This is a genomic window from Pectobacterium peruviense (assembly GCF_003312355.2).
In the GTDB taxonomy this organism is placed as follows: domain Bacteria; phylum Pseudomonadota; class Gammaproteobacteria; order Enterobacterales; family Enterobacteriaceae; genus Pectobacterium; species Pectobacterium peruviense.
Genome location: NZ_CP161826.1, coordinates 576,456 through 634,126, shown reverse-complemented (window position 1 = coordinate 634,126; position 57,671 = coordinate 576,456). Strand labels below are relative to the sequence as shown.

Below are 57,671 nucleotides of genomic sequence, written 5' to 3'. Positions count from 1 at the left end.
GGCCGCGTCCTGCTTGTCGAACGCATCCGTTGACGGCATCGACACCACGCGCACCTTACGGCCAGCAGCAGTCAGTTTATCGTACGCACCAACAGCCAGCTCGACTTCAGAACCGGTGGCAATCAGGATGAGTTCCGGCTGACCGTCGCTGTCTTTCAGCACGTACCCGCCTTTCACCACGTTCGCCAGTTGTTCGGCGGTACGCGTCTGCTGCGCCAGATTCTGACGCGACAAGATAAGTGACGTCGGGCCGTCCTGACGCTCGATGGCGTATTTCCACGCCACCGCCGTTTCCACCTGGTCTGCCGGACGCCAGTTGCTCATGTTCGGCGTTACGCGCAGGCTGGCCAGTTGTTCAACGGGCTGGTGCGTCGGGCCGTCTTCGCCCAGACCGATGGAGTCGTGGGTGTAGACGTAGATACTGCGGATTTTCATCAGCGCCGCCATACGCACGGCATTACGCGCGTATTCCACAAACATCAGGAAGGTCGCGGTATACGGCACAAAGCCACCGTGCAGCGCAATCCCGTTGGCAATGGCGGTCATACCGAACTCGCGCACGCCGTAGTGGATATAGTTACCCGCGTGGTCTTTATCCAGCGATACCGAGCCGGACCAGATGGTCAGGTTGCTCGGAGCCAGGTCGGCAGAGCCGCCCAGGAATTCCGGCAGCAGTTTGCCGTAAGCTTCCAGCGCATTCTGTGACGCTTTACGGCTGGCGATTTTCGCCGGATTGGCCTGCAAATCCTCGATGAATTTCTGTGCGTCGGCCTGCCAGCGGGTCGGCAGTTCACCGCCGGTACGGCGTGTGAATTCAGCAGCCAGCTCAGGGTACGCGCTGGCGTAGGCGGCAAACGCCTCATCCCAGGCCGCTTCCTTACGCTGACCAGCTGGTTTCGCATCCCAGGCGGCATAAATATCGGCCGGAATATCAAACGGCGCGTGCGTCCAGCCCAGCTGTTCGCGGGAAGCCGCAACTTCAGCCTCACCCAGCGGTGCACCGTGCGAGTCGTGCGTACCGGCCTTGTTCGGTGAACCGAAGCCAATTACGGTTTTGCACATCAGCAGCGACGGCTTGTCAGTGACAAGCTGTGCTTCGCCGATGGCGCGTTTAATCGCGTCTGCATCGTGGCCGTCCACACCGCGCACTACGTGCCAGCCGTAGGCTTCAAAGCGGGCGGCGGTATCGTCGGTAAACCAGCCTTCTACGTGGCCGTCGATGGAGATGCCGTTGTCATCATAAAACGCGGTCAGTTTGCCGAGCTTCATGGTGCCTGCCAGCGAACAGACTTCGTGGGAAATCCCTTCCATCATGCAGCCGTCACCGAGGAAGGTGTAGGTCTGATGGTTAACAATGTCGTGGCCCGGACGGTTAAACTGCGCCGCCAGCGTGCGCTCGGCAATCGCCATCCCCACCGCGTTGGCAACACCCTGACCCAGTGGGCCGGTGGTGGTTTCAACGCCGGCGGTGTAGCCGTATTCAGGGTGACCCGGAGTTTTGGAATGCAACTGGCGGAAATTTTTCAGTTCTTCAATCGGCAGGTCGTAGCCGGAAAGGTGCAGCAGGCTGTAAATCAGCATGGACGCATGACCGTTGGACAGCACGAAGCGGTCACGGTTGACCCAGTTGGGGTTGGCCGGATTATGGTTGAGATAATCGCGCCACAGCACTTCGGCGATATCGGCCATGCCCATCGGTGCGCCCGGGTGACCGGATTTGGCTTTCTGCACTCCATCCATGCTAAGCGCACGGATAGCATTGGCAAGTTCTTTACGAGAGGACATGCTTGACTCCAGATCGGATTGAACGAATGCCTTCCTGTATAATTCATATAAATTAATAACTTAAACAGGAATGACAAAATAAATATGATTACAAATGTACATGAAAAACGTAGCGAATGCACATGGAACCGTGAGCAAAAAACAGGGATTTATTGGCTAACGAATCAATGGCGGTTCTTTTATCAATTGTGCAGTTGATTGCAGCACCATACGCTATGTTTTCCAGTGGGTTCGCCTTTATCTATCGTGCCTTTTTGGAACGCACAGAAACAAGATTTATCAACTGTTGGTTATCGAAAAGAAGACAAATCAGATTTTCTGATCTATTTCTCAATGCTATTTTCGGGTAGTTTATGGTCGTTTTTCTTTCATATTAAAAAACAAACACTATCGTAGGGAGATGATTTTTATGGCAATTCGTTCTTCTGTACTGGCGCTGTGTGTCGCAACCTTGCTGACTGGCTGCCAGAATTTAAACACCAATACCTTAATGCAATCCGGTGCACAGGCTTTCCAGGCGGCAACACTCAGTGATGCTCAGGTTAAAGCGCTCAGCGATCAATCCTGTGAGCAAATGGATAAAGAGGCAAAAATTGCCCCTGCCGACAGCAAATACACGCAGCGCCTGAATAAAATTGCGGATGCGCTAGGCCACGATATCAACGGCACACCAGCAAACTACAAGGTGTATTTGACAAAAGATGTTAACGCCTGGGCAATGGCGAACGGCTGTATCCGGGTATACAGCGGTTTGATGGACATGATGAACGACAATGAAGTGGAAGGCGTACTCGGCCACGAAATGGGTCACGTAGCGCTGGGACACACGCGTAAAGCCATGCAGGTTGCTTATGCCGCGACGGCCGCGCGTACTGCAATCGGCTCTGCTGGCGGCATGGCGGCCTCCTTGTCACAATCTCAGTTAGCCGATCTGGGCGAAAAATTAGTGAATTCCCAATTCTCTCAAACCCAAGAAACGCAAGCTGATGACTATTCCTTTGATTTTCTGAAGAAACGCGGCATCAATCGCGACGGTCTGGCGAGCAGCTTTGAGAAACTCGCGAAACTGGATGCTGGCCATGAGAGCAGCATGTTTGATTCCCACCCTTCATCTGAAGGCCGCGCCAAACACATTCGTGAACGCATTGCTGCCGAGAAATAATCTCACACGCTGATTACTCGCAAAAAATGCACACTGGGGCAATTGAAAAAATCTCAATTGCCCGCTAGTCATCCGACCACTATCATCCCCGCCATATTCACTGTAAGCTGTTACATAACAGTGACCCTCAATCACTGCTATCGCTACTATGATAGGATTTAAGAATTAATAGATATAAATAGATAGCTATTTTCAATCATATTTACCTTCCGTTCTCTTTTTAAGAAACGATACTCGCCCGATTTCCAGATGCAAGAAAGCAACTGAGAGAATGAATGCGGCGGCATACGGAAAAACAGGCAACCACGATTAACGAAGACATACACGCCTTAATAACAGGGAGGATGGGATAACCCCATGTATTTAAAGATAGAAATAAACCAGTAAATCAAGCATACTATGTTAAACCAATAAGACTTTTTCCAGTTTAATCATATAGATATATGATAAAACCTGTTGTTTCTCCCGCAGGTTTCTCTAGAGGCTCCATCTTTTAGCGATTTAAAAGCATTTCAAGATCGCGATTTCTTAATAACTGGATGACATCAGCAACGATTATTGGTTTGTGGCCACTTTCAGACAATAAACTCATATGTGTTAAAAATCATGGATGTGAGAATTTTCAGTAAATGCAACTTTACCACGGTAGGATTACGGGAAATCCTATCTAGTATTCCTATGCTCTCGATAAAGCCCGTCAACAGGTTTACGCTGCAGCCAGGAAAGAAAAAATGTATTTTCATCATTGACGGCAGTAGCGAGGGCTTTGAGGAATACTATGAGTCGATAAGAACTCATTTTTATAATATGGCGTCATCGTTCGTTATCATCAATAATTCCCCCAATCATCCCCCTGTGTGCATTGACGAAAAAACGATTCTTATTTCAAAGTCAGCAGCCATAGATTCGTTTTATAAATTACTCGATTTCGTTCACCTACACGACCGACGTTTATTCAGTCCCGTCAGGTTATCAAAATCTGAATATGCCGTATTCCAGTATTGGTGTGCGGGCTACACAGCGGAAGCGATTGCCGATCTCATCGGGTTAAATAAAAAATCAGTACTGAACAGTAAATCAAGATTACTGAATAAATATGGCGTTCAGGATAAAAACTCTTTACTGCTTATTGCTAAAATTATCTTCAAAGACAGCGTCATTGAAGAATTTGATTCCCTTCCAAAACCAGCAGCCGATATCAATATGAGTCATTCGCTTATCTAATCGATAGACGAAAAAAAGGGATGCTAACTTGCATCCCTTTTTACTCAATCAGTCACACTTTATTCTTCATCTTCCAAATAAGTATAACCGTACAGCCCGCTTTCAAACTCTTCCATAAACTGAGCCTGAAGCTCAGCATCCAGATCGGTTTCTTTAACCTGATCGCGGAAGCGCGTCATCAAGACTTTAGGGTCAAGCTGCACATATTCCAGCATGTCGGCAACCGTATTGCCTTCATCAGACTCTTCAATCTCAACGGTGCCATCCTGGAAGACAAATACGTCAACCGTCGACGTATCGCCGAACAGGTTATGCATGTTCCCGAGGATTTCCTGATAGGCGCCGACCATAAAGAAGCCTAGCAGCGGCGGATTTTCTGGATCGTAAGGCGGCATTGGCATCGTCGTCGCGATTCCGTCACCATCGACATAATGGTCGATCGTGCCATCAGAATCACAGGTGATATCCAGCAGGACAGCACGACGCTCAGGCGGTTTATCCAGCCCTTCCAGCGGCATTACTGGGAACAGCTGATCGATACCCCATGCATCCGGCATGGATTGGAACAGCGAGAAGTTGACATACAGCTTGTCAGCCATCCGTTCCTGTAATTCATCGATCACCGGCCGGTGAGCACGATTACTCGGGTCCAGCTGCTCCTGAATCAACTGACAGATGCTCAGATAAAGCTGCTCCGCTTTCGCACGCTGTGTCAGATCCAACATACCGTGCGTGTACTGGGTATGCACATCGTGCAAGTCCATCTGGCTGTCATGCAGCCACTCGCGCAGCGAACGGCGTTTGCCCGGCTGCTTGATTTCCTTCCAGGTTGACCACAGGCTTTCCAACGCACGCGGAGCGCCGTCTTCCGGCTCAGTAGGTTCGCTGAATTCGTTACGTTCTACCCCGATAATATTGGAAACCAACACGGTATGGTGCGCAGTGACCGCACGGCCAGATTCGGTGATCACCGTTGGATGTGGCAAACCATTTTCGTTACAGGCATCACCGATGCCCCAAATCACGTTGTTCGCGTACTCGTTCAGGCCATAGTTCACCGAACAATCAGATTGAGAGCGCGTTCCTTCATAATCCACGCCCAAACCGCCACCGACGTCAAAGCACTGAATATTTACACCCAGTTTATGCAGCTCGACATAGAAGCGCGCGGATTCACGTACGCCCGTTGCGATATCACGGATATTCGCCAACTGCGATCCCAGATGGAAATGCAGCAGTTGCAGGCTATCCAGCCTCCCGGCTTCACGCAGCATCTCAACCAGTTGCAGCACCTGAACCGCCGCCAGACCAAACTTGGACTTTTCACCACCGCTGGATTGCCACTTGCCCGACCCCTGAGAGGCCAGACGCGCACGGACGCCAAGGCGCGGCACCACATTCAAGCGTTCAGCTTCTTCCAGCACCAGTCGGATTTCGGACATCTTCTCGATGACCAGATAAACTTTGTGGCCCAGCTTTTCGCCGATAAGTGCCAGACGGATGTATTCGCGGTCTTTGTAGCCGTTACACACAATCACAGTACGGGTCATGCCAGCATGGCCAAGTACCGCCATCAGCTCAGCTTTTGAACCGGCTTCCAGACCAAGCGGCTCACCGGAATTAGCCAGTGACTCAATGACGCGGCGATGCTGGTTAACCTTGATCGGATAAACCAGAAAGTAGCCGCCTTCATAGCCAAACGACTCGCGAGCCTGTTTAAACGCAGCGTTAATAGAACGCAGGCGATGCTGAAGAATCTGCGGAAAGCAGAACAGCGCAGGCAGACGCTGATGGTTCTCTTTCTGCATATCTTTGACCAGTCTGGCCAGATCGACGCGCGCTTCTGGGACGTCTGGATCCGGGCACACGCTAATGTGGCCGAGTTCATTGACGTCATAGTAATTATTGCCCCACCAGGCAATATTGTAGGTACGAAGCATTTCGCTGGCATTACGGTCATTCATGGCAACCTCCTGCATAGAGCGCAAATTTTCATGTTTACCCGTCGCTGACGAGCCGTGATGAATCATGTCGTCAGACATAACGAACCTCTTCTTTTTCTAGACTGCTAATCACATCAGTACCTGAATGAACAGCCCACATGAGCATACCTGCAACATGCGGCATCGACAGTGAAAAAACCGGCGTAGTGAAGTATGCCGTCACTTTATTACTCTTATTAGTGTAAAACACGTTGTCAGGCTCCGTGTTACGGGTCGATAAAACTCGTCGTGAAAATCACCGGGCGAACGTGACCAGAAAGGTGTTAAATGCTTCTGGCAGAAAGAATAACAGGCAGATTAACCAGCCCTGGAGTCCTGTGTCGAATTTAAAGACAGGCAACGTCGAGAAACGGAAAAGAAGGGTTGAGTCGCTGACGCGGTAGCGTCAAAAGGGACATATTGCGAGCGCAATATACTCAGTAAACAACGGATCATTAATCCTACCACCTCCACGTGCGCCGCAGGCTGTGCGGTCAGCTATCAATAAGACATTCACCATGTCGCGGCGTACACCATACCGCCACAGATCGCCGTTTATACCTACATGCTGCTGTAAAAGCAAAATGAAAATTACTGCCAGTCATCTCTTGTAAAAGAAAAAACGGCCGATGATAAAAGGACGATGGTCAGCTAATGCGAAAAACTACTGGCACTGAGGCCAGAAGGTGACCTAGAATAGCCATCCAGATGTTAATCCGTCTATATCGATTAACTGATACACTGCTTAACGGCTTTGATTTGAAGGTAAAGAAACTCATGGCTAAACACCTTTTTACGTCCGAGTCAGTCTCTGAAGGACACCCAGATAAAATTGCTGACCAGATTTCTGATGCGGTTCTCGACGCCATTCTGGAGCAAGACCCAAAAGCGCGTGTCGCTTGTGAGACTTATGTAAAGACCGGGATGGTGTTAGTCGGTGGTGAAATTACTACCAGCGCCTGGGTCGACATTGAAGAAATTACCCGTCGTACCGTACGTGATATTGGTTATGTCAATTCTGAAATGGGCTTTGATGCCAACTCTTGTGCCGTACTGAGCGCAATTGGCAAACAGTCTCCTGATATCAATCAAGGCGTTGACCGCCGCGATCCGCTGGAACAAGGCGCAGGCGACCAAGGCCTGATGTTCGGTTACGCGACCAACGAAACCGACGTACTGATGCCAGCGCCTGTGACTTATGCACACCGTCTGGTTCAGCGCCAGTCAGAAGTCCGCAAGAGCGGTTCTCTGCCGTGGCTGCGTCCAGATGCGAAAAGCCAGGTTACGTTCCTGTACGACGATGGCAAGATTGCCGGTATCGATGCCGTGGTACTGTCTACCCAGCATTCAGAAGACGTTAGCCAGAAAGATCTGCATGAAGCGGTGATGGAAGAGATCATCAAACCGGTTCTGCCTGCAGAGTGGCTGTCTGCCAGCACCAAATATTTCATCAACCCAACTGGACGCTTTGTTATCGGCGGCCCAATGGGTGACTGCGGCCTGACAGGTCGTAAAATCATCGTTGATACCTACGGCGGCGCGGCACGTCACGGTGGCGGTGCATTCTCTGGTAAGGATCCGTCTAAAGTAGACCGTTCTGCCGCTTATGCCGCACGCTATGTTGCCAAGAATATCGTTGCTGCTGGCCTGGCCGATCGCTGCGAAATTCAGGTGTCCTACGCTATCGGCGTTGCAGAGCCAACGTCCATCATGATCGAAACCTTTGGCACAGAGAAAGTGTCCACCGAGCAATTGACCCTGCTGGTGCGCGAATTCTTCGATCTGCGTCCTTACGGCTTAATCCAGATGCTGGATCTGCTGCATCCGATTTATCAGGAAACAGCAGCCTATGGTCACTTTGGCCGTGAGCATTTCCCATGGGAAAAAACGGACAAAGCCGCGCAGTTGCGTGAAGCTGCTGGCCTGTAATCCAGCGATGTAATAAGCACCAAACGGCGAATGAAAATTCGCCGTTTTTCATTCTGATTTCTCTCCGCTTCGCCTATTGCGTCTCCCTGCCACTCAATTTATGCTCACAGAAATGAACACTCCCCGAATTCCCATTGCCAGCCATCAGGCTGTAATGCGCTGCCTGCGTGATAAATTGCAGCAGGCCAACCTCACCTTGCAGACGGACTACACCGAACCGACGGTAAATTACCAACAGCGAGGTTCTACGGCAGGCACGGCCTGGCTACAACACTGGGAAATTCGGCTGAACCCCGTCTTGTTGCAGGAAAACCAGCAAACCTTTATCGATGAAGTCGTTCCTCATGAGTTGGCTCATCTGCTGGTCTACGCGCGTTTTGGTCGTGTCGCCCCCCATGGCAAAGAGTGGCGCTGGATGATGGAAAGCGTCCTGCATGTCCCGGCAAAGCGCACGCATCGGTTTGCAGTGCAATCCGTGCAGGGGAAAACCTTCACCTACCTCTGCGATTGCCAACGGCATGAGCTAACGATCCGCCGACACAATAGGATACTGCGTGGCGAAACAGAATATCGCTGCCGTCGTTGCGGGAAAACCTTACGACATGATGTAAAAAGCTCTATTTAAAAGGGAATTTTCAGTTTTAAAAACTGCTTTGCATTTGCCTGCCGACGAGACATCCGGTAGTCTGCCAACTTTACCGCCTGTGGATTATTTGGAATATGCTACGCAAAATTCTCGCTATCGCCGCCGTTGGCGCGGGTCTGTTTTCGACTGCCGCGCTGAGCCAAAACATCAATAATTTTTCGCAGGCAAAAGCCGCCGCAGTCGACATTAATCGGGACGCGCCAGGTTCGTTCTACTGTGGCTGCAAAATTACGTGGCAAGGCAAGAAAGGCACGCCCGACCTTGAATCCTGCGGTTATCAGGTCAGGAAAAATGAACAACGTGCCAGCCGTATCGAGTGGGAGCATGTTGTTCCCGCCTGGCAGTTCGGCCACCAGCGCCAATGCTGGCAGGATGGTGGCCGAAAGAACTGTAACAGCGACCCCGTCTACCGTGAAATAGAAACGGACTTGCACAACCTGCAACCCGCTATCGGCGAAGTTAATGGCGATCGCGGCAATGCCATGTATGGACAATGGAACGGTGGCGCATCCCAATATGGTCAATGCGAGATGAAGGTCGACTTCAAAAACAATCTGGCAGAACCGCCTGCTCGCGCCCGCGGCCAGATCGCTCGTACCTACTTCTACATGCGCGACCGCTATCAGTTACGCCTTTCTAGCCAGCAGACTCAGCTGTTTGAAGCCTGGGATAAGCAATATCCCGTCACGCAGTGGGAATGTACGCGCAATCAGCGCATCGCCGCAAAACAGGGAAACCCTAATCCCTACGTTCAACAGGCTTGCCAGCGCTAATTCGTCTACCTACTATAGCGAATCAGTTTCCAGCGTAACCACCGTCAAATGACGGTGGTTTTACCTATTTCTGGCGTTCCTGCGTCGATTAATTTCATTCAAAGGTCTTAATTCAGTATGCGAGTACCACGCATTTTTCATCCCGAGACGCTCCCCCTTAACGGTGGTGAAGCCGAACTAAGCGACGATGCCGCCAACCATGTTGGTCGTGTATTACGCATGAATACGGGCCAGTCATTGCAGCTGTTTGATGGCAGCAATCATGTCTTTGATGCAGAAATCATCGCGGCTGGAAAAAAGAGTGTGCGCGTTAGCTTCACAGCAGGTAAGTTGGAAGATAAAGAATCGCCCCTACATTTACATCTGGGACAGGTGATGTCGCGCGGCGAAAAGATGGAGTTTACCATTCAGAAATCCATCGAACTGGGCGTCAATGTTATTACGCCGCTGCTGTCTGAACGCTGTGGCGTAAAACTGGATGCAGAGCGTATGGAGAAGAAAATTAGCCAGTGGCAAAAAATTGCGGTTGCCGCCTGTGAACAGTCTGGTCGCAATTGTGTGCCGCTGGTTCGGCAAGCGATGACGCTGGAAGCCTGGTGTGCGGAGCAAGACAACGCGCTGAAATTAAATCTGCACCCGCGCGCCACACAGAGTATCAATACACTGCCGCTACCAGTAGATCGAGTCAGGCTACTGATCGGCCCGGAAGGCGGACTCACCGCCACCGAAATTACCATGACCTCAGAACACGGATTCACTGATATCCTGTTGGGGCCACGCGTCTTGCGCACAGAAACCACTGCACTCACCGCCATGACCGCCTTACAGGTACGTTTCGGCGATTTGGGGTAAAGGAGAAAAGAATGATCAAACTCGGTATCGTGATGGACCCGATTGACACCATCAATATCAAGAAAGACACCAGCTTTGCCATGCTGCTGGAAGCACAGCGCCGTGGTTGGGAACTGCACTATATGGAGATGAACGATCTCTATATGCATGCTGGCGTCGCACGTGCAACAACGCGCCGCCTGAGCGTCCAGTACGATTACGACGGCTGGTACGATTTCTCCGGCGAGCAGGATATTGCGCTGGAAGAGTTGGATGTCGTGTTAATGCGTAAAGATCCACCGTTCGATACGGAGTTCATCTACGCCACCTACATCCTGGAACGCGCAGAAGAGAAAGGCACGCTGATCGTCAACAAGCCGCAAAGCCTGCGCGATTGCAATGAGAAGATCTTCACCGCCTGGTTCCCACATCTAACACCCGATACGCTCGTTACGCGTCGCGCGGACAAACTGCGTCAGTTCCATGAAAAACACGGCGACGTTATTCTCAAACCGCTCGACGGCATGGGCGGCGCCTCTATTTTCCGTTTGAAGCAGGATGACGCCAACGTCTCGGTCATCATCGAAACGCTGACCGAACACGCCAGCCGCTACTGCATGGCACAAAACTACTTGCCTGCGATTAAAGATGGCGACAAGCGCGTGCTGGTCGTCGATGGCGAACCCGTTCCTTATTGCCTGGCGCGTATCCCGAAAAGCGGTGAGACACGTGGCAATCTGGCCGCCGGTGGTCGCGGCGAAGCGCGTCCGCTGACCGAAAGCGACTGGAAAATCGCCCGCGACGTGGCCCCGACGTTAAAAGCCAAAGGCCTGATTTTCGTTGGCTTGGACATCATCGGTGACCGTCTGACAGAAATTAACGTCACCAGCCCGACCTGCGTGCGTGAAATCGAAGCAGCCTATCCAGATGTTTCTATCACCGGCATGCTGATGGACGCGATTGAAAAACGTCTGGCTGCACGCACTCGCTAATCAGAGACACCTGACACGCCACTCGGCCCGCGCAACACGGGCCGTTTCTCCAACGCTGACGGATATCGATAAAAATACACAATGAATTTACAGCATCACTTCCTCATTGCTATGCCAGCACTACAGGACTCTGTATTTAAACGTTCGGTGGTCTATATCTGCGAACATAATGAAGACGGAGCCATGGGGCTGATCATCAACAAACCGATGGATCAGTTTTCCGTGGAAAATGTGCTGAAAAAGCTAAAAATAGATCCAACACCACGCGATCCTGCCATCCGATTAGATAAACCCGTTTTTATCGGTGGCCCACTGGCGGACGACCGTGGCTTTATCCTGCATACGCCCAGTTCCGGCTTTGGTTCTAGCATCAGTATTTCTGAGGACACCATGATCACCACCTCAAAAGACGTACTGGAAACGTTAGGCACGTCCAAGCAGCCGAAAAATACGCTGGTTGCCTTAGGCTATTCCGCCTGGGAGAACGGCCAGCTGGAAGAGGAACTGCTGGATAATGCCTGGCTGACGACGCCAGCCGATAAAGAGATTCTGTTCCACACGCCCATTGCCGAACGCTGGCGAGCGGCGGCCAGAAAGTTGGGTATCGATATTCATAATATCTCCACTGAAGCAGGACATGCCTGATGAGCAACAGAACCCTCCTTGCCTTTGATTTTGGGACAAAAAGTATCGGCGTGGCAATCGGTCAGGAAATTACCGGTACGGCACGCGCACTGACATCGTTCAAGGCACAGGAAGGAATACCCGACTGGCAAAAAGTGGAGAAGCTGTTATCAGAATGGCAGCCAGATTTGGTCGTCGTCGGCCTGCCGCTTAACATGGATGGCACCGAACAGCCGCTGACGGCACGGGCGCGGAAATTTGCTAACCGACTGCACGGTCGTTTTGGTGTCGCTATTGAACTACATGATGAACGATTGAGTACGGTGGAAGCTCGCGCCGATCTCTTTGAACGCGGTGGTTTTAAAGCATTGGATAAAGGTAGCGTAGACGCGGCTTCTGCGGTGATTATTCTGGAAAGCTGGTTCGAAGCACAACATTAAAAAACGCAGAGAGCGTTTTCAACGTATCTTGCGGTAGCCCACCAATAATGGCGTGCCGGACAGCACGCCATAAAAACAATCCCGCATTGGCAGAGAACCCGACAACACGGAATTGTGCTAATTAAGCATCGGGAAATTCACGGATGAAACGTTCAACGTCATCAACCATGGATTCTGTTCCCACAAAGAACGGTGAGCGCTGATGCAGTTTCTCTGGCGTGATATCCAGAATACGGTTTTTACCGTCGCTAGCCTTACCACCCGCCTGCTCCGCCAAGAACGCCATCGGGTTGCATTCGTACAGCAAACGCAGTTTGCCTTTCGGATAGCTCGCCGTGCTCGGGTACAGGTAAATCCCGCCTTTCAGCAGGTTACGATGGAAATCCGCTACCAGTGAACCGATATAACGCGACGTATAAGGACGCTGCGTCTCTTCATCCTGCTCCTGACAGTATTTGATGTATTTCTTCACGCCGGCAGGAAACTTGATGTAGTTCCCTTCGTTGATGGAATACATATTCCCTTTTTCCGGGAAGCAAACTTTTTCATGCGAGAGGCAGAATACACCGAGCGATGGATCGTAGGTAAAAGCGTGAACGCCGTGACCCGTGGTGTACACCAGCATGGTAGAAGAACCGTAAACGATGTAGCCCGCAGCAACCTGCTGGCTACCCGGCTGCAAGAAATCAGCTTCCGTGACTGAAGTTCCCAGCGGCGTAATACGGCGATAAATAGAAAAAATCGTACCGACAGAGACGTTCACATCAATATTTGACGAGCCGTCCAGTGGGTCCATCAGAACCACATATTTAGCGTTTTCCGCCTTATCGCCCTCAAAGATGACAATTTCGTCTTCTTCTTCAGAGGCGATACCTGCCACTTCACCACGCGCTTTTAATGCAGCTTTCAGTTTCTCATTGGCATACAGATCGAGCTTCATCTGCACTTCGCCCTGAACATTAGAAATACCGCTGGCACCCAAGATATCAACCAAACCTGCTTTATTGATATCACGGTGAATAATCTTGGCGCCCAGTTTAATAGCAGACAGCAGCGCGGTAAGCTCACCTGTGGCGTGAGAGAAATCGTGCTGTTTTTCGACGATAAATTCGCCTAACGTTTTCATAACACTATTCCAAAATCTACGGATGAAAAGCGGTTTCATTTCTGCACCGCCAACGTTTGCGCATGCAGTGTAGCCCAAAGAGAAAGTGAGTACCTAGTCAAATCCATTTCTTATGGCGGATTCATAGCGTTAGAATGTGACGCAGACTCACAGTGAAGATGGAAAATGTATGCGTATTCATATTTTAGGTATCTGCGGCACCTTTATGGGTGGCCTTGCCCTACTCGCCCGCTCGCTGGGGCATGACGTCACGGGCTCAGATGCGAATGTTTATCCTCCCATGAGTACCTTACTTGAAGAGCAGGGAATCACGCTGATCCAGGGATACGATCCGGCACAGCTTGCTCACGCCCCCGATCTGGTCATCATCGGTAATGCGATGTCACGCGGAAACCCGTGCGTCGAAGCTGTACTGGAACAAGGATTACCCTATGTTTCCGGTCCACAGTGGCTGCATGACTATGTACTGCGCGATCGCTGGGTGATTGCCGTTGCGGGAACACATGGTAAAACCACTACTGCGGGGATGGTCACCTGGATTCTGGAAGACTGCGGCTACCAACCGGGCTTTGTGATCGGTGGCGTTCCCGGCAACTTCACCGTTTCCGCACGGTTGGGTGACAGCCCGTTCATGGTGCTTGAAGCCGATGAATACGACTGCGCGTTCTTCGACAAACGCTCAAAATTCGTACATTACTGCCCAAGAACGCTGGTACTCAACAACCTTGAGTTCGATCACGCTGACATCTTTGACGATCTGAAAGCCATTCAGAAACAGTTCCACCACCTTGTTCGACTGGTGCCCGGCAGCGGGAAGATCATCCTGCCAACCAACGATCTTAATCTCAAACAGGTGATGGGGATGGGATGCTGGAGTGAACAGGAATTGGTCGGCGAAGAAGGCGTTTGGCGGGCACAGAAAGTGGCCATTGATGCCAGCCAATATCAGGTTTACCTGAACAATGAGCTTGTCGGTGAAGTCCACTGGAAACTGGTGGGTGAACACAACATGCACAACGGATTGATGGCGATTGCTGCCGCACATCACGTCGGCGTGCTGCCCGCAGATGCCTGCCGCGCGCTGGGCGGATTTATCAACGCGCGCCGCCGCCTTGAATTACGTGGTACGGAGCATGGCGTCACAGTTTATGACGATTTTGCACATCACCCTACTGCAATTCTAGCGACACTGTCGGCACTACGCAGCAAGGTGGGAGGTACAGCCCGTATTTTAGCCGTACTGGAGCCCCGTTCAAACACCATGAAATTGGGGATGTGCAAAAACGAACTGGCTCCGTCATTAGGCCGCGCCGATGAAGTATTCCTCTTCCAGCCGACGCATATTCCGTGGCAGGTTGTAGAAGTTGCAGAAGCCTGTGTACAGCCCGCTCACTGGAGCGCGGATATTGATATGCTGGTAGAAAACATCGTCAAGACTGCACAGCCAGGCGACCATATTCTGGTCATGAGTAACGGTGGGTTCAGTAACATCCATAATAAGCTGCTGGATAGCCTGAAGAAGAAAGCGCAGAAGGCGAAAGACGCACAAGAATCACTGTAGGAAGCCGTGCTGTTCTACAACAGCTAAACGCTAGATAGCAAAAAGGACGGGAATCCCGTCCTTTTTCATATTGCATCACTCGTTAAGCGTGGTGCAATCAAGCGTCGAACGGATCGCGCAACACCATTGTTTCGCTGCGATCTGGGCCGGTGGAAATAATATCAATCGGCACACCGGTAACTTCTTCGATACGTTTGATGTAGTTCAGCGCAGCCTGCGGCAGCTTGCTGTGATCTTTCACGCCAAATGTGCTTTCAGACCAACCCGGCACAGTTTCGTAAATCGGCTCAAGACCTTCCCAGCCTTCAGCAGCCAGCGGAGTAGTATCTACTTCGGTGCCATTCGGCAAACGATAGCCTACGCAGATCTTAATCTCTTTCAGACCATCCAGAACATCCAGCTTGGTCAGGCAGAAACCTGACAGCGAGTTGATCTGTACCGCACGACGCACGGCAACCGCATCCAGCCAGCCAGTACGACGACGACGACCCGTAGTCGCACCAAACTCGTTACCTTTCTGAGACAGATGCTCACCCACTTCTTCAAACAGCTCAGTCGGGAATGGACCTGCACCCACACGGGTAGAGTAGGCTTTAACGATACCCAGCACATAATCGACATAACGTGGACCCAAGCCAGAGCCGGTGGCAACGCCGCCCGCAGTGGTATTTGAGGAGGTCACGTACGGATAGGTACCGTGGTCGATATCCAGCAGCGTACCCTGCGCGCCTTCAAACATGACGAAATCGCCACGCAGGTGCGCCTTGTACAGCAAATCAGACACATCAACGACCATAGCAGTCAGGATGTCGGCGATCGCCAGCACATCGTCCAACACTTTCTGGTAGTCGACAGCATCAACTTTGTAGTAGTTAACCAGTTGGAAGTTATGGTATTCGACGATTTCTTTCAGTTTGACAGCAAAGGTTTCTTTATCAAACAGATCGCCAACACGCAGACCACGGCGAGCAACTTTATCTTCATACGCAGGACCGATACCGCGACCCGTAGTACCAATTGCTTTCGCGCCACGCGCTTTTTCACGCGCGTTATCCAATGCGACGTGATAAGGCAGGATTAACGGACAGGCTTCAGAAAGCAGCAGGCGTTCGCGTACCGGGACGCCACGCGCTTCAAGCTCCGTCATTTCTTTCATGAATGCGTCAGGCGCCAGCACAACACCGTTACCGATGATGCTGACAACATTTTCACGCAGAATGCCAGAAGGAATTAAATGAAGGACGGTTTTTTCACCGTTGATAACCAGCGTATGGCCAGCGTTGTGACCACCCTGATAGCGCACAACATATTTAGCCCGTTCAGTCAGCAGGTCAACGACCTTGCCTTTACCTTCGTCACCCCATTGGGTGCCCAGTACGACGACGTTCTTACCCATTTCAAGAATCACCAGGTTGCTTAAAAAAGGATTCTACCATCTCATTTGGATGCTTTCAGTACTTTTAGCACACGGTTGCGCACATTTTTCCGCTTAATTTTAGCCACCCATCCGGCTACGCAACATGTAGTAGATCACGCACCCTGCAACGACTATTCCGCCACCAAAACGCCGCAAAATATTATCCGGTAACTGTGCCATTCCCAAAATCATCCGCCGCCAAAGGCGAGGAAACAGCAACGGACCCAGCCCTTCAAGTACCAAAACCAGCCCGAGCGCCAGCCAAATCGTTGAATTCATAACAGCCCCTTTTTCCTGCTCCGAGTAAGAACAGGACCAAACCCTTTGAGTTATCTCTGCCAGAAAATGACAAAAAAAAGCCCGGTGCAATAACCCGGGCTTGATGAAAGACGTCAGTTAATGACTATCAGCGGCGTGGTGCCATGCTGCTTTCCGGTGACTTCATGTAGCGGAAGAAGTCGCTATCCGGGCTGAGAACCATTACGTCCTGATTATTACTGAAGCTACTTTCATACGCACGCAGGCTACGAATGAAAGAGTAGAAGTCAGGATCTTCGCTGAATGCGTTCGCAAACAGTTTCGCCGCTTCGGCATCCCCTTCACCGCGGGTGATACGCCCTTGGCGCTCGGCTTCAGCCAGCGTACGGGTAACTTCATAGTCTGCCGTCGCTTTCAACTTTTCAGCTTCTTCCTGACCTTGTGAACGGTGGCGACGCGCTACCGCTTCACGCTCTGCACGCATACGTTGGTAAATTGCGTCAGACACTTCGGTTGGCAGGTTGATTTGCTTAATACGCACATCGATAACCTCAATACCCAGCGCAGCCATGCTGTTAGGGTTGATGTGAGGTTCGTTGCTCGTCGTCTCTTTCTCAACACGCGCAGCAGCAGATGCAATCGCATTATCGGCTTCAGTGGTTTCACCGGTACCGGTATTCAGCGCTTCACGCACGTCAGACATCAGTTGGCCACGTGAGTCGGTAACAATGCCTTTCACATCCAGACGACCAATCTCAGAACGCAGACGGTCACTGAATTTACGTTTCAGCAGTACTTCAGCTTGAGAGATGTCACCACCGCCCGTTGCCAGATAGTAACGGCTGAAATCGCTGATACGCCATTTGAGGTAAGAATCGACAATCAGGTCTTTCTGCTCTTTAGTGATGAAGCGGTCAGCCTGGTTTTCCATGGTTTGGATACGAGCATCCAGCATTTTCACTGAGTCGATAAACGGAACCTTGAACTGCAATCCCGGTACATAAATCAGCGGCTTGTTTTCGTCATCACGCAATACTTTACCAAAACGCATCACAATGCCGCGCTGGCCTTCCTGCACCACAAACAGTGACGCATAGACCACCATCAGTACTAGGATCAGGATAAATAGTAAGGGCTTACGCATCGATTATTCTCTCCCTACTCGAGTGAAGTCATCACGCTGCGCATTTGCTTTGCGCTGATCCATGATATTTCCATTGTTACTGCTGCGCGTTTGGTTGCTATTCGCCGCACCGCTGCTGTTGCTAGGCAAACGCAGTGGATTAGCGCTGCTGTTGCTTTGCGTATTTTCACCACCTTGCCCACGCAGCATCTGATCCAACGGCAGCACCATCAGGTTACTCCCCTTGTCATTGACCAAAACCTTACGAGTATGGCTCAGCACGCGTTCCATCGTTTCGATATACAAACGCTCGCGGGTGATTTCTGGCGCCGCTTTATATTCCGGTAATACTCTGGCAAAACGGGCAACTTCACCCTGAGCTTCCAGAACGGTACGGGTTTTATAAGCGCGAGACTCTTCCAGAATACGTTGCGCCTGACCGTTAGCACGCGGCTGCACTTCGTTCGCGTACGCTTCCGCTTCACGAATATATTGCTGTTCGTTTTCACGTGCGGCAATCGCATCATCAAACGCGGCCTTCACTTCTTCCGGCGGACGTGCGGTCTGGAAGTTGACGTCAAGCAGCGTGATACCCATGTTGTACGGACGAACAGTCTCTTCCAGTACACGCTGGGTATCCGTACGCACAATGGTACGGCCTTCAGTCAAAATTTTGTCCATCGTGTACTTACCAATAACGCCACGCAGCGCACTGTCAGTTGCCTGACGCAGGCTGTCATCCGCATTGGTTACGCTGAACAGATATTGCTCAGGTTGTGTGACACGATACTGTACGTTCATTTCAACGCGCACGACGTTTTCATCAGATGTCAACATCACACCCGAGGTCGCCAGTTCGCGCACCGACTCAACGTTCACCGCGCGAACAGAGTCGATAAAGGTTGGTTTCCAGTTAAGACCAGGTCCAACCAAATGGCTGAACTTACCAAAGCGCGTTACGACACCGCGTTCCGCTTCTTTAATGGTATAGAAACCAGTAGCAGCCCAGATGACAACAGCAGCGACGGCAGCGATACCGACGATCCGGCCACCCAATGCTGGGCCGCCAGAATTTCCGCTGTTGCTTGAGCCAGAACCTTTTCCGCCACCCAGATCGCTGAGTTTTTTGCTCAGTTTACGGAAGATGTCGTCCAGATCCGGCGGCCCCTGATCTCGGCCACCTTTATTGTTATTTCCGCCAGAGTTGCCGCCATTATTGCTGCTGCTCCCCCACGGGTCGCGGTCTTGTCCGTTATTACCGGGCTGATTCCACGCCATGTTTTAGCTCCATTCTTTATGATAGGTGTTCTTCAGGTTCAATATCCCAGAGTCCGTCAGACTATTTCGCCGTGCAGACTGTTTTTTGCCTGTCAGACAATATAGTCCATCAGTTCCTGCTCTTTTTTGCAGAGGCGGCGCCAGTCAGCAATCGGCATACGGATAACCAGACCAATTTGCCCATCCTCTTCAATCCATTCTTTTTCTATTGCCTGAAGCTGGTAAAAACGACTACGCAAGCGTCCTGCCTGCGGGGGAAGGTGCAAAGTATATTGTGCGATTTCCCCGGAAAGCCGCTCAGTCAATGCCTGAAATAGCAACGCAATACCGTCACCAGTCTGTGCTGAAAGCCAGACCCGTATCGGTAGATTCTCTTCGTTGCGATCGATACGCGGAACGAAATCATCCAGCATATCAATCTTGTTCATTACCAACAGCGCAGGTATTTCATCTGCCTCGATTTCCGCCAGTACGTCATTAACCGCGTCGATATTCTCGTCAAGACGAGGATCGGCGGCATCAACAACGTGCAGCAACAGTGAGGCCTGACGTGTTTCCTGTAATGTAGCCTTAAACGCAGCCACCAAATCGTGGGGTAACTGCCGGATAAAACCTACGGTATCCGCCAGCACTGTATCACCGACATCATCCACTTGAATGCGGCGCAATGTTGGATCCAGTGTGGCAAATAACTGATCGGCGACATAGACGCCCGCCGATGTAATCTTGTTAAACAGCGTGGATTTACCCGCGTTGGTATAGCCCACCAGCGAAACGGTAGGAACATCGGCGCGAACTCGTGACCGGCGCCCCTGTTCACGCTGTTTTTCTACCCGTTCGAGACGCGACAGTATCTGACTGATACGGTTACGCAATAAACGACGGTCGGTTTCAAGCTGGGTTTCACCTGGGCCGCGTAAACCGATACCACCCTTCTGGCGTTCAAGGTGCGTCCAACCACGAACCAGTCGGGTCGCAAGGTGGCGCAACTGTGCCAGCTCTACCTGTAATTTCCCCTCGTGAGTACGCGCACGCTGGGCAAAAATATCTAAAATCAATCCGGTACGGTCGATCACCCGGCACTCGCACAAACGCTCTAGATTACGTTCTTGAGCAGGCGTCAGCGCGTGATCAAACAGCACGACAAACGCGCCAGTTTCTTTTACTGCCTGAGCAATTTCTTCGGCTTTACCTTCCCCGACAAAATACTTGGGGTGAGGCGCCTTGCGGCTACCGGTAACAACCTGCAAGGATTCAATACCTGCAGAAGAAACCAGAGATTCAAACTCCAGCAGATCTTCAGTATCTCTATCTTGCGAGAAAAAAACATGAACTAATATGGCCCGTTCACCTGATTCATAACGGTCAAACAAGCGAGTAACCTCTCAAACGAGCAAAAAACACCACAGCGAAGGAGCCGAGCGATGCGTCCAGCTCTCCCGCGCCGTGGTGAATTGACAATACGCCTTATTCGGCGTCATCAGCATCCTGCGACGACTGTTGAGCAGTCGTGTTACTACCGTGATAGTTGTTGCTGCCGCCTGGATTGTTGCTATGGTGAGAAACTGGGCGAGAAGGAACAACTGTAGAGATGGCGTGCTTATAAACCATCTGACTGACCGTGTTTTTCAACAAAATCACGAACTGATCGAAAGATTCGATCTGACCTTGCAACTTAATACCGTTCACCAAATAAATCGAAACCGGAACACGTTCACGACGCAAAGCGTTCAAGAACGGATCTTGCAAAGATTGCCCCTTAGCCATTCTATATTTTCCTTATTTGTATGTTGTTTGTAACAAAGAGCCCAACGGCTCTAAAATAACGGTGTAAAAAACTTGCACGCTGAGACTCACCGATTGTACACAATCACTCAACCTATGCACTAACAACCTGAATTACCTTGTCCAGTGCCTCAGTCGGTTTTTCGCTATCCAGCCAGCACACATCATCCCAACCGCGCAGCCAGGTCATTTGCCGCTTCGCTAACTGGCGCGTCGCACAAACTCCCCGATAAACCATCTCATCGTAATCAATTTCACCGGATAAATATGACCACATCTGGCGATAACCAACGCAACGAATAGAGGGCATATCCGTATGAAGGTCTTGCCGGGCAAACAATGTCCGGGCTTCTGTCTCAAAACCCGCCGCCAACATCTGGTGAAAACGCTGTTCAATCCGCTGATGCAACAATTCACGCGTCGCCGGGGCGATAGCAAACTGATGAACCTGATAGGGCAGCGCGTCGCCAGACGTTTTTGTCAGTTCAGTTAAAGTGTTACCTGAAACGAAAAAAACTTCCAGTGCTCGCGAGAGTCTCTGCGGATCATTTGGATGAATCCGAATTGCTGCAACCGGATCGATCTCACTAAGCTGCCGATGCATCGCTTCCCAGCCGATTTCTTTTGCCTGTTCTTCAATGCGTTGACGCACTGCGGCATCGGCTGATGGCAAAGGAGAAAGCCCCTCTAACAGCGCCTTGAAATACAGCATCGTCCCCCCCACTAGTAGAGGGATGCGACCGGCAGCGGTAATGTCCGCCATTTCACGTAGTGCATCGCGGCGAAAATCGGCCGCAGAATAAGACTCCGTCGGATCGAGAATGTCGATTAACCGATGCGGCGCCAGTGCCAGCTCTTCCGCACTCGGCTTCGCCGTCCCGATATCCATATTTTTATAGATGAGGGCGGAATCTACGCTAATCAACTCTACCGGCAAATATTCTCGTAACGTCATCGCCAATGCCGTTTTTCCTGACGCCGTCGGCCCCATGATAAAAATAGCGGGCGGCAACGACGCGTTTTCTACATCATTCATGCTTTAAAGCCTGGATGGCATCATGGATGTCCATCATATATAAAAGTTCAGACGGCGGCGTTTTAGCCAGTTGCGGACAAAGCCGCTCGACATCCGTCAGTAATTGTATGGCCTGAGAGTGGCTCCAGTTTTCCTGCTCGCTCTGCAATCGCGTTGCCATCCACGACGCCAATGCGCCAGCATCCACCTGCTGTGTCTCAACCGTCTGATAGTCGGCCAGATAGCCTATCAGTTCAGAGATCAAGTTTTGTAAATTTTGTTGGCGCAATGGTAAAGGTACGGCACGCAATGTGGCACGTTGTGACTCAACCAATACATCAATACCAAAACGTGTCAGCAAAGCGTGGTGGGTAGACAAGACGTTCAGTTCGGATTTACTCAGCGTCAGGCGCTGAGGAATCAGTAAAGGCTGTGCTCGCAGCCCCTCATCGGAGGGCGTCAACTGCACGACTTTCAGATAACGTTCGGCAACGGGAAGCGACAGCATCGCCAATCCCTTATGGTACTCCAACAGCGCGTAGCACGGTGGATAAACCGTGAGAACCCGTCCAAAGCCGCTCGATTGGCTTTCCAGCGGTGACTCAACTGGCGCGCGCTGTTTGTTATTACTGGTTGCGGTGTCCGATGCGGTTCGAGTCGCGGATACGTCATGCAATACCGTGGATGGCACAACCACGTCCGACGACATAACGCTATTCGACGGTACAACTCTACTCGCTGGTACAGAAGTGCGCTCGCCGGACAGCGGTGTATTTGCTCCGTTATCCGTTGGTTGCAGCAGCGCCTTATACAGATCGCCCTGCTGTTTCTGATACGGATTCTCTGGCTGATAGCCGGAATAAGCAGATTCTCGCGCCTGACCGGAATGGCCTGTGCGGGGTGTTTTCCCGCCATACGATGGAGAATTATCGGTACGCGGCGGCTGGGCAAAATGGTTTTCGCCTGCGGCAGGACGATTTTCCTGCTGCCATTGCACGGGCTTCCCAGTCTCTGGCTCAGTCATGCCAAGCCCAGGCGCAGAGGCCTGCTGTAGAACGGACATCACGGCCTGATAGATGAAATCATGTACCAACCGCGCCTGATGGAACCGCACCTCATGCTTGGCGGGATGAACGTTGACATCCACCTGATGCGGGTCGATCTCCAGATACAAAACATAGGCGGGCTGCTGCTCGTCGCTAAGCTGATCCTGATAAGCCTGCCGGATAGCATGATTAATGAGCCGATCGCGCATCATGCGCTGATTCACATAGCAATACTGCATATCCGGCAGCTGTTTCGCACCAACCGGATCGGCGACCCAGCCATGGATAGTGAGATCGCCATGTTGCCATGACACCGCGAGCGCATGTTGTAAGAAGGTCGCACCACAGATACTGCCTAAACGGCGTTCATACTGATTTTTATCCGGTGCTGCACGATACTGCCGCATCAGCTTACCGTTATGATGCAGCGTGATGGCGACATCGAAACGTGCAAGTGCAATGCGGCGCACGACCTCATCAATATGGGTGAATTCGGTTTTTTCCGTGCGCATAAATTTACGGCGGGCGGGCGTGTTGTAAAACAGATCCAGCACTTCCAGCGTGGTGCCCACAGGATGAGCGGCTGGCTTGACCGTCACCGCCATATCGCGCCCTTCGGCGTAGGCCTGCCAGGCCTCAGATTGTTCGGCAGTGCGTGATGTCAGCGTTAAACGGGAGACGGAACTGATACTCGCCAGCGCTTCGCCGCGAAACCCCATGCTAACGATCGCTTCCAGATCGTCGAGCGTGGCAATTTTACTGGTCGCATGACGCGCCAGCGCCAGCGTTAATTCATCCTTTCCGATGCCCGAGCCATTGTCACGAATACGAATCAGCTTCGCACCGCCGCGTTCTATATCGATATCAATTCGGGTCGCCCCTGCATCCAGACTGTTTTCCACCAGCTCCTTCACGACCGAAGCCGGGCGCTCAACCACTTCTCCGGCGGCAATCTGGTTAGCCAACTGCGGTGGCAGCACCTGAATCGGCATGGCGTATCCCTCTTACTATCCTCAATCTATCGACATCGTCAGCATGAAGCATCAGGCGGACGGTATAATCAGCGTTTGCCCCAGTTGTACCGAACCAGAACGCATATTATTCGCCTGTTGGATCTCTTTCATACTGACACCGTAACGCGCAGCAATCGCACTCAGGCTATCACCCTTTACGACCTTATGCTTCACCGGTACAGCCTTTTTGGGCGCAGGCGTTGATGCCGTCTGCTTCGCCCCTGTCGCCGGAATATTCAAACGCTGTCCAACCCAGACGATGTCTTTATTCAGCTTATTTACGTCACGCATAGCCGCGAGGCTGACACCATAACGTCGAGCAATGGAAGAAAGTGTTTCGCCACGTGCGACGATATGACGCGTGCTGCCCGCACTCGCTTTCGCCGTCGTTACGTCGCTGCCCGATGTCGCTGTATCATTTGCCGCCGACTGTAGTGGGCGGCTTTCCTGCTTTGGGAGGGATTGCATCGGGTGCGTCTGGAAGTACCCCCTCAGCCCCTGATAAATCGCATTGGCGATTTTTTCCTGATAGTCGTTACTCCCCAACAGCCGCTCTTCCGAGACATTGGTGATAAACCCGGTTTCCACCAGCAGAGAAGGAATATCTGGCGAGCGTAATACGCCTAGGCTTGCGTGCTCAGGGCGTCGTTTATGCAGCCCCCCGACGCGCTGTAGCTCACGCAGCACCTTAGTCGCAACGTCATACCCGACACGCTGGGAGTGGCCAAATTGCAGATCCAAAACCGCCTGACTGAGATAAGGATCCGCGCTGCTGTTCGCTAACAGATCGCCTGCTCCCCCCAACAGTTCAGACTGCTTTTCATGCTGTTCCAGCCAGGTTGCCATCTCGCTATTCGCACGACGGTTGGACAGCACCCAAACAGAGGCACCTTTGGCATTACGGTTCGGTGCAGCATCCGCGTGAATCGACACTAACAGGTTCGCGCCCTGCTTACGCGCCACATCCGAACGCCCCATGACGGAGATAAAGTAGTCGCCATCGCGCGTTAATACGCCTTTAAAGGCCGGGTCGTTATTCAGTAAGGTTTGTAACTTACGAGCGATAGAGATGGTGACATTTTTCTCCCGCAGCCCGTTCGTGCCAATCGCCCCAGGATCTTGCCCCCCGTGACCGGCATCAATTGCCACAACAACCCGTTCATTGCCCTGCCGGGCTGGTACTCGGGTAGATGACGCACTGCTATTTACGACAACAGTCGGTTTGTTGGTAAACGGATTCTTTGCAGGTTCTGCTGGCGCGCTATTTTGCTGCCGTGTAGCAGGAGGCGCTGAGGCTTGTACCGTTTTTGCTTTATCACCGGTGATGGTGAAAACAACAACGTACCCAGCCCCTTCTTTTTGCGTAACCGCTCGCGTCTTGGCTGCCTGAGTCAAATCCAGCACCAGACGCAGGCTTTGTGCGTCCTGAGCGTTGCTGGTGCGCACACGCTTAATCAGATTTTGTCCGCTGAAATCCAACGGTAATCCCTGAATGACGCCAGTCTGACGAATATCGATGACCACTCTGGCAGGGTTGCTGAGCGGGAAGAAAGCATAAATAGGCTGACCGCTAAAGCTCAAACGCACCGTGGCCTGGCCTGACGCGTTGTCCACTTTGATATCCGACAGATTAGCCGCCCACGCCGATCCTGCCAGCAACAGCCATACGCCGATGAACAGTTTAACCATACGACTCATCATGATTCTGTTGTTCCTGGCTGAAGATAAAAACGTTGTAACATCGCGTCTCCCGTCGCGGAGACAGCAAACAGTTCAGCCTGTCGACCCTCATCCTGATAGCGCAAATGCAGCTCGATATCCGCATCGGGCAGTACACCAGCCCCCTGCTGCGGCCATTCAATCAGACAAATGGCATCTTGCGTCAGATAATCGCGGATCCCCATGAACTCCAACTCTTCCGGATCGGCCAGTCGATAGAGATCAAAGTGATAGACAGCCAGTGGGGATAACGCATAAGGCTCTACCAGAGTATAAGTGGGGCTTTTGACATTGCCCTGATGACCACGCGCCTGTAGGAATCCACGACTAAACGTCGTTTTCCCCGCACCGAGATCGCCATAAAGGTGGATAACACAAGCACCGTCGCAGGCTTTCGCCAGCGCCGTGCCTAATGAAATGGTTGCTGCCTCATCCGGCAGAAGTAAGACTATTTTTTTCATTCTATTGTTCTAAGAATATCTACTGTTCTAAAAATATCGGCTCTGGAAACATCCGCTCGGGATTCACATAGCGGAACAACACGGGCAATAAATCGGTTGCCAGCATACCTCGGGTGCCGCGTCGCGTCGCCAGCCAGTCGGCCGCCGCACCGTGTACGACACACCCCGCACAAGCAGCATCATACAGCGAGAGCTTTTGCGCCAGCAAACCACCAACGATACCTGACAGCACATCACCCATGCCACCTGTCGCCATGCCGGGGTTTCCCACATCAGCAATCGCGATCTCTTCTTTCTCGCTGGCAATCACCGTTCCCGCACCTTTTAATACGACAACGCCGCCATAGCGTTTTACCAGCTTTGTGGCCGCAAGTAAGCGATCACTTTCGATATCAGACACGCGGCAATTCAGTAAACGAGCCGCCTCGCCGGGGTGAGGTGTCAGCACGCGATTCTGCCGCTTATGCGGATTGATTGCCAGCAGGTTGAGTGCATCCGCATCCCATAACATGGGTTTGTTACAATTTTCTGCCAAACGCAGCGCATTGTTAGCCCATTCATCCTGCCCTAAACCCGGCCCAATCACCACGACATCGGCCCATTCCAGCCCCTGTCGCAGCGTGTCTGTCGTCAGCTCTTGCACCATCAACTCCGGTCGAACCGTCAGAAACGCCGATTGATACTGTTTGTGAGTAAGTACTCGCACCAAGCCTGCACCGCTGTGTAGCGCCGCATCAGCAGCCATCAATACCGCACCGCCTAAGCCAGCGTTACCACCTACCACCAGCAGCCTGCCGTTATCGCCTTTATGTTGTCCGGCTGAACGTGGCGTCAGCCATTCGGGAAGTTGCGCCGCAGTCAGTCGCCGTATCGGCGCGGTTTGGCCGTCCAGCCACGCCTCCAATCCTAGCGAGTGATAATGGAGCTTCCCAACCTGCTCACGGGCGCGGCCAGTCAGTAGCCCCGGTTTCAGCGCGATAAACGTCACCGTCTGCGCCGCACAGATCGCTACGCCAGCGCAGGTGCCAGTTTCAGCATGTAAACCAGAGGGAATATCCAGTGAAATAATCGGAACGGGATAGGCATTCGCCTGTGTAATTAACGTGGCATAGGGTTCGCGTGGTACAGCGGAAAGGCCGGTTCCCAGTAAACCATCAATAATGAGATCGATTCCTTCAGGCCACAGCGTATCAACATCATCTTGCGCACTCACCTCTTCAACACGGCCGCCTTGATCCAGCCAGCGCTGCCGAGCAAGATTAGCATCAGCAGGCAGCGGCTTATCGCTGGTGCAGGCAACAACATCCACCTCCACACCCGCCGCCAACGCCAAACTGGCGACCACATATCCATCGCCACCATTATTGCCGTGTCCAGCCAGCACCCGCCAGCGTCGGGCAGACGGGTAGCATTGGCGAGCCACCTCAAATGCAGCTTCTCCCGCACGCTGCATGAGTTCCCACAGCGAAAGCCCCGACTCGCTGGCCGCTCTGGCTTCTTCACGCCGCACCCACTCGGCGTAAAACACCGAGTCAGGCAAATCATCCTCTCGTTTCCGATCGTGACTCGTCATCATTTGCTCTTAGTTTTCATGACAATGACTTAAAATTAGCAAGCAACTTAAACGACTGCCAGCATTCCGCGCATCTCAGCAAACATCGGCTCTACAGCGCAAATATGGTAACATCAGCGCGTCTTGTTTATTTCTGTGGCCCATCATGTCATACCCCTACGATCTCAATGAATTAGCGCAACACATCAAGCAATGGGGACAGGCATTGGGATTCCAGCAGGTCGGCATCTGCGACACCGATTTGTCCGCAGAAGAGCCTCGGCTTCAGGCTTGGCTGGATAAGCAATATCACGGAGAAATGGACTGGATGGCGCGCCATGGTATGCTGCGGGCGCGTCCGCACGAACTGCTGCCCGGCACACTCCGCGTCATCAGCGTCCGTATGAATTATCTTCCCGCCAAAGCGGCATTTGCGAGCACCTTAAAGAACCCAGAGCTCGGCTACGTTAGCCGTTATGCGCTGGGTCGCGATTACCACAAGCTATTACGTCAGCGTCTGAAAAAACTCGGCGACCAGATTCAGGAATACTGCGGTGAATTGAATTTTCGCCCATTCGTCGATTCTGCTCCCATTATGGAGCGTCCTTTAGCTGCAAAAGCCGGGCTTGGCTGGGTTGGTAAACACTCACTAATTCTCAATCGAGAAGCGGGTTCCTGGTTCTTTCTCGGTGAGCTGCTGATCGATTTACCTCTGCCCGTTGATCGACCTCAAGAAGAGCAGTGTGGTCGCTGTGTCGCCTGCATGACGACCTGCCCAACCGGCGCGATTGTCGCCCCTTACACCGTTGATGCGCGCCGCTGCATTTCCTACCTGACTATCGAATTGGAAGGTCCGATACCTGAAGAATTCCGTCCGCTGATGGGCAACCGCATCTATGGTTGCGATGACTGCCAGCTGATTTGTCCGTGGAATCGGTTTTCACAGCTCACCGACGAGGCTGATTTCAGTCCGCGCGCTGCGCTGCATACGCCGGAGCTGCTGGTATTGTTCGGCTGGAATGAAGAGAAATTTCTGCGGATTACGGAAGGATCGCCGATCCGGCGCATCGGGCATCTCCGCTGGCTACGCAATATTGCTGTCGCACTGGGAAACGCACCCTATCAGGATAGTATCGTGCTGGCACTGCAAACCCGTCTGGGTGAAAGCGAATTGTTGGATGAACATATCCACTGGGCAATTCACCAGCAGTTGGAACGCCGCGCGTCACGGGAAATTGATGTCCAATCCACGCAGAAAAAACGACTTGTTCGTGCAGTAGAGAAAGGATTACCGCGCGATGCGTGAGCCGCTCAAATGGTTGTCATCAGTTTGTCGCACGCGCTGTGAATAAATAAAAAAAACCGTTGCCAATCAACTGTCACAAAAAGTACAAGCGATCGTTATGGCATTTTATAAGTAAAATTTATGAATAGATATCAATAAGATACTCTACAGTGTTTTATCAATAACATAGCGTGATTAATAAATAACCAACAGACAGCCTGTGGATAAGTCTGTTAAGAAGAATATGATGTTTTGTATTAACTGATAAAAAATGATGTGAATTGAGGTAACGCTAGCGCTCGAAATACGGTGCTGTGTAGAGAGTAAAAAACGAGCCACAACACAAAGCGGACGGCATTATGAATTTCTTATTGTCTCTTGGCAAGGGCTGAGCTCTAATTTTTACGATCAAAAGAAAAGTTTTACGATAAAAAGCAAAAAACGCGGCGATGCCTCTTTTATGAGACACCGCCGCGCGGAAAGTAAAGATCGTCGTCAGAGTCACAGGAGAGAGACGAATTTTCCCCTCTCCTATAGACCGATATTACGCACGAGTTCTGATTAGGTAATCAAATGCGCTCAAAGACGCTTTTGCTCCTTCACCCGTCGCGATAATGATCTGTTTGTACGGCACCGTCGTACAGTCGCCAGCAGCAAAAACCCCCTTCACGCTAGTTTCACACTTGGCATCGATCTCAATTTCACCGATGCGGTTTCTGGCGACGGTACCTTCCAGCCAGTGGGTGTTAGGCAACAAGCCAATTTGCACGAAGATCCCTTCCAGCGGTAAATCATGTACCGTGTCGGTAATACGATCTTTGTAGCTCAGCCCCGTGACTTTCTGCCCATCGCCTTTCACTTCTGTGGTTTGCGCATTCAGAATGACGTCAACATTCGGCAGGCTGCGTACCTTCTCCTGCAATACCGAATCCGCTTTCAGTTCTGGTGCAAACTCAAGCAGCGTGACATGTTTCACTACGCCAGCCAGATCGATAGCCGCTTCTACACCGGAGTTTCCCCCACCAATCACCGCAACGTGCTTACCTTTAAACAGCGGACCATCACAGTGTGGGCAGTACGTTACGCCACGCGTACGATACTGATCTTCACCAGGTACATTCATGTTCCTCCAGCGCGCACCAGTCGCAATGATCACGCTACGTGCTTTCAGCGTCGCGCCGGATACGGTGATCACCTGATGCGGTTTACCTGGTTCGCCGCCGGGAATTAAGGCTTCTGCACTCTGTGCGTCGATAACATCGACATCATAGTCGTCAACATGGCTTTTCAACGCGGTCGCCAGTTTGGCACCTTCCGTTTTCGGGACGGAAATATAGTTTTCAATATCAACGGTATCCAGCACCTGACCGCCAAAGCGTTCACCGACCAACCCAGTGCGGATCCCTTTGCGCGCCGAATAGACCGCTGCTGCCGCACCTGCTGGGCCGCTGCCGATGATTAACACATCATAGACGTCACGCTGGTTCAGCTTTTCAACCTGTTTAGCACCCGCATCAGTATCAATTTTAGTCACAATCTCAGCGAGGCTCGTCCGCCCCTGACTGAAGTGTTCGCCGTTCAGGAAAATGGTGGGAACGCCCATAACATTACGGCTTTGAATCTCATCCTGAAACACACCGCCGTCAATCGCGGTATGGGTGATATTTGGATTCAGAACCGCCATTAAATTCAGCGCCTGTACCACGTCCGGACAGTTGTGGCAGGACAGCGAGTAATACGTTTCAAAGTGGAACAAGCCGTCAAGATTGCGGATTTGATCGAGTAATTCTTTCGCTTCTTTCGACGGATGGCCGCCCACCTGCAATAACGCCAGAATCAGGGAGGTAAATTCGTGTCCCATCGGTGCGCCGGCAAAACGCGGGCCGCTTTGGGAATCTGGATTGGTAATCAGGAACGAAGGCTTACGTACTGAGAGATCGTTCCTTTCAATAAAGCTTACCTGATTAGACAACTCGGCGATCTCGGCCAGCAAGGTTCTGACTTCAGCAGATTTAGCGGAATCATCCAGAGTCGCAATTAACTCAACAGGTTTGGTTAATTTTTCCAGATAGGCTTTCAACTGGACTTTCATCGTATTGTCGAGCATCGGTCGTCCTTAATTAGGCAAGTTGGTACAAAGGCAAAATCGTGTAGCATGCTGGCCCGAAAAGAAGCCGGGCCATAAAAATCGGGTGCATTGCACCCGACAAAAATAGCCATGTTTTCCACAGCTATGTTTTCCGTGGTGTTAGCTTAGATTTTGCCAACCAGATCCAGAGACGGAGCCAGCGTAGCCTCGCCTTCTTTCCATTTGGCTGGGCACACTTCGCCTGGGTGAGAAGCCACGTACTGCGCCGCTTTCACTTTACGCAGCAGGTCAGAGGCATCGCGGCCAATGCCTTCCGCCGTGATTTCTACCGCCTGGATGATGCCCTGTGGGTCAACGATGAACGTACCGCGATCGGCCAGACCTTCTGCTTCGCGCATGTTTTCAAAGTTACGCGTCAGTTGACCCGTTGGGTCACCGATCATGGTGTATTTGATTTTGCCAATGGTTTCAGAGGTGCTGTGCCACGCTTTGTGCGTGAAGTGGGTGTCGGTGGAAACAGAGTAAATTTCCACGCCACGCTGTTGGAATTCGTCGTAGTAGTCAGCGACATCACCCAGTTCGGTCGGGCAGACAAACGTAAAGTCAGCCGGATAGAAGAAGAACACGCTCCATTTGCCTTCGATGTTCTTCTCAGTTACTTCGATGAATTGACCGTCTTTGAAAGCCATGTTTTTGAATGGTTTAACTTGGGTATTAATTACTGACATCACTTTATCCTCATGTGTTTTCGCATGTGGCTAAAGTACAGAAATGTGATCGCTATCACCAATCCGTTGTCTTTATCGAATCAATAAGTAATACCTAACTTGACACCGAATCAGGGATACGTGATTTCCATATTCTGCTCGCCGATTCTGACGGTCTTGAAGCGCGGCGTAACAACCTCAACTTCACCGTCCTTAATCAGCTCAATCAGGTGCTGCGTACTTATAGTGCCAAACAGGTTGGCTGCAATCTGCCACTGTCCTTTTTCATCGCGAGCAAGGATCTTGCCACCGCCCCCCCAGCCAGCCCGAGGGAAAATGAGCACTTCGTTATGGCCATCACCTGTCAAATCAATCGCAAAGAGCAGGCAAGCCTCCTCTCGGCATCGGTTACCCAGATTGTTGCCCTGCAACATGCTTTCGACCCCGTCTTCCAACGGCCCTACCCATTCAACCTGAACAGGTTGCACTTTTGCCGCTCGCCCCTGCAACCGATCGCGTAGTGCCTGACGCCCTGCTGCATCCAGTATTTGGTCCTGCTCCAATTCTTTAGTCAGCCAGGTTAACTGCTTCCTGCCTGCCATTCCCAGCCCATCGCGCAGCGCCCACAGATCGAACTCATCGACCGGCGTTTTTCCACTAAGCAGGCGCTGAACCTGATTTCTCGCGCTAAACGCCTCTGGGTTTAACAACGGCGTATGCAGCAATATCGCCAGAACGCAAATGACGGCAGCGAGCAGCGGATTGCTCATGCACAAGTGCCCCAACCAGACATCTGAGCGACGAATGACGGCCCACACCATCGCCAGACTGTAAAGCATCACGACTGCCACCACGAAGATCGACTGAAAGCGGAAAGGGGTCAGGCCATACTGTTCGATGCGCAGCCAGCTGGAATAGCCCGCCAACGCGACCAAAACAGGCAGACACAGCACGCTGACACTAACCAGCACGCGCAGCATCGTCGGATAAGTGCGCCCTTCGTTATCATCCTGGGATGTACAGTTGATCAGAAAGAGATTCACGCCCACCAGACACAGCAGAATGAAGGCGGAACGACCGGTATTCCATATTGGCTCAAGGCCGCTAAAAGGCAGCGTTAAGGTGAAAATCACCGTGATCAGCGCACTAAACGGCAACAGGAAACGGCACGCCGATAACAGGATCCCACGCAGCAACCCAATCACCGCTTCCTTGGTCATTCCGATATACATGCCGATAGAAAACACCACCGGCAAGAGCAGCATATAGAATCGATAATGACCGAAGACTTTATTAACCTGCGGGAAACCCAACATGTTAAACAGCATGCCGCACAGTACGAGCAGCAGCACGACTACCAGCACTAATAGCCAGGCCAATAGCACAGTAAAAATAGCGATCCAGGCATGTTTACAGAGTGCTTCATAGGACGGCCATCGCCCTTCCTGAGTTGGCCAACAGCAAATAAACGTACAGCCGATATAACCGAGAAGGATGCCACACAATATCCAGGAATCCAGCAGCCGGAATAACCCATTTTCATAAAGAACCCAACCGCTGATTGCGGTCATCAGCACGGTTAGCACGCTGGCCAATAGCCACGTCTTTTTCAAGAGGAGAGTACGTTCCAGCAATTGCAGACTGATTCCGCCAACCGTCGCCATCGTGATCAACATTGCCTGAAGAACGCCTTCCTTCATTTCCAGCGCGGCAACAAGCAAAAGCCCCTGGAGCAGGCCAATAACCAGATAAAACGTTAACGATGGGGAACGGACAGGCATGGCAAATCCTTTTGTCGATAGCAGTAAATGAACGACCTACTTTAGCATCGAATTTATGTAACTTGAGTGAATAGGTCTCTCTTCAACTGATTCACGCGCCCTTCCGCTCTATCCCCATTTTCAATGTTCATACCAACGTCACCGTTTAGTCATTTGCAATCAGCAGATAGTTAGGGAATCAGCACTTCACCCGCTTCCAGCCCATAGATTTCCACGCCCTGTGCCACCGATTTCCCCAACGTCACATTGATTCTCTTTGGCGGAACATCGGCAACCGGACGATAAATTACATAGGTATCGCCCTTCTCACTGGTATGTACAGCCTGTGCAGGTACAGCGATACCTTGCTCATTACGATAGACAATAATAGCCAGCCGTGCGCTCATGCCCAGCCTAATGTTTTGCTTTAAGTCCGCCAACGGTGTATCAAGCGACACCACCACATCATAGTAAGCACCGCTGCCTGATATATCAGCAGCATTGGCCTGCATATCAATCGCAGCAACCTTTCCTGTGAGCGTTTGTCCGGCAAAACCATCCCCGCTCACGTTAACCGCCATTCCTTCTTGCAATTGATGCAGGTCAGTCTCTTCTATCCGAGTCGCCACCTGAAAATGGTCCTGCGCAATGACACTAAACAGCGGCGCACCTTGGCTAACCAGCAAACCGGGCTGGATGACCACAGGCTTACCGTTATCAGGTGTCGCCGGACGCACCACAAAACCGCTAAACGGCGCCTTGACGGTCTGTCGTTCGACCTGAGCAGCCAGCGTCTGATAGCGTACCTGTGCGTTGGTCAACTCCATCTCCGCAATCTTGCGATCTTCACCGTTCCCACGCGCCAGCACCGTTCGCAGTTCCTCTTGTGCCGCAGCCAAATCTTGCTCCTGTGAGCGAATTTGCTGCTTTAAGGTATCAACTTCCATACGCGCGACGATGCCACGTTCAAACAGCGCCTGTGTATCCCGCAGATTGGCTTGCGTATTGCTAAAAGTAGATCGCGCTGAGCTTACTGCACGTCGTGCACGTGATACCTCAGCGCTTTGCTCCCACTGCCTAAGCGATTGCACCTCACGCTGCGTCTTGAGCACTTCAGCCTGCGACTGACGTAACTGAATCTCAATTTGCCCAGGATCCAGAACCAGTAACGTTTGCCCTTGCTCGACGCGTTGTCCCTCACGCACCAGCACTTCACGGATAACGCCTTCAAAAGGAGCTGCCAGCGTTGTCTGCGTCGCGGCTTGGATTCGTCCAACCAACCCTAATTGATTCTCCAGTAACTGCTTATGGACGGGCAACCATTGCCCCTGAGGAGCGTTTTTCTGCTCACCCAAACGCCCTGCCAACAACCAAATGAGCACACTAAATGCCGCGATCAGCGACAATATAATAAGGTGACGCCGACGCAAGCGAGACAGAAAGTCATACCTAATCATTGAGTGCAATATCCCAGCTTTGTAATGTGGTGCCCAGCGTCTCATCCAATTCAGCCTGCGCATTGAGATAGCTGATAAGAGCATTAAGACGAGCGTTTTCAGCGTTGCGTAAATCGTTCTCGAAGCTCAGCACTTGAAAGTTACTGGAACGCCCAACTGTGAGTTTTTCTCGTTCAATTTCCAGCTTACGGCGTGATAAATCGCGCGCACGTTGGGAGATCTCAAACTGCCGCCAGCGCGTACCAATATCACGCACTGCATTGGTGACATCACGCTCAAGCTGCTGCCTGACTTCATCCAACTGAATGTGCTGGTTACGCACATTGACTCGCGCCTGTACCTCAGCCTGACGCGTACTCAAATCACCGATAGGGATCTCCACCTGAACGCCGACATAATTCTCCCAGGTTCGCGAGGTGCTGCTCTGTGCTGCGCGGTCGCGCACCTGACTCGCTCCCCCAATCAACGACACATCCCACAGGCGATCATTACGAGCCACCGCCAGCCCGAGCGCCGCCTGTTCGTTAGCGATGACTTGCGCCAGATAGGCAGGCCGCGATGATTCAGCTTGTTGTAACGCCTGTGCAGCGTTGACATCAACGCGCTGTGCTTGCATGGATTCCGTTGCCACAATCAGAGAATTTAAATCCAATGCCAGTAGTTGCAGCAACGCAAGGCGTGCCATGTCCAGCTGGTTTCTGGCTTCTTCATACGCCAGCTCCTGCGTGGCAACTTCAGCCTCTGTCTGCACAATTTCAAATTCAGCCATACGGCCTGCGTCAATCATCGCACGGTTGACGTCGACCAGTTGTCGCGCACGCGCTAATGCATCACGAGCGATTTGCAGTTGTTCTTGCGATCGGAGCAGTTCCCGATAGGCGGCAATAGTCTGCGTAATGGTCTGCGAAACGGTGGATTTTAGCGCAAGGCGATTCAGTTGCTCAGTCAGTTGTGCAATACGAACCGGCGCGGTAGTGACGTCTTTACCGGCACCGCGTAGCAAGGGTTGAATCACAGAGAGGTTGGCACCATCGTTGCGCGACAATCCGGCGCTATCAGCCAGCGTGTGGCGGTAGGTCCAGCCAAGGCTAAAACGGGTGCCATAAGGCGTGAGCAATGTCGATGTCGGCGTCAAATTGCCCTGCCGATAACGATCGCTTTGATTACGATTGGAAAGATAGCTGCCCATCAGCGACAGTTTGGGAGTAAAACGATCTTCCGCAACTCGAAGATCAAATTTCTGCGCGATACGATCCAGATAGGCGCTACGGATCGCTCGATTGTTACGTAAGCCTAGATAAATGGCATCACTCAGCGTGAGGTCGATAGTTTGTGCATTCAGCGATGTGACAACCGCTGGCTGCCCCTGTCGCGTTGCCTGAGAAGGATTCAAAGACGTTTCTGCATATCCTTCATGAGCAGAAAACAAAATAAGTAAACACAGGATAGATTTACGCATCGCGCAGCGCCTGTACAGGTTCGAGCCTAGCCGCCGTCATCGCAGGATTAAGCCCAAAAAACAGGCCGATCGCCAGTGAGCTGCCAATACCAAGGGGAAGTGACAATGCCGAGAGCGAAAACGCTGACCAATCTGAAAAAAAGACAAACAGCCACGCCGCTACGACGCCACATGCCGCCCCAATCAGGGCTCCACAAGCGGACAGCACAACAGCCTCCATTAAGAACAGCCCAGCAATATCGCGCGGTCGCGCGCCCAGCGCCATACGAACACCGATTTCACGACGTCGTTCAGACACATTCATGACCATGACGTTCATTACCCCGACTCCACCTACCAGCAGAGAAATCCCTCCCAGCCCGGCCAACAACCATGAAAACATCCGCGACTGCTGCGCCATTCCTTCCAGCAACTGCTGTGGGATTTGCACATCGATATCCAGCTTCGGCATAAGAGGCGCCAAATAATCCTTTAACCGTGAACCGGTTTGCATCAGCGTGCCACTGCCGCTGCGTGCAATCACACTGACGATCTGTGGCGTTGGCATGATACGGCGCATACCTGAGATAGGCATCAGGATAGAGTCATCAACCGAGACAGGAACCAAAGGATTGTGTCCCTGCGGTTGCAGGGTTCCCACAATCTCAAACAAATATTCCCCCACCTGCACGCGCTCGCCTAAAGTAGCCATGCCCCCCTGCGATGCCCATTGCGCTGCAACATTCGCACCCAGCACGATGTAAGTACTTTGCTCATCGAAATCACTCAGGTAGCGACCTTGCGCTAGCGTCAACCCTAATACTTCAGACAATTCAGCCCTGCTGCCCACAACCATGGTACTCAGTGAACGGCCACGCAATCGCGCCTCAGTGGAAGTAACAATTAACGCGGTTGCCGCCTTAATATCAGGCAGATTCCGTCGCAAAGCGGGGATATCCAGGTCAGTGGGAGCCAAACTGGTAATATGCTTTCCTACTCGATTCTGAATAGTGGCGACCAGCAGGTCGCTGCCCATGCCTCTGAATACTCCCAAGGCTTCAGCTTCCGCGTTATGCCCAATGTTGAGCAAAGCGACAACAGAACCGCACCCCACGGCGATCCCCAGTAGAGCCAGAACCGCACGTCGCCCCAGAAGAATGAGGCTGTTCAACGGCTCAAGCAGACGCTGTTGCAGCGAAGGACCATAGTGGGATTGCTGGGTCTGACGCGCTTGTATTCGTAAACGAGGGTCAGACATGCTTCACCTCATGGACTCGACCATCTTGCACCTGAATACGCCGAGCCATACGACAAGCCATGCCTTCGTCATGCGTCACCATCACGAGCGTCGTACCCTGTTCACGGTTCAGTGCCAGCAATAGCATGATGATGTCATCAGCCGTTTGGCTATCAAGGTTGCCAGTCGGTTCATCCGCGAGAATAAGTGCAGGTTCGCCAATCAGTGCGCGTGCAATCGCGACCCGCTGACGTTGGCCACCAGACAAGTCGGCTGGCCGATGGTGGCTTCGCTCAACAAGGCCGACACGAGCCAGTTGTACTTGCGCGGCTTGGCGAGCGGCCTGCCGAGACACGCCACGATAGGTCAAAGGAAGTGCGACGTTATCCAACGCATCCAGACGCGGCAGCAAATTAAAACTTTGGAAGACGAAACCAATAACTTGGTTGCGCAGAATGGCGCGCTCATCTGCATTTGCCTGAGTCATATCTTTCCCGGCAAGCAGCAAACGCCCGGAAACGGGCTGATCGAGTAAACCGATAATATTGAGCAAGGTACTTTTGCCAGAACCCGATGCACCAACGATAGCGCAGCTTTGCCCAGCAGGAATGGACAGTGAAATATCATGAAGCACCGATTGAGAAGAAGCACCGGTACTGTAGGTGTGTGAAATGCCTTGTAAACAGATCAGATCCGTTACTCTTTCATCAGACATCCTTGCCTCTTATTGATCCCCTAGAGCATCACATTAACTGAATTATCCTACTGTTTGTGCTTTAGGAAAAGCCGCCTAAGACGCTTTCTCCGTCATTGCCCGATTTTCAGACCATAACGGCATCGTCAATCGATACAAGCGCCAAGTAAAGATGACAATGCCTCTAGTGACTTAACGACCATGACAGCAGAAGACTTTAATAGTTTTAATGTGACGATAGCCAAAGTGTTAGCACACAGGTTTCAGAAGGTTAATGGTGATGTTTAACAGAAGTACTATTTAGCGCGTGGAAATATCGACGTTTAATGAGGTTAAACGAAATAGCAAACAGTGATAAAACCGGATGTCAGATTAAGAAAGGGAGAGTAATGAAGACGATGAAGAATTTTGGAGCGGGAAACGAGACTCGAACTCGCGACCCCGACCTTGGCAAGGTCGTGCTCTACCAACTGAGCTATTCCCGCATAGAATCGGATTTATTATCTTTTACTTTCAGCAAAAACAAAACCATGCTGAAACCAAAATTAATTTAACCCTGTTAAATCGCATGTAACCTAATGAATTGTATCACTATTTACCAATAAACGATTCAACGGTCAGCATTATGTACCAATCAACCTAACGTGGCAAGCCCTTTTCACTGAAAAAGATTGCCGTACACGTGCAGTGTCGATCGGCTCCAGAGCTATGGAGGCGAAGCCATAAGCCCGCCTCCACAACCGGCCGCCTGAAGTCAGGCGGTCAGATCTTTCATTTGCTTGCGTATCAGGATTTTACGCTTTTCAACAAGTTCTGCTTACAAATGTGCCCGAAGGTGACATGAGTGACATTATCCCCACCAACACCAGACCCTATCTGAGCAGGGATTTCAACACGCCATGCTCCGACATCATAGGTTGTGCTCCACGTATTGATATAACCTTGACTGTGCTCTTGGAACTGCGTCGTATAATCGGCATGGCAGGTATCCAACTTCACAATCCCTGAAGCATCACCGTTTGCGTTGGTCGTTATGCTATGAAGATTGCTTTCATCAAACACCAATTCACCATTGCTTTCTCGCTGATCGAGATAAAGATTCGCTTTAATATTGGCAATACCCACTCCCGTTGAATCGGCAGCACGTACACGCCAGGTAACATCGCGATAGGCTTGTGTCGTCATAAATCCAAAAGCTGTTGGTGCCGCATTTGGGATACGCAGAACATTACTTTCTCCCTCAACAGAGATAGAACCTGCAGCAATTCGGGAGCCTAGCGACAAGCGGTAAACCTGAGAGACTGTTGGTAATCTTGATGGATTCGGCAACACTCGCACCAAAATTTTATCATTGGGCTGAGAGGGAACAATGCTATATCCCTGTGCGGTATTACGCGTTGTCCAGTTATTTCCGCCGTCAGTAGAAGACGCCAGTAACCAATTATTATTCGTTCCGCTATCAACGCCATCAAGACGCAGAAAAACCTGTTGGCCACGTATTGCGGTAAATGTGTAGTAATCCGCATCAGAATCGCTATCAGAATTACCGCCAATTAGATTTAAACCATCCGGTAAAGGATAGGCCAGCGAAGGAATATCATTTAACTCATAAGCATCTATATTCGTATTAACGATAGCGCCAAAATTAAAACCAGAACCATCCGCTGTCTTGGCTTCCATAAACCAATAGTAATGTCCCGGTTGTGTTAAATTCAGCGTAGCCTCATCAGCATTCCCCGCTTGATCAGAATAATTAATTGCCGTCACATTATTCTGGCCATCGTCCCGCATCAAACTGAGAGCAATATCGGTTTCAGGACTCATTCCTACGGCGAAAGCAGTTGTTTTAGAACGCTGGGTGATTTCGAAATGATAGCAGGCGCTCCCCCCACTTTGCAGCCCATCCAGCGTATAAATGGAGTTTACTGCAAGCGTTGGACACAGCGGGGTAAAGGAACTGTCATTGGCCAGAGCCTGACTGCTGGATAACGACTTTTTTTGTGCACTTTTGTCATCAGCCTGCGCCGTTGATGTATTAGGGGCAATAACGACAACCCCCTCATTTTCGGCTTTGTGGAATTTATAATAACTCCCGGCATCCGCTTGAATATTATTTGGTGCATTAAAGAGAGAAACCGTGCCTTTTTTTTGCAGTTTCCCGATATCTTTCACTTCAACAGAAACGCTGGTTTCTGCAAGCGCAGAGCCCATGCAGAACACCAATCCGGCTGCTGCGAGGTATAAATTTAAACGATGATATCTCATCCCAATATTTCCTTATTTTTGAGCATTCTCAAATAAAAAGCAGACTTATTATTTATAAATTAACAGATACTGAATTTTGAGCGAGAGTAGTATTACATCGACACACTACATAATCTCAATGAATTTTTACAAAACATTTAAAATGAAATCACTCCAAATGATCGAATTGCAACAATCATTAATAGCAATTAATTCAATCATTTTAATTTCATAAATAATAATTTAATACTCGCGATTAAAATTGACCTCTCCACAGAGCGGATTATCAGCATGAAAGCTGAGAGACATTATAAAGCGGAGAGACATTATCCAGAAATAATCGCTTGGCACCATCTGGTGCCAACAACGTGAAGAGTTCCACGCCTTGGAGTGAACGGCTCTCATTACTCGTGCTGTAGAGGTCTACGATGAGTCGACCTCTACATTTAGCATCACTAGAAATGCGATAACCTATTTATAGAGTTGACTATCCCACGTGCTATCCATCGCTTTTTTATGGATCCCACCGGCATCTCCATCATGAGTCGCGAAGCTAGATAAGTATCTGGTTAAGAACTCGAGTCCCATATCGATGGTTTGCCCATAGGTATCTCGATTAAGCGTTACGTTGGGTTTTAGTCCAAGGCGACTATTAAATTCCGCAATCTGGGCATCCGCCAGTTGATTAGCTAATGTAACCATTCCCTCAGAATCATTCAGCGCCTTTTCCAAGCGATTAATTTGTTCCCGGTTCAACCCATCAGCTTGCGTCACGAATAACGTTCCATCTTTATTTACACTAAAGCCGAAAAATGCCCCCTGTAAATCAGGATGCTCTTCAGCAAGCTGATCAAGAAAGGATACATACGTTTTATTCATTTGTTCTTGTACAGCGATACGATGGAGAATTGCCTCATCGGATTCACGAATACGATGATGTCCAGCAATATACTCCTCGATATTAATATCCGCAGAGGCTAATTGACTGCGTCTGGCCAGTTCTTCTTCACCAGGTTGAACAACACTCGCCCCTTCAGTCGTTCTACGCTGCTCAGGTGTCGCACCATCCAACTTCTGTTTTGCGACTTCAGCCTGAAATTTAGAGAGCGCTTCCGGACTTATCTCTACAACCTGACGCTCACTGGTTTCTCCCGTTAATACGGCTTTATTATTCGCGACATTCTGTTGTTGAGTCTGGCTATTCATCGCTAGATTACTTTGCCCTGAATGCGCCACTGTGTGCGGTCCAAATGTAGAAATACTATTCATAATACCATTTGCTCCTGTGTGTCATAATTTTATGCTGTGCGACAAGGTTTCCCTGCAAATGTACTCAATGTGACATGAGTAATGTTTTTTCTCCTGCACCAACATCTTTCTGAACTGGGCCACCAGCACACCGTAAAATATGCTAACCACCGAATATAGATATATCGCGATAGGTTATCTCAATATTCACTTATCTTTGAGTCAGCCTAATAAGGGAGTTTCCCCTGAACGCAGCACTTGGAACCCGCTACATTAGGACTGCATTATGCAATCCCAATATAGTCTTAACGGTTATTTTTCAGAATTCTTTAGAATAGAGCTATCACGAAATAATTATCAATAAAATTAATTCAACACTAATAATATATTTAATACTCGCGACTAAAATCCACCTCTCCACGCAGCGCATCATCAGCATGAAAGCGAGCGTGATTATCCAGGAATAATCTTCCCATCAGCCCCGGGACCATCGGTCCGGCAATGTGTGCCGTCAGCGTCAGGTTCGGTGTTTTCCAGAACGGGTGGCTATACGGCAACGGCTCTTGCCTGAAGACATCCAGCACCGCTCCCGCAATCTGCGCATCACGCAGCGCAGCTTGCAAATCATCATCAACCACGGCGCTACCGCGCCCGACATTGATAAACAGTGCAGAAGGCTTCATGGCCGCAAACAAATCAGCATCATAGATATCAGCAGTTGCCGCGGTATCTGGCAGAAGGTTGATGACATAATCAGCTTCGGGTACTGCGGCTGGTAATTCCGCCAGACTCATGATCCTTTTAAAATCAGGCCGATGCCTTGGCGTACTGACGATGCCGTATAGCTCGACGCCAAAAGGCCGTAGAAAACCAGCGACTTCACAGCCGATCTCTCCCGCACCAACAATCAGCACGTTTTTATCCGCCAGCGACCCCGGCAGGCGATGATCCCAGCGCCGCTCTTCCTGACTGATTTGCCGCTCCCCCAGACGCAGTTCATGTCTGAGCATATAGGCAATCACATATTCGGCTATCGGTTGCCCAAACACGCCAACAGCGCGGCTTAAACGATAATCGCGCGGTAACCCATCAGCCAACAGCGGCTTGAACCCTGCCCAAGTAGACTGTAGCCACTTTGGTTTGGCTCCCTGAGCCAGTAATGCTGCTGCGGTGTCAGGTTCGCCCAGCCAAATCGGACAACTCGCGGCCTGCTCTGCCGTACCGTTTGACAGCACCAGCTCAAGCTCCGGTGCTCCATGATTTAAGATGGAGCCGATTTCATCAGCACGCGAGTCCAGCAGCAGAATAGCAGTCATAAGCACGTTCCTTTACGGAGTGAGGCACCTGCGCTTCACTCCAATATTGTCGTCATTACATTTAAGATTCGGCCGAAGCCTGAATGAGCGACGTTAATAACGCGCCGCGCTTCGCTTCCGATTTTTTCGCCAGTGCGGCGAGCTTTTTGGCATTGCCCCAGATGAGATACAAGATATGTTCTATCACCGCAGGTTCTCGCTTCCGCACCTCTTCGACCAGTTGTTCGAACAAGGCATCATCTTCTAGCGCGGGCAACATGTTCAACTTTAGGCTTTCCGGCGCGTGGCTCAGACAGGCAACCAGTGTCGCCACGTTCTGTGCCGTCACACCATGCTTATCGAAAAATGCACGGATAAAGCCACCGTGTACCGATTGGTGCTCGTCATCCACGCTTTCCATATAATCTTTTACCAGCGGGAAATATCCTGCATCGGTCAGACCTAGCCCAAACACCGCATAGCTTCCCGGCATGCTGCACTTCTCGCCTTCCGAATCGGCGTACCATTCAAATTTCTCAATCGCAGCACGAGCATAATCCTCAAGAAGCGGATAGGTCGACGCATACTGCAACGCGTTAGCAAAAAAGCGATGGGTATCCGATTTTGCCAGCCCTTTGATGGGAAGGTACTGCCGTGCAGACGATTTCAGGACAATCTTGTAACTCTTTGGAAAACCGAGCGTCAGTAAACGAGTAATGAAAAGCAGCGCCTGCTCATACGCTTCGGCGCTTTCCTTACGAACACGCACCGTGATGGTAGAAAACACATCATTCGCCACGCATTCCACCCATTCATTCTTCAGGTTGATCTGCTCTTGTTCAAATGTGCCGCTTCCCTCTTCCATCATGCTTACCGCACGCGGGTAGCCCAACTGCTTCGCGATATCCAGATATTCCAGCGCCTGAGACTTACTGTAGGAAGGTTCATAACGCAGAATCATGACTGCCGCATAAAGCACTAATTCAACGGGGTGAAGCGTTTGTGAATCCTGCACATCCAATGCGATACCGGGCTTGAGGGTATAGATTTCCGGTTCGAAAAAATATTCGGGCTGGGACACGTCGCAATAGTGCAACAAAAACTGCTGATCGACCCATTCTTTTAACGCACTGACGATTCTGCGCCGATGCTCCGACAATTCCGCATGCCCTGCATTTCGCTGCTGAATTTGTTCAAACTGAGTGATGATCCAGTGGATATCCTGCGCGGGAAAAAGCTGTACATCAAGCAGGTGACGAGCCAGAAAGAAAGTTTGCAGCGTCTCAGTCGGCGCAGTGCCGTGGGTAAGATGCTGATCGATATAGGCGTGAATAGACTCAAGTAGCTGCTGTTTTTTCACCTCGTTGGTGAACGTAAATAGCGTGACCAGCAGACGACCTTCGATCGCCGGAAGCACAGCACGGAAGCAAAATCGGTAGTCAATCACCGCAGTATCTGCGAGTTTCGCAACCCGCTGGGCAATAGCCTGAGTCAGCGCAGGAACCACATCTTCCTCGATCTGCACCACACTCAACTCCCCTTTTCGGCTACCGGGCGACAGTCCGTCAGCGTCACTTTTCGATTCAGAGGATATCGACGTCCGGCCCGGCGCATAATCCAGTACCACATCGTTATGGATACCCGCTTGCAGCGTGGTGCGCGATACGATCTTATCAACACCAACTCTTTTCTCCAGCGCGTCAAACCATTCGCTGATGACCTTAAGCGATTCATCCCGCAAAGGCAGTTCGTGTTGTGGTGATACCCCGGTTTCGTTTGAATGGCTATCCGTCATTTTTCTCTTTTTCCTTTTTATCGCAGATGAAACTTTGCCCCAAAAAACAGTATTGATGATGCTTACCAACCGCCAAAGGTAGCACGAAGCGCGCTATTTTTTGCCTTTCTCGCTATTCCATTACGGTGAAATATAGCGAAGATCGCAGGAGAGCTAAACCAAGATAAACACTCATTTTAAATAGTTTTTTCGTTGTGATAGAGAAGGAAAATCAACGCGTTGGTGCAACAATGGAGAGTACTGAAGGATAGCACAGCATCCATGTTTCTTTAATGACAGGACATTACGATGGGTTGGTTTTTCGCGGGTACAAAGAGAATGAGCTCAATCACGCGGTGACAATCCCACAGCACCGGAAAGTGGGTGCTGTGGGACACAGGCTAATCAGGCACTCAGTGTGGCGTTATCAATGACGAAGCGATATTTCACATCGCCTTTGAGCATCCGCTCGTAGGCTTCATTGATTTCGTCAGCGCGAATCAGCTCAATGTCTGAAACAATTCCGTGCTCGGCGCAGAAATCCAACATCTCCTGCGTTTCAGGAATGCCACCAATCATCGATCCCGCCACCGTACGGCGTTTCATGATCAGATTGAACACATTGGGAGAAGGATGCGGCGACGCAGGCGCACCGACCAGCGTCAGCGCACCATCTCGTTTCAGCAGAACCAGAAACGCATCCAGATCGTGCGGAGCAGCCACGGTATTCAGGATTAAATCGAAGCTGCCTGCATGCGCCACCATTTCCTCGGCATTACGAGACACCACGACCTCGTTTGCCCCCAGCGCTTTTGCATTTTCACGTTTGGATTCAGACGTGGTGAACGCAACAACATAGGCACCCATCGCATGCGCCAGTTTGATCCCCATGTGACCAAGCCCGCCGATCCCTACAACACCAACTTTCTTACCCGGCCCTGCATTCCAGTGCCGCAGCGGTGAATAGGTGGTAATGCCTGCACACAGCAGAGGCGCAACGGCAGCCAGATCCGCCTCAGAATGGCGGACACGCAGCACATAGCGCTCATGCACGACGATTTGCTGAGAGTAGCCGCCAAGCGTCCATCCAGGCTCATCTGCTGTCGGGCCGTTATAGGTGCCAACCATCCCGTCACAGTAGTTCTCTAAACCCTCATCGCATTCTTCGCAATGCCGACAGCTGTCCACGATGCAGCCAATCCCGACCAGATCGCCAGCCTTAAACGCAGAAACATGTGGGCCTACCGCGGACACCCGCCCAACGATTTCATGTCCAGGCACGCAGGGAAACTGTGTGCCTGCCCATTCAGCCCGCACCTGATGCAGGTCCGAATGGCAAATACCGCAGTACGCAATCTCAATCTGAACATCGTGAGCTCCCGGCGCACGTCGGGCGATCTTCAACGGCTCAAGAGGTTTGTCGCCCGCATGGGCTCCATACGCGTGTACAAGCATGGCTATTTCCTTTTCTGTTGAGAAACCGATCAAGTTGAAAAACAGGTTATGTCGAGAAACAGACTATTTTCCTAAATCCTCTCAGCAAACAGGTATAGCATTCCGATTGTTTTCTTGCCTGATCCTCCATTTCTTTATGCGCAGGCTATCGCACGCAGAAGCCGCGTTTATTGCAGGCCGTTTTATTTCCCGCTGTTATCCCTCAGAGAGTAATTTTGGTAAACGCCAGAGAAGCACCTAAAGCAATGAGGGCAACGCCGATACCCTTGTCGACCAGACGCTGGCGGTCAACCAGCCGACGACGCATAGCCGGTGCGGCAAAAAACAGCGCAACAATACTGAACCAGACCCAGTGCGCCACCGACATGAATAACCCGTAGCCAAAATTATGGCTCATTGGGCTGCCGGGCTGCACGACCTGAGTATAGGTGGCGACGACAAACAGCATCGTTTTCGGGTTAAGTGCATTGGTGAGAAAGCCCATACGGAACGCAGCCAGTGATGACGGTGCATGACCGGATGCCTCTTCTACTTTTATTTTTGTCGTATTGGTTAATGATTGATACCCCAGATAAATCAGATACGACGCCCCCAGTATCTTCATCGCCATAAACATCATCGGGGAGTTAACAATGAATACCGCGATGCCAAAAACGGTATACATCACATGGATTTGGACGCCACAGGCAATGCCAAACGCGCTGAGTAACCCAGCACGCGAGCCAAACGCATAGCTGTTTCTGGTGACCATCGCAAAATCGGGCCCAGGGCTGATAACCGCCAAGATAGTGATCGTCGCGACGGCAATTAACTCATTCATTCATGTTTTCCTTGTTCGGCAAGCCATCATCTTTCACGATGATTTTGCACAGATGGGTAGCGGGTGGATTAGAAGAGGAATACAGAGACTACTGTTGCCATATGGCTATCAACGATGTTACTCACACAATATCGCCTCACTATTTAGGCCATTACGCTTCTTTCTGCTTGAAGACGGTTTGATTATTCAGCGTTTGCATGTGTCAAAAAAGCGATTTATCTTGGTATAAATCTGTCAAATTTCATCGTGTATATGAAACTTCCCTCGTTAGCCTCTTTTCGCTTCTTTGAAGCAGCCGCACAAACAGGTAGCTTTGTTAAAGCCGCCGAGTCCCTGCATGTCACGCACGGTGCCGTCAGCAGACAAATTAGGTTGCTGGAAGACTCGCTGGGGGTTGAGCTGTTTGAACGACGCAATCGAGCGATCTTTTTGAACGCGGCTGGCCGCTCTTTGCACACGGTCACACAGTCCGTCTTCGAGCAGCTTGAAGGCGCGGTATATCGCCTACAGCAAGGTGCGCAGGATGAGGTACTGACGCTGTCATGCGAACCCACGATTGCCATGAAATGGCTGATTCCGCGACTGCCTGCTTTTAATCAGGCAAATCCCGATATCAAACTTCATCTGGTCGCAGCGGGCGGGCCGATTGATTTCGTGCGTAGCGGCGTTGATCTCGCCCTGCGGCGTGACGATTTCCACTGGGAGCCGCAAACACATGGGGTAAAGGTATGTGATGAATGGATGGGGCCAGTAAGCCGCAATAAAGCCGAGCGAAAGGACAGTCTGGAGGGAATGCGTCTGCTCTACACCGGAACACGACCAAGAGCGTGGGCAACGTGGCAGCGACAGACACACGTCTCCCTCAAAGGCAGCACCAGAGCTGACTATGAGCATTTTTATCTGTGCATTCAAGCTGCGGTTTCAGGGTTAGGCATGGCAATGGCGTCTTTCCTTATGGTGCAAGACGAGATTGGGAGCGGACAATTGCATGCACCGTATGGATTTGCGCGGGACGGCTCTGCTTATTACTTGTTATCGCCCGTCCCCCTTGAGCAAAATGAAAAATATGCACGATTTCACGCCTGGCTGATGCAGGAGGTTTCCACCTGCCTTTCTGGCGTTGAAGACCCTTGTTAACACGCGTACTGGAAGCACAATGACTGCACATTCCCGTGAATCCAACTTCACGACACTGAATATGATTATTGCCGCCTCCCTCGTGGGGTTAGTCACTGGATACACACTGCCGCTGATCAGCCTGAAGCTGGCCGAGCACGGGCACAGCACAACGACGCTGGGTATTCTGGCTGCCCTCCCGGCGGCGGGAATGATGCTCTCATCCTTCGTTACGCCGTGGCTCAGCCGTCACCTGCACGCCAGATATCTGTTATGCGGCAGCCTGATTGTCCTGGCAGCATCCACCGTTGCCTCATTCCTGCTGTCGCATCCTGTCTCGCTCATTTTACCTCGCCTGTTAACCGGGCTCGCCTCGGGGATCCTTGTGGTACTAGGAGAAACCTGGGTCACCAGCCGGGCGTCAGACAAACATAAAGCAACACTGACGGGGCTGTATGCCTCCGTTTTCACGGGGTGTCAGTTGATAGGGCCGCTGCTTATTGCAACTGGTGAGACTATTCAAACCTATGCGCTATGGCTGATTTGCGGCATATGTGGCGTCTGTGCGCTTATGCTGAGGAATTGCGCCAGCATGGTTCGAGCCGATGAGCAGTCCTCTGCGTCTTATCGGGACTTTATCCCTTTTCTACCCGCTATGGCTTCTGGCGTACTCTGCTTCTCCTTCTTTGACGCCAGCATATTGTCACTCTTTCCGCTCTACGGCATGGCGCAGGGGCTGGACGAAAAATCCGCGATCTTATTGGTCACACTCATCTTTCTCGGTGATGCCTTATTTCAAATGCCGATAGGCTGGCTGGCGGACAAATGCGGCATCATAAAGACCCACATCGGCTGCGGCGTCCTTTTCTGTGTGATGCTGATAAGTACTGCCTTCTCGTTTTCCTCTCCCTCACTGCTGGCACCGGCCTGCATCGCACTGGGTGCGTCGGCTGGCGGGCTTTACACGTTATCTCTGGTTCGGGCGGGTCAGCGATTTGCTGGTCAGCGGCTGATTGTGATGAATTCCCTGCTGGGGCTGGTGTGGTCTGCGGGCAGTATCACTGGGCCACTGTTCTCCGGCGCAGCGATGACGTTTTACGGTTACGACGGCCTCATCGCTATATTGCTACTCATCGGCGTGTTGTTTGTCGGCATACAAGGCGTATTAAGAAAAGAACACGTACCGCGTTCGCTGAGTGAAGAGTGAATGTTCGCGGTCTGTCTCCCAAACCCATTGCCGTTTGGGAGACAGAAAACCTGCTCGGCGTTCCCTATGCGGCCATTTCGCGTTTGAATACTGCCAGCGTATGCGCCTTGACGCGAATAAACTCTGGATCGCTCATCGCCTCCGCCCCGCGTGGACGCACTAAATCGAAAGGAACAATCTCCGACACCGTCGTTGGTCGACGCGTCAGCAGCAGGATTTCGTCCGCTAAAAACACCGCATCCTCCAAATCGTGTGACACGATGACCATCGTTACGCCGGTTGCCAACTGAACCTCTTGCAGCTTGTCGCGGATGAACAGCGTCATTTCAAAATCCAGCGCCGAGAACGGCTCATCCAGAAACATGACCTCCGGCCCCGTCGCTAGCGCCCGCATAATACACACCGTCTGCTGCTGTCCGCCCGACAGTTCATACGGGTAGCGCTGAAGGTCGAAACGAATATCAAACATCGCAATCAGTTCATCCATGCGCGTCTGAACATCCTGTTTGCGCATTCCACTGCGCACCAGCGGGTAAGCAATGTTTTTCCAGGCACTCATCCAGGGAAAAAGCGCATCACGATAGTTTTGAAACACATACCCAATTCTGGTTTCCGCCAGCGTTTTGCCGTCAAACAAGATATCGCCACTATCGACGGGAATCAGCCCGGCAATCATGTTCATCAGCGTCGATTTACCACAGCCGTTCGGCCCGAAAATAGACACGATCTTGCCGCGCGGCAAATCCAGATTCAGGTCGGTATAAAGCGGCTGACCCGCAAACGACTTGTTCAAACCGCGGATGGTCACGTGAGTGTTCGGTGCTGGGTAAGGCGGCAACGGCGTATCCAATTTTTCCACTTGCGCAGTACGAGGTGTCATCATGCTTTGCCACTCCAGTGAACAATTCGTTTTTCTGCGATTAAAAACAGCACGTTAAGCAGATATCCCAGTGCGCCGGTAATCAGAATAGAAGCGTACATATCCCGAATATTGAATACCTGCTGAGCATCAATGATGCGGTGCCCCAACCCCGTTTCCGATCCAATAAACATCTCCGCGACAATCACGATCACCAGCGCCATCGACACGCCGGTACGCAGGCCGACAAAGGTTTGCGCCAGACTTTCGAGCAGCATGATGTCTTTAAAAATATGCCAGCGGGAGATCCCCATCACCTGTGCCGCCATCAGACGGGTTTTCTTGGCATTCATCACGCCATAAGCGCTGTTGAACAGAATCACCAGCACGGCTGCAAAAGCTGAAATGGCAATTTTATTCGCGTCGGTTATCCCGAAAATCAGCAAAAATAGCGGAATCAGCGCTGATGATGGCGTAGAGCGGAAGAAATCGATCAGAAACTCCAGACTGCGGTAAATCTTTTCATTGCTGCCCAGAATCACGCCCAGCGGCACGCCAATCAGTGCAGCAAAACCAAATGCGGCGAGCGTACGGTATAGCGTCGCGCCGATATCCGTACGCATGCTGACATCCGCAAAGGACTGGAACATATAGCTCAACGTATCGACCGGCGAAGGTAATAAAATGGGGTTCAACCATTTCGCGCTAACCGCCAATTGCCAAAAGAGAAACAACAGAATCGGGCCGACAGCGGGTAGTAATTTAGACGTCCAATGCTCACGCATAATCGCGCACCTCCCTTAAGGCTGATAAATCAGGCTGCTAACATCCACCGGCTGCCGGAAGATTTTTCTTTCGGTGAACACGTCATAAAACTTCTGGAACCACGCCAGATTGTCGCCTTTGAGCTCGTCGTACATGACAAACCCCGGCAAAGGCACCTCTTTGCTCAGCTCGGCTTCAATACTGGTGTAACCGGTAATATTTTCGCGAGCGGCCTCAGGGTTCTGCTGAATAAACTGCACCGATTTGGCATAAGCCTGCGTGAAGGTCTTCGCCTCAGCAGCACGGCTTTCGATAAAACCGCTATTTAACGCCGCCGCACCGCCAAACCACGGCGCATCTGGGTTACCGAGCACATAGCGTGAGATCACTCCCGTTTCCAGCGTACGCGACAGCCCTTTCAGCCGTCCGACCGTCCCCGTGGGTTCCAGAGTATAAACACCGTCAATCTGACCAGCGGCCAGCGCCGCCACATGTTGCCCGACAGGTAATTCCGTCACACGCAGCTCATCCGCCGTAAAACCATTTTTCTCCAGAATGATTTTGGTCATGACCACATTCTGAATACCCGGCCCACAGGCGATACGCTTGCCCCTCAGCTCTGCGATGCTTTTTACGTCGCTGTTTAGCGGCACCAGAAATTCATCCAACACCATCCGATGGTTAGAAGGATTTGAGCAAATGATCTTGAACAGGCCGGGGGACGTAATCTCCCCTAATCCCAACGCGCCAGTGGCCGTACCGTTAGCGCAACCGTGTATACGCCCCGTAATCATTCCCTCGACAATCTGTTGCGGGCTGGCGAATTTCACGGCGCGCACATTCAATCCCGCCTCTTTGAAAAAGCCACGTTCAACGCCCACGTATAAAGGCAAGCCACCAACAATCGGCCAGTAACCAATGCGGATCTCCTCACCTTCTGCGGCTAAAGCGATGCCCGGCAGCAAGCTGCTTAGCGTCAGCGCCCCTGCGCTAACCGCTGACCACTTCATTAACTGCCTGCGTTTACGATCGATCTTGTCATTGTTATTTTTCATTGTGTTCCCCTTCAACGGTGAGCTAACAACAGCTGATCATCACCAGCCTGAAAAAACCGATCAGGTCGATTGCCTGAGTCGCTCCATCTTGTACACAAGATGGTATATAAGACTAAGCACAGGCCGTGCCATGATTCCTGACACGGTGAAAACGCCGTAAACACGAGCTTCTGACCGGCGCGCGCGCACCAAAAAAAGGCAAAACGTTACAAAAATGCATTACGAGTGATGCAGAGGATGGCGGGAGAAGGTCAGAAAGAAACGAGGCAATATTGATCGGCGAACTGAGTTCACGGAGGAGAGTGACGACAACCGAATGCGAATGAATTGATTGTCGTCGGCACAGCTTTATATCGGCTTAAGACTTGGCGCAGAGCTGCGTGAATACATCCGATAGCGTTGCGGCCTCGTAGGTTGGCGCGATATCCGAATCGTTGGCGGCTCCGTTTGCATTGAACCAGCAGCTGTCTATGCCGTACAGATTCGCTCCCAGGATATCGGCATCCAGCCGGTCGCCCACGATGATCGCCTTGGTTTTCTCAAACGTGCTGAACTTGCTGGCCGAGAACTCAAAGAAGCGCGCATCAGGTTTCGCGAATCCGCAAGCCTCAGAGGTGGCAACGAACGTGAGCCAATCTGCAAGCCCCGAGTTCGCGACCCGCTTCGCCTGCACATACTCAATGCCGTTGGTAATAATGCCAACTTCACCGATCTCGGCAAGCGCTTCACATATCTGAACCGCGCCATCCACCAATACCACGGTTTCAGGCAAGCACTCCAAATAGAGGCTGCTCGCTTTATGGGGATCGATATCAATGCCATGAAGGGAGAACGTGCGACGGAATCGCTCTACTTTCAGCAGATCTTTGGTGATTCCCCCCTTCTCAAACTCGCTCCATAGCTGGGAATTCTCGCGCTGGTAGTCTGCAAACAGGGTCGTATTTTCAATATCGAGACCAAGGTTTGTCAGCGTGCGTGCGAACGAAAGACGCTCAGAGGCTTTGAAGTCCAACAGCGTGTCGTCAAGGTCAAACAGGAAGTGGTGATATTTCATAAATGTTGGTTACTCGAAATCAAGGAATCGCTTTTGGTGGAGACGGACTGCGCGGGCTTAGCAGCCGTCAGCGCGCGGTTAACGCCCAGAATTACAACGATGAGCGACAGCGTCAATAGCCCGATCATCACCCATGGAAATGCACCCGGCCCTGCGCTGCTGAGGAGTAATCCGCCGATGACGCCTCCAGCAGCGACAGCGGTGTTCCACGATGTAGTAGACATCGACTGTGCGACGTCCACGGCATCAGACGAAAGATGGGTCATTGCCGTTTGCGTGACGACAGAAAATCCTCCGAAAGACATTCCCCACATAAAGACGGCCAGAACCAAAATGATCGGTACATCGGACCAAAGGCCCAGAAGTAGCGTCGCCGCAGCGAATAACAGCACTTCAGCAGGACCGAGACGCTTGAGGTTCCCATCAACGATGATGCCAGACAGCACAAGGCCAAAAACCGCACCGGCTCCGAAAATGAACAGTACTCCGTTGAGCCAGTCGCCCATAGCAGAAGCCACGAGGAAAGGTTCGATGTAGATATAGAGAATGTTGTGCGTGACGATATAAGTGAGGATCAATGCAAGTGTCGCCCCGACGCCGCGCTTGGAAGCAACCTGAGGCAGCGATAGCCGCTGATCAGCCGATTCACCCGGAAAATCGGGAGCAAAAATCGCGATCCAGACGACGAGGAGCACCGCGATAACCGACACTAATCCAAATGCGCCCTGCCAGCCGATCGCTGATCCGAGCAAGCCGCCAATCGGTACGCCGAGAACCAACGCAGCCGTAGAACCCGCACCGACAATAGCGATGGCACGCCCAAGTAACCAACGAGGAACCATACGGGATGCGTATCCGGCAAGCATCGACCAGACTACGCCGCCAAACAGACCAGCAACAAAACGGGCGGCCAGTGATAAAACGTAGTTGTCCGAAAATGCGGTCACCGCATTAACGACGGCAAATCCGCTAATCGCTACAAGCAACAGAGGTTTGCGTCGCATTCCACGCGTCAGCGCCGTAGCGGGAATCGCGGATAAAAGCGCCCCCAGAGCAAACGCCGTGATGAACTGACCGGCCAGACTTTCGGAAACGTCCAGACCCGTAGCGATCGAACTGAGGAGCCCTGCTGGCATGATCTCAGTCAGTAAGGTCAGAAACGCGGCTGTCGCAAGAGCGAGGAGCTTTGACACGGGGAGAGACGGGGATGGGATTCGATTTGCACTCAAAATGATTATTCACCTGTAACACTGACCTGTCGTGGCACACTAATTTTCTGCCACCTGAATAGAGATGATACCATCACATCCGTATACAAACAGGTAACATGATGATTCCTCAAGGTCATCATGCTGCGGATACGCATTCAGAGGCACAATACGTGGTTGGTCAACAATGTTAAAAATATCTTTATTTAATCTATTTGCGATGTATTTAAAAGAATCGACCATTCGGCATCCCACTATATTGGGGCTTAAGGATTTTTCGCCGATAGAACTGATTTCTCAAGGGTATGAGTTAGTCGGTGAACCAGCTGATTTTCATTTTTATGAGAAGGATTATGTTGTTGGTCACCATAATAAAAAACTGAATATTGTTTTTAAACACTACTTTTACCTCAATGAAAATGCCGGAAACGGTCTCTCAGTAGGAAGAGGCGCGAGCCTGATTTCCCTTTTGCAAGGCTATAAGGCCGTTTGTTTGGTGGATGGAACCATTGAGCCGATATTTGATTTTTATTTTTCGGATGATAAGAAAGACGGTGCCGTTATATTAGGGCACTCGATCGTCGTTCGCTTCAGTCAATCGAGTAAAAGAGGACAATATTCCGTTGTCACTATTGAAAGTGATTTTAGTGAGTCGGCACCGTTTCAGATGACCTCAACCAATGCGGTTAAAAAAACCATGCGCGCCTATGACGCTACACTACCGCTCTCAAAATCAAAGCTCAGGAAAAAACCCAGTGCGTTTTTCGGGCTGGCTAAATTTCTGTCAGTTTGAACGTTTTTTGTGATTGCAGGCTGCCAGAAGCAGAATGTTTTTCTTTAGCCCTCGATTTTCCCGCACAGTTCTTCAGTCAGCCACTGAATGTAATCCGCCAACGCCGCTTCATTTCTCTGGCAGTACGTCCATTTCTGATAGCGTTTTACCGTAATGAAACCCGCTTGTCGTAACAGATCGACATGTCGGCTGGCAGTCGGCTGGGCGATATGCAACGCATCGGCAATCAGAGTAATACACACACCAAATTCCTGCGGATCGGCTGACGTCTGCCCACTAAAATATTGTTGTGGATGCTTAAGCAGCCGAAGGATTTCCAATCGTGGTTCACTGGCTAATGCTTTGACTTGGGTTGATCTCTCGCTCATCTTTTGTATCATATAGTCACATAGCTAATATTGAATATGATGATAACATGCTTGAACTGAAACATAACTTTATTTTCGAAGATCAGCCCGTCGCCTGGGGATGTATGGGGCAAGGCCCCGCGCTGGTGCTGATTCACGGTACGCCCTTTTCTTCTCAGGTATGGCGACGCATCTCTCCTCTGCTTTCTTCCCATTGGACCGTTTATTACTACGACATGGTGGGCTACGGGCAATCACATAAATCTGACGGGCAGCAGGTGTCGCTTGCCGTGCAGGATCGTCTACTGGCCGCACTCCTGAAAGAATGGGAACTGACGCGACCCGACATACTTTGCCATGATTTCGGCGGTGCGACGGCGCTACGTGGCTACTTCCTACAAGGTCTCCGTTATGCCTCGCTGACGCTGTTTGATGCGGTCGCCATTTCCCCGTGGGGATCGCCCTTTGTCGCGCATGTCAGAAAATATCAGGATGCCTTCACCGGCCTGCCGAAATACGCTCACGATGCGTTACTCAGCGCTTATTTGCAGGGCGCGGCTTATCAGCCGTTATCGGAGGAAGCACTGAACATTTACATGTCGCCGTGGCAGGGAGAAATCGGGCAAGCCGCTTTCTATCGGCAAATAGCCCAGATGGATCAATGCTATACCGACGACATTGAACCATTGATCACCGAGCTTGATTGTCCGGTGAATATGTTATGGGGCAAGCAGGATGAGTGGATACCACTTGAGGTCGGCCAACGCTTGGCTCATCGACTCGGCGATGCGCCTTTACAGATCGTCAAAAATGCAGGTCACCTTGTTCAGGAAGATGCCCCCGAAGCCATCATTCAATCTATGTATTCCTTGCTGCTACAGCGCGCGGGAACACCATTCTCACGATAAGGCGGTACTTATGAGCAGCAGTGACAGCATTCTCAAACGCTTACTCTTCACGATCCATAACCGGCTAGTCTCGATACCCATCGCCCCGCATGTACGTAAAGATGTCACCCCAATCGTCAACGACTGGCCTTACGAACCAGAAAAAAACACGCGATTGAGTACCGCTGCGAATCTGCCTGCGGTTGATTATCTGGAACAAGCATTGAAAATCGGGGAAGCATCGGGAGACAGAGAAATATGCTCGATGATCAGGTTATTAGTGCCAGAATTAAGTTGGAACTTTGATTATGCCCCGCATCCTGAGTTTCCGTATCTGGACGAAAAAGTCGCCTTTACGCAATTCGTCGGACCTGACGATCTCTGGGTATCTTCTCATTTAGCGATAGGGTTGACGCTCATTGCACCAGAAACGCATTATCCAGCACATCGTCACCCCGCGACGGAGATTTACCTTCCTCTGGCTGGCATGGGTTTATGGTCGATGGGGAATGAGGATTATTTTCCGCGCAAACCCAGTGAGTTAATTTTTCACCCTAACGGTATTACACATGCGACTCAGGCACAAGAAGAGCCGATGCTCGCGTTATACATTTGGCACGGTGATATCTGTTCGCCCTCGGAATGGCTGCCTGAGGCGTGTGAATAGCCGTAAATTGCAGGTGATAACCTGCAATTTACGGTAGAAAATAAAGAGTTATTATTTCTTCATCTCAATACTTTTCATTTCATCTTTACTTAACCCATGCATTGAGCTGCTAATAACACAATTGTAAGTTTCACTTTTATTAATAACCATGAAAGTACTTACTGGGTTTTTCATTTTTTTATCAAGAGAGAAAAGAATATAAGAGTCGGGTAAGACGCTCGGACGAAATGCGCCAAATGAATAGCTATCAGATAGACCCAAGGCTGATAAATCCGCCGTTAATTCCATTGGCTGTGTACTGTGAGGTGAAGGGAACATAGACTTCGCTGACATCATCATTGATTGGGTATTAATGTTATATTCTGTTGTCACTTTCATGCCCACATATTTTGACTCAGGCATATTTAGCTGTTTCTCACACATTGCATCATGCTGCGGGCTAGGCGTTCCATTTTGCAGGACGGCATG

50 protein-coding genes and 1 tRNA gene (2 of these 51 cut by a window edge) are annotated in these 57,671 nt (G+C 51.1%); 16 read left to right on the top strand and 35 right to left on the bottom strand.

What is annotated here, in order from left to right; genetic code table 11:
* A protein-coding gene (gene tkt / locus DUT67_RS02910; protein WP_368350110.1) for a transketolase crosses the window boundary here: on the bottom strand, positions 1-1,785 show its 5' portion. 210 nt of this gene lie to the left of the window's left edge; the window shows 1,785 of its 1,995 coding nt (coding positions 1-1,785); the start codon lies at positions 1,783-1,785; its stop codon lies off the left edge, out of view.
* Between the two features lie 409 nt (positions 1,786-2,194).
* Here tkt and DUT67_RS02905 point away from each other — a divergent pair, with 409 nt between their 5' ends.
* Complete coding sequence (locus tag DUT67_RS02905; RefSeq protein WP_048262508.1) at positions 2,195-2,947, top strand: M48 family metallopeptidase; 753 nt, start codon at positions 2,195-2,197, stop codon at positions 2,945-2,947.
* Between the two features lie 678 nt (positions 2,948-3,625).
* Positions 3,626-4,171 carry a LuxR C-terminal-related transcriptional regulator gene (locus tag DUT67_RS02900; RefSeq protein ID WP_048262510.1) on the top strand — a complete coding sequence of 182 codons (546 nt, stop codon included), beginning with the start codon at positions 3,626-3,628 and terminating at the stop codon, positions 4,169-4,171.
* Positions 4,172-4,230: 59 nt separating this feature from the next.
* On the opposite strand, the gene speA is transcribed toward DUT67_RS02900, so the two are convergent.
* The gene (gene speA / locus DUT67_RS02895; protein WP_113633164.1) at positions 4,231-6,213 is read right to left on the bottom strand and encodes a biosynthetic arginine decarboxylase; all 1,983 of its coding nucleotides are present in this window, start codon (positions 6,211-6,213) and stop codon (positions 4,231-4,233) included.
* A gap of 717 nt (positions 6,214-6,930) precedes the next feature.
* Between speA and metK the strand changes: the two genes are divergently transcribed.
* The 7 genes from metK (at position 6,931) to ruvX (ending at position 12,388) form a co-directional block, all read left to right on the top strand.
* Positions 6,931-8,082, top strand: a complete 1,152-nt coding sequence (gene metK, locus DUT67_RS02890) for a methionine adenosyltransferase (RefSeq protein WP_048262514.1) — start codon at positions 6,931-6,933, stop codon at positions 8,080-8,082.
* 112 nt (positions 8,083-8,194) lie between these two features.
* Positions 8,195-8,707, top strand: coding sequence for a SprT family zinc-dependent metalloprotease (locus tag DUT67_RS02885; RefSeq protein WP_015731302.1), 513 nt, complete (start codon positions 8,195-8,197; stop codon positions 8,705-8,707).
* A gap of 95 nt (positions 8,708-8,802) precedes the next feature.
* A complete protein-coding gene (gene endA / locus DUT67_RS02880) occupies positions 8,803-9,501 on the top strand; it encodes a deoxyribonuclease I (protein WP_113633165.1) in 699 nt (232 codons plus the stop codon).
* Between the two features lie 117 nt (positions 9,502-9,618).
* Positions 9,619-10,353, top strand: coding sequence for a 16S rRNA (uracil(1498)-N(3))-methyltransferase (gene rsmE / locus DUT67_RS02875; RefSeq protein WP_113633166.1), 735 nt, complete (start codon positions 9,619-9,621; stop codon positions 10,351-10,353).
* 11 nt (positions 10,354-10,364) lie between these two features.
* Positions 10,365-11,324 (top strand): glutathione synthase, encoded by a 960-nt coding sequence (gshB, locus tag DUT67_RS02870; RefSeq protein ID WP_113633167.1) that lies wholly within the window; start codon positions 10,365-10,367, stop codon positions 11,322-11,324.
* Between the two features lie 81 nt (positions 11,325-11,405).
* Positions 11,406-11,969 carry a YqgE/AlgH family protein gene (locus DUT67_RS02865; RefSeq protein ID WP_048262524.1) on the top strand — a complete coding sequence of 188 codons (564 nt, stop codon included), beginning with the start codon at positions 11,406-11,408 and terminating at the stop codon, positions 11,967-11,969.
* Complete coding sequence (gene ruvX, locus DUT67_RS02860; protein ID WP_011095422.1) at positions 11,969-12,388, top strand: Holliday junction resolvase RuvX; 420 nt, start codon at positions 11,969-11,971, stop codon at positions 12,386-12,388. Before DUT67_RS02865 ends, ruvX begins: the two co-directional genes overlap by 1 nt.
* A 121-nt stretch (positions 12,389-12,509) precedes the next feature.
* On the opposite strand, the gene fbp is transcribed toward ruvX, so the two are convergent.
* On the bottom strand, positions 12,510-13,514 hold the full coding sequence (fbp, locus tag DUT67_RS02855) for a class 1 fructose-bisphosphatase (RefSeq protein WP_039487368.1): 1,005 nt from the start codon (positions 13,512-13,514) through the stop codon (positions 12,510-12,512).
* A gap of 169 nt (positions 13,515-13,683) precedes the next feature.
* Between fbp and mpl the strand changes: the two genes are divergently transcribed.
* The gene (gene mpl, locus DUT67_RS02850) at positions 13,684-15,075 is read left to right on the top strand and encodes a UDP-N-acetylmuramate:L-alanyl-gamma-D-glutamyl-meso-diaminopimelate ligase (protein WP_113633168.1); all 1,392 of its coding nucleotides are present in this window, start codon (positions 13,684-13,686) and stop codon (positions 15,073-15,075) included.
* Positions 15,076-15,172: 97 nt separating this feature from the next.
* Here mpl and DUT67_RS02845 read toward each other — a convergent pair whose 3' ends face one another.
* The 11 genes from DUT67_RS02845 to nnr all read right to left on the bottom strand — a co-directional run bounded on the left by DUT67_RS02845 (position 15,173) and on the right by nnr (position 27,766).
* Positions 15,173-16,471 (bottom strand): adenylosuccinate synthase, encoded by a 1,299-nt coding sequence (locus tag DUT67_RS02845; protein ID WP_048262531.1) that lies wholly within the window; start codon positions 16,469-16,471, stop codon positions 15,173-15,175.
* Between the two features lie 99 nt (positions 16,472-16,570).
* Complete coding sequence (locus tag DUT67_RS02840; protein WP_048262534.1) at positions 16,571-16,771, bottom strand: DUF2065 domain-containing protein; 201 nt, start codon at positions 16,769-16,771, stop codon at positions 16,571-16,573.
* 127 nt (positions 16,772-16,898) lie between these two features.
* Entirely contained in the window at positions 16,899-17,894 is a 996-nt protein-coding gene (gene hflC / locus DUT67_RS02835; protein WP_048262536.1) for a protease modulator HflC, read from the bottom strand.
* Positions 17,895-17,897: 3 nt separating this feature from the next.
* Entirely contained in the window at positions 17,898-19,151 is a 1,254-nt protein-coding gene (gene hflK / locus DUT67_RS02830; protein WP_048262539.1) for an FtsH protease activity modulator HflK, read from the bottom strand.
* Between the two features lie 92 nt (positions 19,152-19,243).
* Entirely contained in the window at positions 19,244-20,524 is a 1,281-nt protein-coding gene (hflX, locus tag DUT67_RS02825; protein ID WP_048262543.1) for a ribosome rescue GTPase HflX, read from the bottom strand.
* A gap of 94 nt (positions 20,525-20,618) precedes the next feature.
* Positions 20,619-20,918, bottom strand: coding sequence for an RNA chaperone Hfq (hfq, locus tag DUT67_RS02820; protein WP_048262546.1), 300 nt, complete (start codon positions 20,916-20,918; stop codon positions 20,619-20,621).
* Positions 20,919-21,030: 112 nt separating this feature from the next.
* On the bottom strand, positions 21,031-21,972 hold the full coding sequence (miaA, locus tag DUT67_RS02815) for a tRNA (adenosine(37)-N6)-dimethylallyltransferase MiaA (RefSeq protein WP_113633169.1): 942 nt from the start codon (positions 21,970-21,972) through the stop codon (positions 21,031-21,033).
* Positions 21,965-23,989, bottom strand: a complete 2,025-nt coding sequence (gene mutL / locus DUT67_RS02810; protein WP_113633170.1) for a DNA mismatch repair endonuclease MutL — start codon at positions 23,987-23,989, stop codon at positions 21,965-21,967. The genes miaA and mutL overlap by 8 nt, the downstream gene beginning before the upstream one ends.
* A 51-nt stretch (positions 23,990-24,040) precedes the next feature.
* Positions 24,041-25,711, bottom strand: coding sequence for an N-acetylmuramoyl-L-alanine amidase AmiB (gene amiB, locus DUT67_RS02805; protein ID WP_113633171.1), 1,671 nt, complete (start codon positions 25,709-25,711; stop codon positions 24,041-24,043).
* Entirely contained in the window at positions 25,708-26,190 is a 483-nt protein-coding gene (tsaE, locus tag DUT67_RS02800) for a tRNA (adenosine(37)-N6)-threonylcarbamoyltransferase complex ATPase subunit type 1 TsaE (RefSeq protein ID WP_113633172.1), read from the bottom strand. The genes amiB and tsaE overlap by 4 nt, the downstream gene beginning before the upstream one ends.
* A 19-nt stretch (positions 26,191-26,209) precedes the next feature.
* Positions 26,210-27,766, bottom strand: a complete 1,557-nt coding sequence (nnr, locus tag DUT67_RS02795; RefSeq protein WP_113633173.1) for a bifunctional ADP-dependent NAD(P)H-hydrate dehydratase/NAD(P)H-hydrate epimerase — start codon at positions 27,764-27,766, stop codon at positions 26,210-26,212.
* 142 nt (positions 27,767-27,908) lie between these two features.
* On the opposite strand from nnr, the gene queG reads away from it, so the two are divergent.
* Entirely contained in the window at positions 27,909-29,048 is a 1,140-nt protein-coding gene (queG, locus tag DUT67_RS02790; RefSeq protein WP_113633174.1) for a tRNA epoxyqueuosine(34) reductase QueG, read from the top strand.
* A 523-nt stretch (positions 29,049-29,571) separates the two neighbouring features.
* On the opposite strand, the gene ahpF is transcribed toward queG, so the two are convergent.
* The 14 genes from ahpF to DUT67_RS02720 form a co-directional block, all read right to left on the bottom strand.
* Entirely contained in the window at positions 29,572-31,134 is a 1,563-nt protein-coding gene (ahpF, locus tag DUT67_RS02785; protein ID WP_113633175.1) for an alkyl hydroperoxide reductase subunit F, read from the bottom strand.
* A 146-nt stretch (positions 31,135-31,280) separates the two neighbouring features.
* Complete coding sequence (gene ahpC, locus DUT67_RS02780; RefSeq protein ID WP_048262565.1) at positions 31,281-31,844, bottom strand: alkyl hydroperoxide reductase subunit C; 564 nt, start codon at positions 31,842-31,844, stop codon at positions 31,281-31,283.
* Between the two features lie 110 nt (positions 31,845-31,954).
* Positions 31,955-33,604, bottom strand: coding sequence for a DUF4153 domain-containing protein (locus DUT67_RS02775; RefSeq protein WP_113633176.1), 1,650 nt, complete (start codon positions 33,602-33,604; stop codon positions 31,955-31,957).
* Positions 33,605-33,774: 170 nt separating this feature from the next.
* Positions 33,775-35,040 carry an HlyD family secretion protein gene (locus DUT67_RS02770; RefSeq protein ID WP_113633177.1) on the bottom strand — a complete coding sequence of 422 codons (1,266 nt, stop codon included), beginning with the start codon at positions 35,038-35,040 and terminating at the stop codon, positions 33,775-33,777.
* Positions 35,033-36,499, bottom strand: a complete 1,467-nt coding sequence (locus DUT67_RS02765; protein ID WP_113633178.1) for a TolC family protein — start codon at positions 36,497-36,499, stop codon at positions 35,033-35,035. Before DUT67_RS02765 ends, DUT67_RS02770 begins: the two co-directional genes overlap by 8 nt.
* Positions 36,492-37,736, bottom strand: coding sequence for an ABC transporter permease (locus DUT67_RS02760; RefSeq protein ID WP_113633179.1), 1,245 nt, complete (start codon positions 37,734-37,736; stop codon positions 36,492-36,494). The genes DUT67_RS02765 and DUT67_RS02760 overlap by 8 nt, the downstream gene beginning before the upstream one ends.
* Positions 37,729-38,430 (bottom strand): ABC transporter ATP-binding protein, encoded by a 702-nt coding sequence (locus DUT67_RS02755; RefSeq protein ID WP_113633180.1) that lies wholly within the window; start codon positions 38,428-38,430, stop codon positions 37,729-37,731. The genes DUT67_RS02760 and DUT67_RS02755 overlap by 8 nt, the downstream gene beginning before the upstream one ends.
* Positions 38,431-38,818: 388 nt before the next feature.
* Positions 38,819-38,894, bottom strand: a tRNA-Gly gene (locus tag DUT67_RS02750).
* A gap of 301 nt (positions 38,895-39,195) precedes the next feature.
* Complete coding sequence (locus DUT67_RS02745; protein ID WP_113633182.1) at positions 39,196-40,674, bottom strand: hypothetical protein; 1,479 nt, start codon at positions 40,672-40,674, stop codon at positions 39,196-39,198.
* 450 nt (positions 40,675-41,124) lie between these two features.
* Entirely contained in the window at positions 41,125-41,922 is a 798-nt protein-coding gene (locus tag DUT67_RS02740) for a hypothetical protein (protein ID WP_113633183.1), read from the bottom strand.
* 368 nt (positions 41,923-42,290) lie between these two features.
* The gene (locus DUT67_RS02735) at positions 42,291-43,217 is read right to left on the bottom strand and encodes a D-2-hydroxyacid dehydrogenase (protein ID WP_113633184.1); all 927 of its coding nucleotides are present in this window, start codon (positions 43,215-43,217) and stop codon (positions 42,291-42,293) included.
* Positions 43,218-43,278: 61 nt separating this feature from the next.
* The gene (locus DUT67_RS02730) at positions 43,279-44,991 is read right to left on the bottom strand and encodes a DUF6138 family protein (protein ID WP_113633185.1); all 1,713 of its coding nucleotides are present in this window, start codon (positions 44,989-44,991) and stop codon (positions 43,279-43,281) included.
* Between the two features lie 384 nt (positions 44,992-45,375).
* Complete coding sequence (locus DUT67_RS02725; RefSeq protein WP_113633186.1) at positions 45,376-46,425, bottom strand: NAD(P)-dependent alcohol dehydrogenase; 1,050 nt, start codon at positions 46,423-46,425, stop codon at positions 45,376-45,378.
* Between the two features lie 202 nt (positions 46,426-46,627).
* Positions 46,628-47,245, bottom strand: a complete 618-nt coding sequence (locus DUT67_RS02720) for a LysE family translocator (RefSeq protein ID WP_113633187.1) — start codon at positions 47,243-47,245, stop codon at positions 46,628-46,630.
* 252 nt (positions 47,246-47,497) lie between these two features.
* Between DUT67_RS02720 and DUT67_RS02715 the strand changes: the two genes are divergently transcribed.
* The gene (locus DUT67_RS02715; RefSeq protein ID WP_113633188.1) at positions 47,498-48,382 is read left to right on the top strand and encodes a LysR substrate-binding domain-containing protein; all 885 of its coding nucleotides are present in this window, start codon (positions 47,498-47,500) and stop codon (positions 48,380-48,382) included.
* Positions 48,383-48,401: 19 nt separating this feature from the next.
* Positions 48,402-49,568, top strand: coding sequence for an MFS transporter (locus tag DUT67_RS02710; protein WP_113633189.1), 1,167 nt, complete (start codon positions 48,402-48,404; stop codon positions 49,566-49,568).
* A 64-nt stretch (positions 49,569-49,632) separates the two neighbouring features.
* On the opposite strand, the gene DUT67_RS02705 is transcribed toward DUT67_RS02710, so the two are convergent.
* The 5 genes from DUT67_RS02705 to DUT67_RS02685 all read right to left on the bottom strand — a co-directional run bounded on the left by DUT67_RS02705 (position 49,633) and on the right by DUT67_RS02685 (position 54,437).
* Positions 49,633-50,451, bottom strand: coding sequence for an ABC transporter ATP-binding protein (locus tag DUT67_RS02705; protein ID WP_113633190.1), 819 nt, complete (start codon positions 50,449-50,451; stop codon positions 49,633-49,635).
* The gene (locus DUT67_RS02700; protein WP_011095449.1) at positions 50,448-51,212 is read right to left on the bottom strand and encodes an ABC transporter permease; all 765 of its coding nucleotides are present in this window, start codon (positions 51,210-51,212) and stop codon (positions 50,448-50,450) included. Before DUT67_RS02700 ends, DUT67_RS02705 begins: the two co-directional genes overlap by 4 nt.
* Before the next feature lie 15 nt (positions 51,213-51,227).
* Positions 51,228-52,247 (bottom strand): ABC transporter substrate-binding protein, encoded by a 1,020-nt coding sequence (locus tag DUT67_RS02695; RefSeq protein ID WP_113633191.1) that lies wholly within the window; start codon positions 52,245-52,247, stop codon positions 51,228-51,230.
* 358 nt (positions 52,248-52,605) lie between these two features.
* On the bottom strand, positions 52,606-53,301 hold the full coding sequence (locus DUT67_RS02690) for a YjjG family noncanonical pyrimidine nucleotidase (RefSeq protein ID WP_113628002.1): 696 nt from the start codon (positions 53,299-53,301) through the stop codon (positions 52,606-52,608).
* Entirely contained in the window at positions 53,298-54,437 is a 1,140-nt protein-coding gene (locus DUT67_RS02685; RefSeq protein ID WP_368350109.1) for an MFS transporter, read from the bottom strand. Before DUT67_RS02685 ends, DUT67_RS02690 begins: the two co-directional genes overlap by 4 nt.
* 259 nt (positions 54,438-54,696) lie before the next feature.
* On the opposite strand from DUT67_RS02685, the gene DUT67_RS02680 reads away from it, so the two are divergent.
* Positions 54,697-55,302 carry a hypothetical protein gene (locus DUT67_RS02680; protein ID WP_113628000.1) on the top strand — a complete coding sequence of 202 codons (606 nt, stop codon included), beginning with the start codon at positions 54,697-54,699 and terminating at the stop codon, positions 55,300-55,302.
* 44 nt (positions 55,303-55,346) lie between these two features.
* Here DUT67_RS02680 and DUT67_RS02675 read toward each other — a convergent pair whose 3' ends face one another.
* Positions 55,347-55,670, bottom strand: coding sequence for a helix-turn-helix transcriptional regulator (locus tag DUT67_RS02675; RefSeq protein ID WP_113627999.1), 324 nt, complete (start codon positions 55,668-55,670; stop codon positions 55,347-55,349).
* Between the two features lie 47 nt (positions 55,671-55,717).
* Here DUT67_RS02675 and DUT67_RS02670 point away from each other — a divergent pair, with 47 nt between their 5' ends.
* Positions 55,718-56,557, top strand: coding sequence for an alpha/beta fold hydrolase (locus DUT67_RS02670; RefSeq protein ID WP_113633192.1), 840 nt, complete (start codon positions 55,718-55,720; stop codon positions 56,555-56,557).
* Positions 56,558-56,567: 10 nt separating this feature from the next.
* A complete protein-coding gene (locus DUT67_RS02665) occupies positions 56,568-57,203 on the top strand; it encodes a dimethylsulfonioproprionate lyase family protein (protein ID WP_113633193.1) in 636 nt (211 codons plus the stop codon).
* Positions 57,204-57,254: 51 nt separating this feature from the next.
* Here the strand turns inward: DUT67_RS02665 and DUT67_RS02660 are convergent, their stop codons facing one another.
* Positions 57,255-57,671: the 3' portion of a hypothetical protein gene (locus tag DUT67_RS02660; protein ID WP_113633194.1), read on the bottom strand. 129 nt of this gene lie beyond the right edge of the window; 417 of the gene's 546 nt are visible here — the last part of the coding sequence; its start codon lies beyond the right edge, outside the window; it ends in the stop codon at positions 57,255-57,257.

Coding starts and splice junctions, on each gene's coding strand:
- DUT67_RS02905 (WP_048262508.1), top strand. CDS start 2,195: ATGGCAATTCGTTCTTCTGTACTGGCGCTGTGTGTCGCAACCTTGCTG.
- DUT67_RS02900 (WP_048262510.1), top strand. CDS start 3,626: ATGCTCTCGATAAAGCCCGTCAACAGGTTTACGCTGCAGCCAGGAAAG.
- speA (WP_113633164.1), bottom strand. CDS start 6,213: ATGTCTGACGACATGATTCATCACGGCTCGTCAGCGACGGGTAAACAT.
- metK (WP_048262514.1), top strand. CDS start 6,931: ATGGCTAAACACCTTTTTACGTCCGAGTCAGTCTCTGAAGGACACCCA.
- DUT67_RS02885 (WP_015731302.1), top strand. CDS start 8,195: ATGAACACTCCCCGAATTCCCATTGCCAGCCATCAGGCTGTAATGCGC.
- endA (WP_113633165.1), top strand. CDS start 8,803: ATGCTACGCAAAATTCTCGCTATCGCCGCCGTTGGCGCGGGTCTGTTT.
- rsmE (WP_113633166.1), top strand. CDS start 9,619: ATGCGAGTACCACGCATTTTTCATCCCGAGACGCTCCCCCTTAACGGT.
- gshB (WP_113633167.1), top strand. CDS start 10,365: ATGATCAAACTCGGTATCGTGATGGACCCGATTGACACCATCAATATC.
- DUT67_RS02865 (WP_048262524.1), top strand. CDS start 11,406: ATGAATTTACAGCATCACTTCCTCATTGCTATGCCAGCACTACAGGAC.
- ruvX (WP_011095422.1), top strand. CDS start 11,969: ATGAGCAACAGAACCCTCCTTGCCTTTGATTTTGGGACAAAAAGTATC.
- fbp (WP_039487368.1), bottom strand. CDS start 13,514: ATGAAAACGTTAGGCGAATTTATCGTCGAAAAACAGCACGATTTCTCT.
- mpl (WP_113633168.1), top strand. CDS start 13,684: ATGCGTATTCATATTTTAGGTATCTGCGGCACCTTTATGGGTGGCCTT.
- DUT67_RS02845 (WP_048262531.1), bottom strand. CDS start 16,471: ATGGGTAAGAACGTCGTCGTACTGGGCACCCAATGGGGTGACGAAGGT.
- DUT67_RS02840 (WP_048262534.1), bottom strand. CDS start 16,771: ATGAATTCAACGATTTGGCTGGCGCTCGGGCTGGTTTTGGTACTTGAA.
- hflC (WP_048262536.1), bottom strand. CDS start 17,894: ATGCGTAAGCCCTTACTATTTATCCTGATCCTAGTACTGATGGTGGTC.
- hflK (WP_048262539.1), bottom strand. CDS start 19,151: ATGGCGTGGAATCAGCCCGGTAATAACGGACAAGACCGCGACCCGTGG.
- hfq (WP_048262546.1), bottom strand. CDS start 20,918: ATGGCTAAGGGGCAATCTTTGCAAGATCCGTTCTTGAACGCTTTGCGT.
- miaA (WP_113633169.1), bottom strand. CDS start 21,972: ATGAATGATGTAGAAAACGCGTCGTTGCCGCCCGCTATTTTTATCATG.
- mutL (WP_113633170.1), bottom strand. CDS start 23,989: ATGCCGATTCAGGTGCTGCCACCGCAGTTGGCTAACCAGATTGCCGCC.
- amiB (WP_113633171.1), bottom strand. CDS start 25,711: ATGATGAGTCGTATGGTTAAACTGTTCATCGGCGTATGGCTGTTGCTG.
- tsaE (WP_113633172.1), bottom strand. CDS start 26,190: ATGAAAAAAATAGTCTTACTTCTGCCGGATGAGGCAGCAACCATTTCA.
- nnr (WP_113633173.1), bottom strand. CDS start 27,766: ATGATGACGAGTCACGATCGGAAACGAGAGGATGATTTGCCTGACTCG.
- queG (WP_113633174.1), top strand. CDS start 27,909: ATGTCATACCCCTACGATCTCAATGAATTAGCGCAACACATCAAGCAA.
- ahpF (WP_113633175.1), bottom strand. CDS start 31,134: ATGCTCGACAATACGATGAAAGTCCAGTTGAAAGCCTATCTGGAAAAA.
- ahpC (WP_048262565.1), bottom strand. CDS start 31,844: ATGTCAGTAATTAATACCCAAGTTAAACCATTCAAAAACATGGCTTTC.
- DUT67_RS02775 (WP_113633176.1), bottom strand. CDS start 33,604: ATGCCTGTCCGTTCCCCATCGTTAACGTTTTATCTGGTTATTGGCCTG.
- DUT67_RS02770 (WP_113633177.1), bottom strand. CDS start 35,040: ATGATTAGGTATGACTTTCTGTCTCGCTTGCGTCGGCGTCACCTTATT.
- DUT67_RS02765 (WP_113633178.1), bottom strand. CDS start 36,499: ATGCGTAAATCTATCCTGTGTTTACTTATTTTGTTTTCTGCTCATGAA.
- DUT67_RS02760 (WP_113633179.1), bottom strand. CDS start 37,736: ATGTCTGACCCTCGTTTACGAATACAAGCGCGTCAGACCCAGCAATCC.
- DUT67_RS02755 (WP_113633180.1), bottom strand. CDS start 38,430: ATGTCTGATGAAAGAGTAACGGATCTGATCTGTTTACAAGGCATTTCA.
- DUT67_RS02745 (WP_113633182.1), bottom strand. CDS start 40,674: ATGAGATATCATCGTTTAAATTTATACCTCGCAGCAGCCGGATTGGTG.
- DUT67_RS02740 (WP_113633183.1), bottom strand. CDS start 41,922: ATGAATAGTATTTCTACATTTGGACCGCACACAGTGGCGCATTCAGGG.
- DUT67_RS02735 (WP_113633184.1), bottom strand. CDS start 43,217: ATGACTGCTATTCTGCTGCTGGACTCGCGTGCTGATGAAATCGGCTCC.
- DUT67_RS02730 (WP_113633185.1), bottom strand. CDS start 44,991: ATGACGGATAGCCATTCAAACGAAACCGGGGTATCACCACAACACGAA.
- DUT67_RS02725 (WP_113633186.1), bottom strand. CDS start 46,425: ATGCTTGTACACGCGTATGGAGCCCATGCGGGCGACAAACCTCTTGAG.
- DUT67_RS02720 (WP_113633187.1), bottom strand. CDS start 47,245: ATGAATGAGTTAATTGCCGTCGCGACGATCACTATCTTGGCGGTTATC.
- DUT67_RS02715 (WP_113633188.1), top strand. CDS start 47,498: ATGAAACTTCCCTCGTTAGCCTCTTTTCGCTTCTTTGAAGCAGCCGCA.
- DUT67_RS02710 (WP_113633189.1), top strand. CDS start 48,402: ATGACTGCACATTCCCGTGAATCCAACTTCACGACACTGAATATGATT.
- DUT67_RS02705 (WP_113633190.1), bottom strand. CDS start 50,451: ATGATGACACCTCGTACTGCGCAAGTGGAAAAATTGGATACGCCGTTG.
- DUT67_RS02700 (WP_011095449.1), bottom strand. CDS start 51,212: ATGCGTGAGCATTGGACGTCTAAATTACTACCCGCTGTCGGCCCGATT.
- DUT67_RS02695 (WP_113633191.1), bottom strand. CDS start 52,247: ATGAAAAATAACAATGACAAGATCGATCGTAAACGCAGGCAGTTAATG.
- DUT67_RS02690 (WP_113628002.1), bottom strand. CDS start 53,301: ATGAAATATCACCACTTCCTGTTTGACCTTGACGACACGCTGTTGGAC.
- DUT67_RS02685 (WP_368350109.1), bottom strand. CDS start 54,437: ATGCCAGCAGGGCTCCTCAGTTCGATCGCTACGGGTCTGGACGTTTCC.
- DUT67_RS02680 (WP_113628000.1), top strand. CDS start 54,697: ATGTTAAAAATATCTTTATTTAATCTATTTGCGATGTATTTAAAAGAA.
- DUT67_RS02675 (WP_113627999.1), bottom strand. CDS start 55,670: ATGAGCGAGAGATCAACCCAAGTCAAAGCATTAGCCAGTGAACCACGA.
- DUT67_RS02670 (WP_113633192.1), top strand. CDS start 55,718: ATGCTTGAACTGAAACATAACTTTATTTTCGAAGATCAGCCCGTCGCC.
- DUT67_RS02665 (WP_113633193.1), top strand. CDS start 56,568: ATGAGCAGCAGTGACAGCATTCTCAAACGCTTACTCTTCACGATCCAT.